Here is a 57,671-nt window from a genome sequence, read left to right on the forward strand (position 1 = left end):
ATTCGATGTCACATTGAATATCGCAACATCCGAACGTGGCAGCGGCAAGGAATCCACGAACATCCGTTCCCCTCGAAGAACCGATTCCAGCCGCGCCGGAGCTAGTGTGCAGTCATCCGTTCAAACAAACCTTTTCCCGAGCGGAAAAATCCTTTTCCAGAGCGGATGATATTTACATTCATACATTTCCACTCGAAATCGGTTTTTCATCAAAACAAATCCTGACCGGCCAACCAAAAAAATCAACCGGACGAGCGCCGATTCGAAGCGCCTGTTTCAAATCGAAAGACATCACCTCTCGACACAATTCACCCTAATTTATTCCGCGGGCCAATTCGATCACATAATCCATAAAAATCGGAAATAAAGACCGAAATTAAAAAGACGGCTCGGCATGTTTTTCCACTCCATTTCTTCCGGTCTAGTAACGCTGCCGAAACCGTTCAGTGTCCCGGCGGATAAGCCCACACAGTCCGCACGGAATCCTCACAATCGGTATTGTTGTCGACATATAATTTTTCGCAACAATCGCACCCACTGCGATGCTTTCAATCCGACCGACCACCCTTCCCTCGCGTCCGCCACCATGCCATCCCGCTTGCCCAGTTCGGCGCCGCCTCGTACCACGCCGGATCTCGCGGGCGCGCATATTCTTGTCGTCGACGACCGCCCGAACGACCTGCGGCTCCTGACCGAAATCCTGCGCGCGGCGCGGTGCCGGATCAGCGTGGCGTTCGACGGGCTGCAGGCCTATCACCGTGCGCAGGCCATCGCGCCCGACCTGATCCTGATGGACGTCCGCATGCCGCGCATGGACGGATTCGCCGCGTCGCGGCTGCTGGCATCGACGCCGTCGACGCAAGCGATCCCGGTGATCATCCTGACGGCGGCCGGCGAGCTCGAGGATCGGATCGCCGGGCTCGAAACCGGCGCGATCGACTACATCGTCAAGCCGTTCGAGCCGGCGGAAGTCATCGCGCGGATCCGCAATCACCTGAAACGCGCGCGGCGCAGCCAGCCGTTCGCGCACTTGCCCGAGCTACCCGACCACCCCGACGCCGCGCTCGTACGCGCGGCGACCGACGTGCTGCTGCGTGACCTGCGGCATCCGCCGGCGCTCGACGATCTCGCGAAGCAGGTCGGTACGCACGAAAAGCGCTTGTCCCGCGTGTTCCGCGACCAGCTCGGCCAGACCGTATTCGAGTACCTGCGCGACACGCGCCTGCGCGCCGCGATGCACTTCCTGTCGGATACATCGATGGGCATCGGCGACATCGCCGAGGAAATCGGCTTTTCCACGCCCGGCAATTTCGCGACGGCGTTCCGCGAACGTTTCGGTATCACGCCGTCCGACTGGCGGCGCCAGCGCCACACCGGCGACACGCCGGCCGCACAGGGGGGGCGCCACGGCGATGCGTAGGCGACACGCGGCGTGGGCAGCCGGATGGCGCGCGGTGCTGCTGCTTGTGATCGCACTGGCCGTCACCTGCGCGACGGCCCGCGCGGCATCGACGCCGAACCCCGCGCAACTGGACGGCGTATCGGTGTTCGAGGACGCGAGCACGACGATGACGGCCGAACAGGTCGCCGCGCGCCTCGCCGGGCCCGCTCGACGCGCGCCTGCGGCAAGCACGTCGACGTTCAACGTCGAGTTCTCGCGGTCGGCATGGTGGGTCCGGGCGACGCTGACCAACCGCGGCAGCGTCGCGCGTCCGCTGGTGCTGGTGATTCGCGACGCGCGCATCGACCACGCCGACTTCCATGTCGGCCAGGACGGCAGCTGGACGCTCGTCAGCCGCTTCCCGGCTGCCGACGCCGGCAGCGACGCGGCCCGTCAGCCGTCGCGCTACCCGGTACTCGACGTCACGCTGCCCGCCGGCGCAAGCCTCCCCGTGCTGATCCGCGTCACGTCGCGCAAGGAAATGCGGCTCGCGCCGGCCGCGTTCACCCGCGCGGCATGGGATGCGCAGGAACGGCGCGCGACGATGTGGGACTTCGGTTTCTTCGGCGGCCTGCTCGCGCTCCTGTGGTGCGCGCTGCTGATCGGGTTCTTTTCGCGCAGCGGCGTGTTCCATGTACTGGCCGCGATGGCGCTGGGCACGACGCTGTTCGAGGCCGCTTACCGCGGTTACGTGGCCATGGCGTTGCCGCCCGCACTGCGCGAGTGGTCGGCGCGCGGCGAGGTGATCGCCGTGTACGCGGCGATCGCCTGCTTCATCGTCTTCATCCTGACGGTCGCCCGGCGCGAACAGGCCAGGCTGCCCTTGCGCGCCGTCTACATGGCGTTCCTCGCGCTCGAATGCATCGGCATGGCCGGCGCCGCAGGCGGCGACCTGCTGACCTTCACGTGGTTCTGCCTGCGGCTGAACGCGGTGCTCGGGATCGTCAACATCAGCCTCGCGCTGATGCTCGCGATCCGCCGGACGCCGACCGGCCGCGTGATGCTGATCGCCATCGCGTTCGCCACCTTCAACATGCTGATCCGCGTGCTCGACGGCATGGACGCGCTGCCGCCGCTGCTGTCCTGGCTCAAGTCCGATATCTATCCGAACCCCGTCATCGCGATCGTCGGGCTCGCCACGCACCTGCTGGTGCTGGCCGCGTGGATCCACCACGTGGGCCGCCAGCGCACCGAGGCCAGGAAGCGGCTCGAACACTGGCAGCTCACCGAACAGGATCGCCTGCGCGACGAAGTCGCGAGACGCACGGTCGCGCTCAACGACGCGTTGCAGCAGGTGACGACCCACATGCAGCAGAAGATCGAGACGCTCGGTTATGTGAGCCACGACCTGCGCGCGCCGCTGTCGACGATCAACGGTTATGCGAAGCTGCTGCTGCAGAGCGCGACGCGCAGCCAGGCGCGGCTGATCCGGTCGATCGACCGCAGCATCCGCTACCAGCTCACGCTGATCGACGAACTGCTCGCGTTCACGAAGGCCGAACTGCAGCCGCTCGGTGTGGCGCCGGACGCGACCGACCTGCCCGGCCTGCTCGACGACATCGGCCACTATGCGCTCGCGCTGTGCGCGCAACAGGACAACCGGTTCGTCTACCGGCCGGCCACGCCGCTGCCGCGCATGGTATCGATCGACGGGATGCGGCTGCAGCAGGTGCTGCTCAACCTGCTGTCGAACGCGTCGAAGTTCACGCGGGACGGGACGGTCACGCTGTCGGTGCACGCGGCGCGCGAAGGTAATGCGTGGCGCCTGCTGTTCGAGGTCGCCGATACGGGCATCGGCATCGACATCAGCGGCACCCGCGACATCTTCCGCGCGTACCAGCAGGTACAGGCCGTGAACGGCGGAACCGGGCTCGGCCTGTTCATCGCGCAGCGCATCGTCGGCGCGATGGGCGGCGAGCTGGCCGTCGCGAGCCAGCCGGGCGTCGGCACCGCGTTCTCGTTCCCGGTCGTCGCACCGGCGCTCGGGCACGCGCTCGTGCCGGTGTCGGAACTCGTCCGGCGGTTTCATCCGGGCGACGAGGCCGGGCCGGAACGCGTCGCGCCCGCGATGGATGGCCCGCCCGACGATGCACTCGACGCACTGATCCTGCTGGCCCGTGACGGGCGGCTCACCGATATCGAGACATGGCTCGGCCAGGTTGCGGACGAGCACGGTTACGCGGCCTTCGTGCAGCGCGTGCGCGAGCATCTCGATACGCTCGACCTGCACGCGATCGAGAAGCTGGCCGGGGCGCTCAAGCGTGTGCGCGGCGCGGACGCTTCGTTCGACGCCGAAGCGGACGCGGCCGGGCCGGAACGAATCGGCGCTTCAGCCAGACGACCCTGATACTCCTCCCGATTTCGTCGGGCGTCCCGGGGATGCCCTATTGCTCGAAACAAAGACGGAATCCGACGCATCCGAGCCGGGTGCGGGCCACATGCCCGATCGCCGCGTCGGGATCGAGCGCCGCCCCGCGCCGGACCGCCGGGTCGAGCCGTTCCCGGCCTGGCCTCACGGGCCGCACACGTTTGCGGCCGGGCCCCGCCCATTTGCGTTGCACACGACCCTCGATTTCCCCGCGGACCTGCCGTTAACCCGGATTTAAGCGCAGCCCGGTTCATCGCGCCGGGCCTTCCCCGCGAGCGCCAGCATGTCCGCATCCACCTCCATCGAGAAAATCGCCGACTGGGCGGGACGACACTACCTCGTCGTCGGCGCGCTGGGCACGCTGATGTCGCTCGCGGCGCTGAGCATCAGCGCGATCACGCTCTGGGCCACGAGAAGCGAAGTGGTCGAACATGCGCACGAAACCTCGCGCAACGTCGCCGCCGTGCTGGTGAGCGAGATCGCGCGGACCGTCGAAACGTCCAACAACGCACTGGTCGCGCTCGCCGCCGACCTCGGCAAGCCGGCGGTCCGGCACATGGACGCCGGGCTGCGGCACGATCTGCTGTTCCAGCGCTCGGCCGCGCAATACGTGACGGGGATGGGCGTGACGGACCGGGACGGCCAGTTGATCGACGCGTGCTGCGGGCCGTCCCACCACTGGAACTTCAGCGATCGCGATTATTTCAAGGTCCATCGCGACGCGCCGAATGTCGGCCTTTACGTGTCGGAGGCCTATCGCGCGCGCTCGCGCGGCGGCAAGGAATCGATCGCGCTCTCGCGGCGCATCGAACAGCCGGACCACACGTTCAACGGGATCGCGGTGGTCGCGATCGACCTCGCCTATTTCGATCAGTTGCTGTCCCGGCTGGACGTCGGGCCGCACGGCATCAGCGCGGTCCTGCGCGCGGACGGCACCATCCTGGCCCGCAACCCGTCGCTGAACGACCACCAGATGGTCCGCCTGCGCCGTTCGAACACCTTCGATCGCATGCTGAACCAGGACTCGGGCTTCTATGCGGCGCATTCGCGCATCGACGGAACGTTGCGCCTGTATACGTTCCAGCGGGTGCCCGGCACACCGCTGATCGCCGTCGTCGCGCCGGCCGAAGGCGACGTGCTGGACGGCTTCATCCGCATGTCATGGTCGGTCGGCATATCGGCGTCGCTCCTGTGCGCACTTTTCTGCGCGGTCGTCTGGCTGCTCGCCTTCGCGTTGCGGGACAACCTGCGCAAGCAGACGCTGCTGACCGGCCTCAGCCGCACCGATCCGCTGACCGGCCTGCACAACCGGCGTGCGCTCGACTTCGCGCTGGCCGACCAGTGGGAGCGGCTGCATCGAAACGGCCACGGCAGCCTGTCGCTGCTGTTCATCGATGCCGACCACTTCAAGCAGTACAACGACCGGCACGGGCACGCGCGAGGCGACACGGGGCTCCGGTTCCTCGCCGCCTGCATCCGCCCGCACACGCAGCGGCGCGGCGACTTCGCCGCGCGCTACGGCGGCGAGGAATTCGTCGCGGTGCTGCCCGATACCGATGAACGCGGCGCCGCGAAGGTGGCGGAGGCGATCCGCCGGGAAGTGGAACGCAACCGCCTCGACGGGTTCGACGACCCGGTGCCGGCCTTCACGGTGAGCATCGGCTGCGCGACCGCCCGCGCCGGATGGCCGGCGTCCGTCGACGCGTGGTCGCGCGAGGCGGATCTCGCGCTGTACGCCGCCAAGCGTGACGGACGCAACCGCGTCCGTCACGCGCCGTCGCCGCGGAACGAACAAGCGGCGTGACGGCCGGATCGATCCGCCATCCGTACCGCGTTTAGGATATCGGAGTAAACAAACCCGTCGGCGGGTTCGATCCATGCATCGCTCGTGACGCACAGCCGATTCGTAACCATCGCGTCACGATCGGCCACGACAATGCGCCATCTTTCACACCCAGGATGGAGTCTTGCATGTTTGTGTCATCGAGCCGTCTCCCGCTGCACGTCGCAGCCCTGTCGACCGCGGTCGTGCTGGCCGCGTGCGGCGGCGGCGACGACGTGGTCGCCACACCCTCGACGAACGCCGCGATCCCGGCGCCGCCGGCCGATCCCGGTTTCGTCGACAGCGCGCCGGTTCCGAGCGTGCCCGCATTCGTCGACAATATCGCGACCAACCAGCGCGGCGACGCGCGTTACGCGACGCTGTCGACGAACGCCGCGGTGCGCGTGGTCAGCCGCTTCCTGGACCTCTGGCAGCCGTCGACGATGCTCGTCGATGCGGGCGTGACCGCGCCGGCCAACGGCGCGTTTCCGGCCATCTCGCCGTCGACCTGCACGGGGCTGCCCGGCAACGGCACACCGTGCGGCACGATCCTGAACGACGCGGCGCTGCAGGCGAACGTGCAATACGTGGTCAACGCGACGACCGCACGCACGCCGCAGCAGGCCGACGCCGCGTACTACGACGACCGGCGCGGCAAGGGCTACAGCGTGACCGACGGCATGGGGCCGCTCACGTCGGCCTGGCGCACCGCCGCCCAGCAGACGACCAGCATCACCAGCGTGCCGGCCGACGCGACGAGCGTGCTGTACAACGACACGGGCAACAACGTGGGCGTGGGCGGCAGCGCGAACGCGAGCTTCGGGAAAGTCGTCGATCTGCTCAATGAAATGGGCAACAACGCGTCGACCGAACCCTCGAAACGTTTCTACAAATATGCGCGGCCGTACCGCTGGAGCACGAGCGTCGTCGTCGACCCCACGCTGGTGCCCGCGGAAAGCACGACGCCCGCGACCGACGGCGGTTTCATCAGCGGCCATCAGGCGGAAGCGATGCGCGACGCCGTGACGATGGCGTGGCTCGTGCCGGAGCGCTTCCAGGAAATGGTCGGCCGCGGCCTCGAACTCGGCGAGAACCGCATCCTCGCCGGCATGCACTCGCCGCTCGACGTGATCGGCGGGCGCATGCTCGCGCTGGCGATCAGCGCGGCCAATCTCGCGGTGTACGCGAACGATGCGCAGGCCGCCTACGGCCAGGCGCACCAGACGCTGCAGCAGCTCACCGGCACGACCGACGCGACGTTCCAGGCATTCGCGCGCTCGGGCACGACGGCGACCGACCGGTTCGCCGATTACACGACGAACAAGACGGCCTTCGCGCGCCGCATGACCTACGGCTTCGGCGCGCTCGACGCGACCGGCGCGCCGCCGGTCGTGGCGAAGGGGGCGGAGATCCTGCTGCAGACGCGTTTCCCGTACCTGGGCGCGGATCAGCGGCGCGTCGTGCTGAAAACCACCGAACTGCCGTCCGGCTACCCGGTGATGGACGATGCGGAAGGCTGGGGCCGGCTGAACCTGTTCGCGGCCGCCGACGGCTACGGCGCATTCAACGGCAACGTGACCGTCGCGATGGATGCGTCGAAGGGCGGCCTCAACGCCGCCGACCTGTGGCGCAATGACATCGCCGGCTCGGGCAAGCTGACGCTGCAAGGCAGCGGCGTGCTGACGCTGGCGGGCAACAACAGCTACACGGGCGGCACGCAGGTCGGCGGCGGCACGCTCGCCGCCGCGTCCGCGACGGCGTTCGGCAACGGCGACGTCTACGTCGGCGCAGGCGGCGGCGTCAGGATCGCGGCCGGCGCGCCCGTCACGATCGCCACGCGCTACACGCAGCTCGACGGCGCCACGCTCGAACTCGACATCGACGGCAACGGCGGCGGACGCCTGCGCGTGGGCGGCGCGTTCACCGTCGCGGGCGGCACGCTGCACGTGAAGTTCGTGAACGGCTATCAGCCGAAGGCCGGCGACACCATCGCGCTGATCGACGCGGCAGCGGGCGCGGCGAAATTCGCGACGGTGACCGTCGACGGCTTCAAGGCGACGCCGGTCTACACGGCGACGGGCGTGTCGATCACGCTGTCGGCGGCGTAAGCGGCGCCGCAGCGACCCGGGCGACGTCGCCGCCGAGCGGCGGCTACGCGAAGCGACCGGGCACCGGCCCGTCGCCCGGGGTGCCGGCCTCGCCCGACGGACGAGGCCGCGTCCCGAAGCGCCGTTGCAGATCGATGATCGCGGGCAGGTTGAAGTCGTGGACGTCGGGCACGGCGCCGCCTTGCCGTCGGTTCACCTCGGCACAGAGTTCCAGCGCCCGGGCGCGTGTCTCGGCAAGCATCCGCAGCGCCTCGCCCAGCAGTCGCTGCTCCAGGTCCGACAGCGGAAAGTCGCGGCCGGTGTCGCCGGCCGCCGGCTTGCGCATCAGGGTCGTCATCGTGGAGTCTCCTTCGAAGCCGGATCGCGCGGGCGGCCACATGCCGCCCCGCGCGTCACATGATCGCGCCGCGCAGCCACGGCACGAACTCGCGTTCGCCGATACCGTTCTCCTCGCTGCAGGTCCTGCGCCCGGACGCGACGTCGAGCATCAGCCGGAACAGCCGCGCGCCCGCGTCGTCGACGCTCGACGAACCGGTGACGATCCCGCCGCTGTCGAAGTCCATGTCGGCGCGCATCCGCTCGTACAGGCCGGTCGTCGTCGCGATCTTGACCGTCGGCACCGGTTTCGACCCGAACACCGAACCGCGGCCCGTGGTGAAACAGACGAGATTCGCGCCGCCGGCGATCTGCCCGGTCGCCGACACCGGGTCGTAGCCGGGCGTATCCATGAAGACGAGGCCGCGCTGCCGCACCGGCTCCGCGTAGTCGTAGACGGCGCGAAGCGTCGAGCGCCCGCCCTTCGACACCGCGCCGAGCGATTTCTCGAGAATGGTCGTGATGCCGCCGGCGATATTGCCGGGCGACGGGTTGTTGTTCATTTCGCCGCCGCCGTCGGCCACGTAGCGCTCCCACCACCGCAACCGGCCGAGCAGGCGTTCGCCGATGTCGCGCGATGCCGCGCGGGCGATCAGCAGGTGCTCCGCGCCGTAGATCTCGGGCGTCTCGGACAGGATCGCGGTGCCGCCGTTGCGCACCAGCAGGTCGACGGCCGCGCCGAGCGCCGGGTTCGCCGTGATCCCCGAGTAGCCGTCGGATCCGCCGCATTGCAGGCCGACCGTCAACCGCGCCGCCGGCACCGCACGGCGGCGCGCGCCGTCGGCCGCCTCCAGCAGCTCGCGCACGATCGACACGCCGCGCACGACCGTTTCGCGCACGCCGCCCTCGTCCTGGATCACCAGCGTGCGGACCGTGCCCGGCGCGGCCGCGTCGAGCCGCTCGGCCAGCACGCGCACCTGGTTGACCTCGCAACCGAGACCGACCAACAGCACGCCGGCGAAATTCGGGTTGCGCGCGTAGCCCACGAGCGTACGGCGCAGCAGCTCGACCCCGTCCCCGTTCGCCGCCATCCCGCATCCGCTCTGATGGGTGATCGCGACGACGCCGTCGACATGACCGAACGGCGCGAGCGCCTCGTGCCGGTACGCATCGGCAATCGCGTGGCACACGCTCGCCGAACAGTTGACGCTCGCGATCACGCCGATGTAGTTGCGGGTACCCACACGGCCGTCGGGCCGCACGAACCCGTCGAAGGTGTCGCCGAGGTCGGTCGGCGCGTCGGGCGCCGCACCGGCCGCGCCGTGATCGAGCACGTGCCGCTCGGGCATCCCGACGTTGTGCACGTGCACGTGCTCGCCCGCGGCGATGTCGCGCAGCGCGACGCCGATCGGCTGGCCGCACTTGACGATCCGCGCGCCGCGCGCGATCGGCGCCGTGGCGAGCTTGTGGCCGGCCGGCACCGCGGCCGCGACGCGCAGCGTCGTGCCGTTCGCGTCGACCGGCACGTCCGGCGCCAGCGCGTCGAGCGCGACGGCGACATTGTCGTCATGATGCAGGATCACTACTGCCGGCTGGTTCACGATGCGATGCTCCCTGTGGTGGCGCGGCGCGCCGGATCGCAGCGGGCCGCGATGCGTCGCAGGCGCGGCTGCCCGCCCGGCAGCGCCAGCGAATCCGCGAGCGCCAGCAGCGGCGCGATCCGCCGCGCCACCTTCTCGCGATGATTGCCGGCGATATCGGCGAGGCGATGCGCGAGATACGGATTGAGAAAACGTTCGCGCACGCTGTCGAGATAGCGTTCGGCCGTTTCTTGCTGGCCCAGCGCGGCGAATACCGGCGCGACCTCATCGCGCCATACGGCCTCGAGGCCGTCGCGCAGCCGCACGTCGTTCATCGCGTCGAGCACCGTTTCCGATTCGGGCCGCCCCGTGACGAGCCATTGCTCCGCCAGCCAGCTGTGCCCGAGGTTGAGGAAAAACAGTTTCAGGCGCTCGTGACTGCGCAGGTCGTCGGTGACGACGATCCGCGCGTGCCGGCACGGCAACGCCATGCCGGCACGCCGCTCGATCGCCCACAGCGCGTAAGGCTCCGCGACCGCGCCGACCGGGTGAATCGGCTCGGACACGATGCGGTCGACGAGCGAGTTGACCCAGACGCAGCGGTGCTGCAGGTAGTCGACGAACGCGTCGGGCAACCGCCATTCACGCGCGAGCGCGAGCACGCCGCCGCGCAGCGTGTCGCCGTTGTCCGCGACCAGTTCGCAGGGCAGCACGGTGACGCCGTCGGCGGGCCGCACCTGCCAGCGCGCCTGCAGCAGCACGAGCAGCTTCGCGGGAAAACCGCGCGGCGCGCGGTCGGGATGAGCCAGCACCTGCGCCGAATCGTGCGGGTCGGCGCGATAACCCGCGTCGCCGGTGTTCGACACGATCGCCCGCACGGACTCGATCGCCGCGCGGCGGATTTCGGCCCAGTCCGACTCCGCATCCCACGCGCGGTGCACGGCGCGGCACTCGACCACCTCGTCGACGATCCGGCCGCCGTCGCGTCCGCGTATGCGCACCGGATAGTGCGCGCCCGAGCGCAGCGCGTCGATGCGCGCGCGGCTGGCCGGGTTCCCGGTCGACTGCACGATGCCGATGCCGCCCATCGCGCCGCCTTCGTCGAGTGCCTGCGACACGAACAGGTCGACGTGCGCGAGCAGGAAGCGGCTTGTGCCGAACTGCAGGATCGGCGGCGTCATGACGTGCGCCCCGCGGCTTGCATGGCGCGGCTCAGCATTCGACGAGCGCCTTCACGACGGTCTGCCCGGCGTCGAGCAGGCGCGGCAGCGCGTCGGGCACGTCCTCGAGCCGCATCCGGTGCGTATTCAGCGCGCGGTCCGGAATCCGCCCCGCGCGCATCGCATCGAGCACCGTCGCGAAATCCTCGGCCGTGGCGTTGCGGCTCGCGAGCAGCGTGGTTTCGCGCTTGTGGAATTCCGGATCCGAGAAGGCGACGTGCCCGCGCACGATCGAGATCAGCGTGTATTTGCCGCCGTGCGCGACGAATTCGAAACCGCGGTTCATCGCATCGAGGTTGCCGGTCGCATCGAACACCGCATCGAAATACTCGCCGTCGGTCAGCGCCGCGAGGCGTGCGGCATCGTCGGGCCCGACCTCCACCGCCGCGTCGACCCCCAGATGCTGCCGGCAAAACGCCAGGCGGTCGGCCCGCGTATCGAGGCAGGTCACGTCGGCGCCGCGCAGCTTCGCGAAAGTCATCGCCGCCATGCCGATCGGCCCGGCGCCGACCACCAGCGCTCGCTGGCCGGCCCGGATGTCCGCGCGCCGCACCGCATGCGCGCCGATCGCGAGAAATTCCAGCATCGCCGCCTGGTCGAGCGAAATGCCGTCGGCCTTGTGAACGAACTGCGCGGGCACGCTGAGGTATTCGGCCAGCGCGCCGTCGCGATGCACGCCGAGCACCTTGATGTTCACGCAGCAGTTCGTGTTGCCGTGACGGCATGCGACGCAGTGCCCGCACGACAGGTACGGCATCACGTACACCGCGTCGCCAACACCGAGCCCCGACTCGGGTTCCGCCTCGACGACGACCGCGGAAAGCTCGTGGCCCATCACACGCGGATATTCGAGGTACGGCTGGTTGCCGGTGAAGATGTGCAGGTCGGTGCCGCAGATGCCGACACGTTGCACGCGCAACAGCACTTCGCCGCCGCCGCGCACGGGCAGTTCGCGATGCTGCACGCGCAGCACGCCGGGGGATTCGCAAATCACGCTGAGCATGTCGGTTCCTTTCGTTCGGGGTTCATTCGTCGTGGCGTGCGGTGTCGATCCGGTAGAAGCGGCGCGCGTTGCCGCCGAAGAGGCCGGCCAGCGCCGCGGAGCCGAGCCACCGCGCGCAATCGTCCTCGCACGCGGCCAGCCATTCGCCGTAGCCGCCGCACGCCGACGCGAGCCGCAGCACCGGCCAGTCGCTGCCCCACATCAATCGCGTCGGCCCGAACAGCTCGGCCAGCGCGCGAACATACGGCCGCGTGCGCGCCCGCACGGCGTCCGGCCCGGCCGACGGCCCGGCCTCCGTCCACAGGCCGGACAGCTTGCAATGCAGGTTCGGCAGGCTCGCCAGCCGGCGCATCGACGACAGCCACGGCTGCAGTTCGCCGCGCTCGACGAACGGCTTCGCGCCGTGGTCGATCACGATCGGCAGATCCGGATGGCGTCGCGCGAACGCATGCAGCGCATCGAGGTGGCGCGGCATCACCAGCGCGTCGAAACTCAGCACATGCTCAAGCATCGCGGCCACCGCGCGATCCAGCCGCGGATCGTCGATCCACGCGTCGTCGGGCAGATCCTGAAGCATCGGCCGCAGGCCGCGCGCCTTCGGCGCGCGCGCAAATGCCGCGATCCGCGCCGGCGCGTCGTCGGCCTTCATGTCGACCCAGCCGACCACGGCGCCGACCGTCGGGGTGTCGGCCGCGAGATCGAGCAGATAGCGCGTGTCGGCTTCGCTCGGCAACGATTGCACGAGCACGGTGCGCTCGATGCGCGCGGCGTCGAGCAGCGGCGCCAGATCGGCGGGGCCGAAATCCCGATGGATCGCATCGAGCTCGGCCGGCGGCCAGTTGCCGGCCCGCGCGCCGATGCGCCAGTAGTGCTGATGGGCGTCGATACGCACGGTCATGCGTGCGCTCCCGGAACCGGCGCGTGCGCGTCGATCAGTCCTTCATCGCGCAGCGCGTCCCACAGTTCGGCCGGCGCGGCGCGCTCGAACCATTCGATGTTCTGCGTCAGCTGGGCCACGCTGCGCGCGCCGATCACGCACGACACGACCGCCGGATGGCCGAACGGAAACTGCAACGCGGCGGCGGGAAGCGGCACGTCGAAGCGCCGGCACAGCGCGCCGAGGCGCGTCGCCTTGTCGATCACGTCGGCACGCGCGTCCGAATAGTTGAACTTGCCGTTGCCGGCGAGCACGCCGGAATTGAACACGCCGCCGATCACGATCCCCGTCCCTTCGCGAGCGCACGTGTCGAGCAGCGGCTCGAGCGCCGCCTGTTCGAGCAGCGTGTAGCGGCCGGCCAGCAGCACCGCGTCGAGCGCCGCTTCGTTCAGCGCGTCGGCCGCGACTTCCCATTCGTTCACGCCGAGACCGAACCCGCCGATCTCGCCGCCCGCCCGCAACGCCTCCAGCGCGCGGAACCCGCCGCCGCGGGTCAACTGATCCCAGTAGTGCGCATGACGCTCGCCGTGCGTCATCGCGCCGATGTCGTGAACGTACAGCATGTCGATCCGCGCGAGCCCGAGCCGTTGCCGGCTGTCGTCGTGCGAACGCATGATGCCGTCGTAGCTGTAGTCGTAGACGGGCCGGAACGGCAGCGGCTCGGCCCAGCCGTCGTCGCCCGGCCGCACGCTCGCGTCGGCGCGCATCAGCCGTCCGACCTTCGTGCTGAGCGTGAAGGCGCCGCGCTCGCGCGGGGCAAGCCCCGCGCCCACGCGCCGCTCGGACAGCGTGTAACCGTAATACGGCGCGGTGTCGAAATAGCGCAGGCCCGCCGCCCACGCGGCGTCGACGAGCGACGCGGCATCGGCCGCCGACATCGGACGATAAAGGCCGCCGAGCTGCGAGCAGCCGAGACCGAGCGCGGATACCGTCAACCCGCTGCGCGGCAAGGTGCGCGTATCGTTTGCGTTCATGAGGCGTGACAGGTAGTACGGAAAGGACGCATGGGCGGTCAGTACAGGACGTTCTTCGACGCCTGCGAATCGAGGTTCTGCTTGTCGACCATCACGACGCCGGTATCGATCAGCTTCGGCGCGGGCTTGCGCGCGATCACGTCGAGCGCCGTGCGCACGCCCTGGTTCCCCATTTGCCACGAGCCCTGCACGGCGATCGCCTGCACGGTGCCGTCGCGCACGAAGCCCTGCAGGTCCTCGTTGCCGTCGAACCCGATCGCCACCACCTTGCCCGCCTTGCCCGACTGCTTCAGCGCACGGCCCATCCCGACCGCGGTCGGCTCGTTCGCGCCGAAGATGCCCTTCAGGTCCGGGTTCGCCGACAACACGTCGGTCGTCTGGTTCAGCGCGGTCGCCATTTGCGATTGCGAGTAATACGGGCCGACGATCTGCAGCTTCGAGTGGCGCTCGATGTACGTGCGGAAGCCGCCGACGCGGCTGACCTCGGACCCCGCGCCCGGCACGTACGACATGATCGCGATCTTGCCGGACTGCCCGACGCGATCGATCAGCGCCTTCGCGCACAACGCCCCCGCCTTCTCGTTGTCGGTCGACAGGAACGCCTGGTAGTACGGCTTGCCGGCATCCGAGATGGCCGAGTCGATCAGCACGACGGGAATGTGCGCTTCCCACGCCTTCTTGATCGCGGGTACGAGCGCATCGGGATCGGACGGCGCGAGCACGATGGCCGCCACATGACGCGTGACCGCGTTGTCGACCATGTTGACCTGCCCGCTGATGTCGGATTCGGCCGCCGGCCCCTGGAACGTCATCGTGTAGCCGCTGGCCCCGTCGAGCGCCGCCTTCGCGCCTTTCTGCACGTTCTGCCAGTAGTTCGAATTGACCGTCTTGACGATCACCGCGATCTCGCCGCCGGCCGCATACGCGCCGCTGTTGCATGCCGCGAACAGGCACGCCGAGGCCGCCAGCAGGATGGATTTGTTCATGTCTCGCTCCGCTTCTCGTTGGTAGGGACTGCTTGCTGCCGGTCAGGGCCGGCGATTGCGCAACTGGTCGATCCAGACCGTGCCCAGAATCACGACGCCGATGATGATCTGCTGGATGAAGCTCGACACGCCGTTCATGTTCAGGCCGTTGCGCAGCACGCCGATCACGAACGCGCCGATCGCCGTGCCGGAGATCGTGCCGACGCCGCCCATCAGCGACGTGCCGCCGATGACCGAGCTGGCGATGGCGTCGAGCTCGTACATCACGCCTTCGTTCGGCTGCCCGGTGACGAGCCGCGACATCAGTACGCAGCCGGTCACGCCCGCGAGCGCGCCGGACAGCACGTAGGTGAACAGCTTCACGCCCTGGACGTTCACGCCCGACAGCCGCGCCGCCTCGGCGTTCGAGCCGACCGCGTAGATGTGACGGCCAAGCGACGTCCTCGACAGCAGCACGGACACCACGACGAACAGCACGATCATGATCACGACCGGATACGGAATGCCGGGAAACGTCGTGTCGGGGAACCCGTCCGCGCCGATGTGCGAGATCCGCAGCAGCGCGCCGTTGCCGAGCGCGCCGAACGCGTCGCCGAGATCCGATACGGGCCGGGCGCCCGTGATCTGGAGCGCGATGCCGCGCGCGACGAGCATCATGCCGAGCGTCGCGATGAACGGCGGCAAGCCCATGCGCGTCACGCAGATGCCGTTGACGAGCCCGCACAGCGCGCCGACCAGGATGCCGGCCGCCATCGCGGCGGGCACCGGCACGCCCGCCTTGACCAGCAGCGCGGCGCACACGCCGGCCAGCGCGAGCACCGAGCCGACCGACAGGTCGATGCCGCCCGTGATGATGACGCAGGTCGCGGCCACGCCCAGATAGGCGATGGAGGTCACCTGCAGGCCGACGGTCATCAGGTTGTCGACCGAGAAGAATGCCGCGCTCGATATCGAGAACGCGAACACGAGCACGACGAGACTGCCCAGCGCCGCGAACTTCTGGATCAGGTCGCGCCGCCGCTGTCGCGCCGCCCGCTCGTCGGCCTGGCTCCGATCGGATGTCATTTCAAGCATGGGAACGCCCCGACGCATAGTGCATGATCTCCTCCTGACTGGTGTGTTTCGTGTCGAGCAACGCGGTCAGCCGACCTTCGTGAAAAACGGCGATCCGGTCGGTCATGCCGAGCAGTTCGGGCAGTTCCGAACTGATCAGCACCACGCCGACGCCGTCGGCGGCGAGCCGGTCCATCAGCCCGTAGATCGCGAACTTCGCGCCGACGTCGATCCCGCGCGTCGGCTCGTCGAAGAACAGGATCTTCGAGCCGCGGTAGAGCCATTTGCCGATGACGACCTTCTGCTGGTTGCCGCCGGACAGGTTGCGCACGCGCTGGTGCACGGACGGCGTGCGAATCGCGAGGTCCTGCACGTAGCGGCGCGCCACCTCGAGCTCGTCGTCGAAGCGCAGGAAGCCCAGGCGCGACGAGATACCGCGCACGTTCGCGAGCGTGAGGTTCGCCGCGACCGGCATCGGCAACGCGAGCCCCTCCTTCTTGCGGTCCTCCGACAGATACGCGATGCCGTGCCGGATCGCCTCGCGCGGCGAGCGGATCGTCACGGGCCGGCCGTGCAGCGCGATCGTGCCGCCGTCCGGGCGATCCGCGCCGAAGATCGCGCGGGCGATCTCGGTGCGGCCGGCGCCCATCAATCCCGCGAAACCCAGGATCTCGCCGCGGCGCAGCGCGAACGACACCGGTCCGAACACGCCGTCCCGGCGCAGCGCGCGCACGTCGAGCAGCACGTCGTCCGTCGGCACCGATTGCCGGGACGGATAGGCGTCGTCGAGCGTGCGTCCGACCATGCGCGCGACGATGTCGTCGAGGCTCACGTCGGCGAAATCGTCCGTCGAGATATGGCGCCCGTCGCGCAGCACGGTCACGCGATCGACGATCTGCGCCATTTCGTCGAGGCGGTGCGAGATATACAGAATCGCCACGCCGTCGGCCCGCAGTTCCTCGATGATGCGGAACAGCTGCACCGTTTCCGACTCCGTCAGCGACGACGTCGGCTCGTCCATGATCAGCACGCGCGCGTCGTGCGACAGCGCCTTCGCGATCTCGACCATCTGCTGCTGCGCGATGGACAGCACGCCGATCTTCGTCGTCGGCGCGACATTCAGGCCGATCCGCGCGATGCAGCGCGCCGCGTCCGCGTTCATGCGCTTCGTATCGACGAACGGCCCGCGCCGCGGCTCCCGCGCGAGGAACAGGTTCTCCGCCACGCTCAGGTGCGGGACGAGATTGAGTTCCTGGTGAATGATCGCGATGCCGGCCGCCTGCGCTTCGGAGGCCGAACGGAATTGCACCGGTGCGCCGCGATAGTGAACGACGCCCTCGTCGGGCAGGTACTGACCGCTGATGATCTTCATCAGCGTGGATTTGCCCGCGCCGTTTTCGCCGCACACCGCATGCACCTCGCCGCGGCGCAGGTCGAGGCGAATGCCGTCGAGCGCCACGACGCCCGGGAAGCGCTTGCGAATGCCGTCCAGGCGCAGGATCTCCCGGTCGGTTTCGTCCTGCGCGGCCTGGCCGGGCAGATTGCGAGGCAATGCCATTGCGTCTCCTGGGGGGCGGATCGACCTCGGCTTCGTCTGGTCAGTCCAATTTGGAGGGATTACATCAATCAAACCTATTTTGGTCAAGCCAATTTAACTATCTCAATCCCGATCTTACCAATAGTGAAAACCCGGACATCCGGATGAACCCGCCGCTGCAAAGGGCGATGCGGCGGGCGTGATAGACTCCGCGACACGCGCTTGCGCCGAAAGCGCATTGACCCCAATCCATCGGATGAAATCGACAGAACCCAAGCGGCTTTACCAATCGGTCGCGGCCCAGATCGTCGCGTTGATTCGCCAGGGCGAATTCGCGATCGGCGAGCGGCTGCCGCCGGAGCGCGAGCTGGCGCTGACGCTCGGCGTATCGCGCCCGTCGCTTCGCGAGGCGCTGATCGCGCTGGAAATCGGCGGGCAGATCGAGATCCGGATGGGCTCGGGCGTCTATGTCCGCGACACGGCGGCCGACGATGTCGGCACGATGGTCACGCTCGGCGACAGTCCGTCGGAATTGATGCAGGCCCGCGCGGCCATCGAAGGCAGCGTGGCCGCGCTGGCCGCCGCGCGGATGACGGCCGCGATGCTCGACCGCCTGCGCCGCACGCTTCAGCGCATGAAGCGGCTCGCGGAAGCCGGCAAATCGCCGGTCGAAGCCGATCGGCAGTTCCACATGCTGATCGCGGAAGCCGCCGGCAATTCGGTGCTCACCCGCTTCGTCGGCGAGCTGTTCGACAGCCGCCACGATCCGATCGCGACCGCGATGCGCGGCCACGCGGAAAATCCGCAGACGTGGACGGCTGCCGTGCGCGAGCACGAGGACGTGCTCCTCGCGCTACAGGCCGGCGATCCGATCGCGGCGCAGACGGCCATCCGCGCGCATCTTCGCGCGTCCGAAGCGCGGTGGATCGAGGGTGGCCTGAAAGCCGAGCCGGATTGACCGCTGCGGGCGTCGGCACATGCAGGCGAGCGCGTTGCCAAACGAGGCCGGCCCGATATCCGTCCCAATCTCCGTCCGGATCGCCGCTGAAAAAAATTCCGGCGCTTGCCGCGTGAATGCGGCAGCGCAATCGCGCGTCACGCCGACCGGGTCCGGCCGATTCGCGCGAGCCGCTGCCCGCGACGCCGAGGGCAGGCCGTTGGCGCCGCGACACGCGGGCCCGGCCACGCGCTATTCAACGCCCTGCAACGCCGCCCGTTCGCTCGCCGTGCGGCGCGGCGGCAATGAGCGCGGGACCAGGCTCGTCACCAGCACCGAGCCCACCACCAGCAGCCCCGCGACCACCGCGAGCCCGGCATACGGCGCGCCGGTCCGCGCAAACAGGGCGCCGACCAGCCACGAACCGAACGCGCCGCCGAGCGAACCCAGCATGCTGATGACCGCGATGCCCACCGCCGCCGCCCGCCCGGTCAGTTGCGCCGCCGGAATCGTCCAGAACACGATCGGCACGGTGAACGCGCACAGCTGCGCGATCGCCAGCAAGGTCACGGTGAGCCAGACATGGCCGACAGCGAAGCGCAGGAACAGCAGAGCGCACGCGGTGACGAGCATGCAGGCCACCGTATGCCACCGGCGCTCGCCGTACCGGTCGGAACTCCATGCGATCGCCACATTGCCAATCATCGTGAACACGGAAATCAATCCGGACAACCAACCGATTCCGGCGACACTCGTCACCCCGGCCGCCTTCAGCACCGTGGGCGACCAGAACGTCACCGTGCCCATCCCGACGTACACGCAGAAATAGATCGCCGCAAGCCCCAGCACGCGCGCGTGGCGGACAATGTCGAGAACGCCCACCCGGCCATGGCCGATCACGGCCGAGGCCCGCTCCGCGTCAAGATCGCGCAAGAGCGCCTGCCGGTCCGACGGCGACAACCATGCCGCCTGTTCCGGCCGGTCGCTCAGCATCAGCGGCGCAACCAGCCCGAGCGCGATGGCCGGCAACCCTTCGATCAGAAACAGCCACTGCCATCCGCGCAACCCCATCGCGTCCTGCATGTGCGCCATGATCCAGCCGGACAGCGGCCCGCCGATCATCCCCGCGACCGGAACGGCGAGCAGCAGCACGCTGTTGACACGGGCGCGCACCGTATCCGGAAACCAGTACGACAGGTACAGGATCAGGCCCGGAAAGAAGCCGGCCTCGGCGGCGCCGAGCAGAAAACGCACCACATACAGCGACGCGCTGCCGGTCACGAACATCTGCGCGACCGTGCAGAGGCCCCACAGCACCATGATTCGCATGAGCGTGCGGCTCGCGCCGATGCGCGCCAGCAGCAGATTGCTCGGCACCTCGAATGCGGCGTAACTGATGAAGAAGATGGCCGCCGCGGAGCCGAATACGGCTTCGCTCAAGCCGAGGTCCTGCAGGAACTGCAGCTTGGCGAATCCGATGTTGACGCGATCGACGAAGTTGACGACGTAGCAGAGGAACAGAAACGGAATCACGCGCAGCGCGATCCGACGATACAAGAAGGCAGGGGATGACTCGGACATGGACCGCTCCCGGTATGTGGAAATGCGTCGACCTTCGTTTGCATTGCGTGGGGGCCGCCAGCGATGGCGTCGACACACGTTGTGCGCGCACGAGCGGGCGAAGCCTTGCCGGATGATTATACAAATCCCGCTATTCGGTATTTATCGGTAGTTAACACGAGAGAGGCCGCTGGACGCTACGTACGCGATGCCGCCGCGACCCGAACCCGTCAGTTTCGTAATAAATATCGAAAAAACTCGATCACCAGGCCCTCTTTCCCGCGTGCAAGGTATCGCGCGACACCCTATGTAAACCCCATCATAAAAATAAATACAATCCCTTATAATGAGATTTACAAAAAATAGATCCCCGAGGGTTGAGATCGCCTCCCCCCGTGTTTTTTTCTGGATATGATCGTCGGGGAAACTGGCCGCGTCGTACGGCACCTTCGGAAGCCATCCAGGCGAACCGCGCGCATGGCGCGAGCCCGCTGCCCGCGCCTGGCAGCATGAGCCGGCTTCGGCCGGCGTCGAATTTGAGACGGAATGCATTAGCCACGCCATGAACCTGCACGCTGAAACACTGTGCTTCTCGGACGTGTTCCTCCATTCGCAGGCGATCGTAAACTGGTCGCAGCACTACGATCAGATCAGTCCGGGCACGGCCACGACCACGTTGCGCCAGGTCGCCGGCCAGCGCTTTCACGTCTTTCGCGAACGCATCAACCAGCGCGTGATGCAGCACGGACTCGCGCCGCGCGGCCGGCTCTGCTTCGCACTGCCGATCGCCAGTGCGGTTGCGCCGGTGGTCCAGGGCCGTACCGTCGAGCGCCCGAGCCTGCTGACGCTGCGCGGCGGCGAGGAATTCGTCGCGCACCTTCCGAGCGACACCGAAGTGCTCGCCTTCACGATCGATCGCACCCTCACCGCCGATCGCGAGGTCGACGAACTCGCGCACCTGCCGGCGCGCATCCTGCAGCAGCCGGTACTCCCCATCGCGCCCGCGCGTTACCGCGATGCACTGGACGGCCTCGAGCAGGTACTCTGCCAGGCGCTCGACCGCGATTCGCTCACGGCGCGCGATGCGTTCGACGAACGCGTGCTCGCGCACAGCGTCGTCGGTATCCTGCTCGACCTTGTGCAGACCGACGCGTCGGGCGCCGGCGCGCTGCCGTCGGCGTCGACGCAGAGCTACATCGTGCGCCGCAGCCAGGAGATCGCGCTCGACAGCGACGACGTGCCGACCGTCATCGATCTCTGCCACCACCTGCGCATCAGCCGCCGCACGCTGCAATACAGCTTCCAGAACGTCGTCGGCACGACGCCGACGGCCTACCTCCGCTCGATCCGGCTGAACGCGGTGCGGCGCTTCCTGATGACGACGCCCGAGACGATACGCATCGGCGACGCGGCGGCGCAATTCGGCTTCTGCCACTTCGGGCGCTTCTCCGCGTACTACCAGCAACATTTCCACGAGTTGCCGTCGCATACGCCGCGCCTGAGCTGAGTCCGTGCGCAAGCGCCGTGACGCCGCATCCGGGTAATCCCCTGCCGCCCGACGCATGCGGATTGCCGATAGCGGACAACGCCCGGTTTTTCGGCACCGTAAATTGCGTCGTCGGCCTGCTCCGCGGTGCGTTGCACCGGGCGGCCGGCCAAGCGCACACCGGTGTCGCCGGCGAACATCAGCCTCCATGGCCGGTTCGTCAGGATCGGCCCGCGGCACCGGGATATTGATCAGACATGCCGGTGTCGATTCCTGATGGACGATCCGGTCAGCGGGACTACTCATGAACGAATCGTCATCCCGGTCCGACGCGGGGCTCAGCAGGAACGCGGTCGGACTCTCACACATCGTCTTCTTCGTCGTCGCCGCGGCCGCGCCGCTCACCGCGATGGTCGGCGCGACGCCCGCGGCATTCTCGCTCGGCAACGGCCCCGGCGTGCCCGGCGTATTCGTGCTGGCCGGCATCATGTACCTGATCTTCAGCATCGGTTATGCCGCGATGAGCCGGCATATCTCCAATGCGGGCGCGTTCTACGCGTATATCGCGAACGGGCTCGGACGTCCGGCCGGCGTGGGTGGCGCGTTCGTCGCGATCGTCGCGTACAACGCGGTGCAGATCGCGATCTACTGCATGTTCGGCTTCTTCCTGAACGACAGCATCCAGCGCCACTACGGCGTCGACGTGCCGTGGTGGGCGTTCGCGCTCGCCTGCGTCGTCGCCGTCCATGTCTGCGGCGCGCGGCGCATCGAGTTCAGCGGCCGGCTGCTCGGCATGCTGATGATCGGCGAGATCGCGATCGTGATGCTGCTCGATCTCGCGATCGTCGCGCACGGCGCGAGCACCGGCGGCTTCAGCGCGAAACCGTTCAGCCCGTCGACGGTGTTCGCGCCAGGGCTGGGCACCGCGCTCGTGTTCGTCCTCGGCTCGTACATGGGTTTCGAGGCAACGGCGATCTTCTCCGAGGAGGCACGCGACCCGAAGCGCACGATTCCGCGCGCGACCTACGTTGCCGTGCTTCTGATCATGGCGTTCTACGCGCTGTCGTCGTGGGCGATCGTCGAGGCATGGGGGGAGAGCCGGATCGCCGCGCAGGCGGCCCACGACCCGGCCAATCTCTGGTTTGCCGTCAGCGGCCGGCTGCTCGGCGGCATCGCGACGGACGCGATGAACGTCCTGCTCGTCACGAGCCTGTTCGCGGCCATCCTGTCGTTCCACAACACGATCACGCGCTATTTCTACGCGATGGGCCGTGAACGTGTGCTGTGGCGCAAGCTCGGCCATACGTGCCCCGTGCATCGCTGCCCCGACGTCGCCGGCAAAGTGCAGACGCTGATCGCGCTCGCGGCCATCGCCGGATCGGCCGCCTTTCGCCTCGACCCGTTCGCGGTCGTGTTCTCGTGGATGAGCGCGCTGGCCACGATCGGCATCATCGCGGTGCAGATCCTCGTGGCGGCCTCGGTGATCGCGTTCTTCGCGCGCGATCGCCGGGATGCCAGCGTCGTGCACCGCCTGATCGCGCCGCTCGTCAGCATGATCGCGCTCGGTGCCTGCCTCGTGCTGGTCGTACGCAACCTGTCCGTGCTGAGCGGATCGGATTCCACCTTTGTCGCGATGTTTCCGTATTTCCTGGTCGCCGTCGGCGCGCTCGGCATCCGCGCCGCATTGCGATTGAAGCGCAGCGATCCCGACCTGTACCGCGAACTCGGGCGCGCCGTCCAGTAGCCGCCCCCGGACGGTGCCGCACGGCACCGCCGTCGCACGACGCCCCGTCGACGCTGTCCCGGTGCCGGCGACCCGCGCCCGCTGCGTCGCGCCGGCGCGGGTATTCCCTGTCCCGATCGCCTCGCAACGATTGCCGATAGCGGACAAGGCCCGCGATTTCATCGACATACAGTGAAAGCGACGTTGAAGCCGCACCGTGGCCGCTGCCCTCGCCGCCACCGGTTCGGCCCGACGATTCGCCCCTGGGAAACACGGACACCATGATGAAAATTCAGAATCTGATCGGCGGCCGGCATTGCGATGCCTCCGCCGGCCGCACCTTCGAAAAACTTGCGCCGGCAACCGGCGACTACGTAGCCGCGGTGCCCGCGTCGAGCGCCGAAGACGTCGATCGCGCCGCGCGTGCCGCGCACGATGCCCTGCACGACGACGCGTGGGCCCGCGCGGGCGGGCCGGCCAGAGCCCGCTGGCTGCTGCGGCTGGCGGACCTGGTCGAACGCGACGGCGATGCGCTGACGCAGCTGCTCGCCGTCGAACAAGGACGGCCGCTCGCCGAGATGCGCATGATGGACCTTCCGATGTGCATCGACACGCTGCGCTACTTCGCCGGCTGGGCCGACAAGCTCGAGGGCCGCACGATTCCGACCGACGGCTTCATGGGCCGCCCGACGCTCAGCTACACGCGGCGTGCGCCGGTGGGCGTGGCCGGCCAGATCATCCCGTGGAACGCGCCGCTGATGATCGCCGTGTGGAAACTCGCGCCGGCGCTGGCGGCCGGCTGCACGGTGGTCGTCAAGCCGTCGGAGGATGCGCCGCTGGCCGTGGCCCGGCTCGGCGAACTCGCATGCGAAGCCGGCCTCCCTGCCGGGGTCGTCAATATCGTCCACGGCGTGGGCGCGGAAGTCGGCGCCGCACTGGTCGCGCACCCGCTCGTCAACAAGATCAGCTTCACGGGCAGCACCGAAGTGGGCCGCGCGATCGCAGGCGCCGCGGCGAAGACCTTCAAGCGCGTCACGCTCGAACTGGGCGGAAAAGCCGCGCAGATCGTCTTCGCGGACGCCGATCTCGACCGTGCGATCCCGTCGCTGATGGCCGGCATGTTCGCGAACCAGGGCCAGACGTGCGCCGCCGGCTCGCGCGTGCTCGCGCATCGCTCGATCGCGCCCGCACTCGAAGCGCGGCTCGCCGATGCGGCCCGCGCGATCCGCGTCGGTCCGCCGTCGGAGCCCGGCGTGCAGATGGGCGCCCTCATCAACCCGCGTCACCTCGCACGCGTCCGCGCACTGGTCGACGGCGCGCTCGCCGAAGGCGCCGTGCTGCTGGCCGGCGACGAACAGGTGCCGCCGCGCGGCTGCTTCATGCGCCCGACGGTGCTCGGCGGCGTCCATCCGGGCATGCGGATCGCCCGTGACGAAGTGTTCGGCCCGGTCGGCATGGTCATGCCGTTCGACACCGAGGACGACGCCATCCGCATTGCCAACGACACGCCGTTCGGCCTGTCCGCTTCCGTGTGGACGCAGGACGTCGGCACCGCGCACCGCGTCGCCGAGCGGCTCGACGTCGGCGCCGTCGCGATCAATGCGTGGAGCCCGATCGACGCGCGCCTGCCGTGGGGCGGCACCAAGCAAAGCGGGATCGGGCGCGACCTGTCCAAGGCCGCGCTCGATTCGTACCTCGAGGACAAGATCGTCACCGCAGCCCTGTGATCCCGCGGCGCACACCGCGCCGCCTCCTGTTCAAGCACTTCGTAAGAGAGACGAGAGACACCATGGACTATCAAACGCGTCAAAAACGATTCTGGCATCCGATGAGCTCGGCGGCCGCCGGGCATACGACCCCCACCGTCGTCATCGCGCGCGGCGACGGCAACTATGTGTACGACGTCGAAGGCCACCGCATGCTCGACGGCGTCGGCGGCCTGTGGAACGTCAACGTCGGCCACAACCGGCCGGAAGTGAAAAGCGCGATCGCCCGGCAGATGGACGAACTGTCGTACTACCAGACCTTCGACGGCGTCGCCCACCCACGCGTCTACGACCTGGCCGACCGCCTGTGCGCGATGTTCGCGCAGGAAGACATGCAGCGCGTGATGTTCGGCAGCGGCGGATCCGACGCGATCGAGACCGCGCTCAAGATGGCGCGCCAGTACTGGATCGCCGCGGGCGAGCCGTCGCGCACGAAATTCCTGTCGCTGCGCAACGGCTATCACGGCGTGCACATGGGCGGCACGTCGATCGGCGGCAACGGCGTCTACCATTACAATCACGGCCCGCTGCTGCCCGGCTGCGTGCTGCTCGATACGCCCTGGCTCTATCGCAACCCGTGGAACTGCGACGATCCGCAGCAGCTCGTCGAGCATTGCATCGGACAGCTCGAGGAAACGATCGCGTTCCACGGTCCGCAGACCATCGCCGCGTTCGTCGCGGAACCGGTCCAGGGCGCGGGCGGCCTGATCGTCCCGCCGGCCGATTACTGGGCGCGCGTGCGCGACGTATGCGACCGCAACGGCATCCTGCTGATCGCCGACGAGGTGGTGACGGGCTTCGGCCGCACCGGCAGCATGCTCGGCAGTCGCGGCTGGGGCGTCGCCGCCGACATCCTGTGCGTCGCCAAGGGAATTTCGGCCGGCTACGTGCCGCTCGGCGCGACGCTGTACAACGGGCGCATCGCGCAGGCGATCGAACACGGCGCGGGCTTCTCGCATGTGGTCATGCACGGCTACACGTACAGCGGGCATCCGCTCGCGTGCGCCGCGTCGCTCGCGGTGCTCGACATCGTCGAAGCCGAGGATCTGCCGGGCAATGCCGCACGGGTCGGCCAGCGCCTGCTCGAGCAGCTTCAGCCGCTGAAAGCCGACTTCGAGACCGTCGGCGACGTGCGCGGCAAGGGGCTGATGCTGGCGCTCGATCTGGTGACCGACAAGGCCAGCCGCACGCCGCTCGACCCGGGCCAGGGGTTTGCGGCGCGCGTGGCCGATGCCGCGCGCAAGCGCGGGGTCCTGGTCCGCGCGATCGCGAACAAGGTCGTGATGTCGCCGCCGCTGACGCTGCTGCCGGACGAAGCCGACTTCATCGCGGTCACGCTGCGCGAGGCGCTGCAGGCGTGCTGCGCGGATTCGCGGTCGATCGCCTGACGCCGCCGGCCTTCGTGCACGGGCCCGGCATCCCGGGTTCGTGCGCATGGCCATGCCCCCGCGCGCCGATGGGCACCCTCGCGGGACGTCGATGCCCGGCGCCCCGCCCGCCGTTATTTCGTTTTCGAGGATCACACGCCAAATGGAAAACCAGGCCGTTGCATTCACGGTGGAGAAATACCCGCTCGCCCTTCGGCTGCTGCACTGGGCCCGGGCGATCCTGATCGGTGCGCAGCTGTGGACCGGCTGGACCATGGTCCGGCTCGACGACAACCTGCCGGCCAAATTCGACTGGTACTACCCGACCCACAAGGAATTCGGCGTGCTCACGCTGCTGGTGGTCGTCACGCAACTGGCGATCCGCTCGATGAAGCCGTTGCCGCCGCTGCCTGCGACCCTGCCGAGGCTCGACCGCAAGCTCGCCAGGATCGGCCACATCCTGCTGTACACGCTGGCGATCGTCGTGCCGCTGATGGGTTATTCGATGTCCAGTACCTATACGCAGAGCGACGGCGTGCCGTTCTTCCTGTTCCGCGTGCCTGAGCTGCTGCCGAAAAACGACCACTGGTTCGAGGCGTTCCAGTGGCTGCACCGGACGCTGGCCTACACGTTGCTCGCGCTCATCGTCCTGCACGTTCTCGGCGCGCTGAAACACCGGTTCTTCGACCGCAATCCGGAAAACGACGTGCTGCGGCGGATGCTGTAACGCCGCCGCCGTCCGGGCGCGCGGCCCGGTCGGGATTCGCCTTCGGGCCGCCTGGTGACGGCGGCCCGGTTTCCTGCATTTTCCTTGCTTCGTTTTACTAACTACTACCTGACCGGTTCGGGCGTCCGATGCCCTTGCACGCCCTCGAAACCGGTACCGCGCCGGCAATCCGGCGCTCACCTGGAGATCGACGATGAAGAAGATGATTGCGGCCGTATCGGCCGCCGGCGCGATGGGATTCGGCCTGACGGCCCATGCGCAGAGCAGCGTGACGCTGTACGGGCTGATCGACGAAGGCGTCAATTTCACGAGCAACGCGGGCGGCAGCAAGGCCTACCAGATGGTCAGCGGCGACACCGTCGGCAGCAACTGGGGGTTGAAAGGCACCGAAGACCTCGGCGGCGGCCTGAGAGCGCTGTTCCAGCTCGAAAACGGCTTCAACGCAAGTACGGGTGCGCTCGGCGTGACGTCCCGGATGTTCGGCAGGCAGGCTTATGTCGGACTCGATTCCGACCGGTTCGGCACGCTCACGCTCGGCCGCCAGTACGACCCCACGCTCGACATGTGGAGCCCGTTCACGGCCACCGGAAACTGGCTCGGCGACTTCGGTGCGCACCCGTACGACAACGACAACGCCGACTGGGACTACCGCATCCAGAACAGCGTCAAGTACGTGTCGCCCGCGTATGCCGGCTTCAAGGGCGAAGTGCTCTACGGCCTCTCGAACCAGGCGGGCGGCTTCGCGCGAAACCGCGTCTACAGCGCGGCCGTGCAGTACCAGATGGGCGCGTTCTCCGCCGCCGTCGCCTACCTGAAGGCGAACAACGGCGGCGCGACCGCGGGCGGCGCGCTGTCGAGCGACGACACGGTATTCAGCGGCCGCTCGCAGCAGAACATCGATGCCGGCGCGTCATACAAGTTCAGCGACACGTTCACGCTCTCCGCCGCGTATTCACACGTTGACGTGACCCACCCCGAGTCGAATCTCTACTTCGCGAACCCGCCCGCGGCAGGCACGCAGAACGCCTGGAAATTCGACAACTTCGAGGTCAACGGCCAGTATTTCTTCCGGCCGGACCTCTGGCTCGGTGCCGCCTATACGTTCACGCACGCGCATGTCGCCACGACGGCCGGCGACGCATCGCCGAGCTGGCACCAGTTGTCGATGATGCTCGACTACGACCTCAGCAAGCGGACCTCGACCTACATCCAGGGTGCGTACCAGCATGCGACCGGCAACACCGGTACCGACTTCGACTATGCGCACGTGCTCGGCACGGCCGGGCAGTCGTCGGGCCGCAACCAGCTGGCGCTGCGGATCGGGATGATGCACCGGTTCTGAGCGCGGCGACCCGCGGGCCGGGCTGCCGCACGCGGCAACCCGGGCTTTCCCGTGCGGTCAGAACTGATGCCGCACCCCGACGCGCACCGCCGTCTGCGACGCGCCTGCCGCCGCTGCGCCGAGCGCGGCCTCGACCTGGGCGCCGTAAGCACTGTCGTGCCCGCGCGCGAACACAGCGTACAGCGCGGTGCGCTTCGACAGCGAATAGTCGGCGCTCAGCGTGATCTGGTTGGCCGAGCCGATGTCCCCGCCGCGCTGCTGGTACTGGAAACCGCCGCCGAGCTGCAACGAGGGCGTGACCGCATAGGTCAACCCGGCGTCGTAGGTGGTGGCGCGCAGCGGCGCGGCGGCGCTGATCCGGACGTCCGACACCATGCCGAAGACGCGGAACGCCCCGACGTTGTAGCCGGCCCCGCCCGAGAAATTGCGTAGATTGCCGCCGGCCGTCACGTCGTGCTGGCCGAAATAGGCGAGCGCGGCGCTGAATGCACCTTGCGTGTAGGACAGCATCGCGCTTTGCACGCTGCCGCGCGCGACCGTGCCGGGCACGTTGCCGAACCCCCACATGCCGCCGAACGCGACACCGCCGAACGTCGGACTCACGTACTTCACCGCGTTGTTCACCTGCACACCCCACACGCGGTTGTCGAGCGCGCCGCCCGCCGACGCGTTCGCCGGCAAGCCCCACGCGAGCAGCCCGGCCGGCGTGTTCGCGCCGATCGCGAACGACGGCATGAGATCGCCGACGAAATCGAACTGGCGCCCGAGCGTCACGGTGCCCCAGTCGCCGCCGAGCCCGACGTAGGCTTGCGAACTGAACGCGGAGCCCGGCACGGTCAGCGTGCCGTCCGATGTCTGGAACTGGCTTTCGAGCCGGAATACCGCGAAGTTGCCGCCGCCGAGGTCTTCCCTGCCCGTCAGGCCCCACACGTCGTTGCGCGACACGCCCGCCTGGAGCGCGAGCTGGCGGCCGCCGCGCGGCGCGGATGCGACGTCGCTCGTATAGGTGATGCCGGTGTCCAGCGAACCGTAGAGCGTCACGCTCGACTGCGCGAACACCAGCGAAACGGCACCGCAGCCGCACAGCGCCATCATCTTCAACCACGTTCCCATCTTCTTCTCCTCATCGAGTTTTCGCGCGTCGCGTCCGCGAGCCGGACCGCACGCAGGCCGTACCGGGTTGCGTCATCTTCATCGTCAACATAGGATTCCATATCGATTCGACGCGGCGCGATCTCGGGACCGTCAGTGGCATGTGTCACGCGCATTCCTTGATGCGTGTCCCGTTGCCGCCGCCACGACTTAAGTTAGACTACGGCCCTGCCGTCGCCGATGTGTCGCGTCACCCGCGACCGCGGCGCGGCGCGAGCCGTTTCCGATCCTCCCGTTCCATTGCCGCAAGCCGCCTGATTTCCGGATCACGTCATGTCGAGCCTCACCAAAATGCTGTCCATCCTCGACGTCTTCTCTTCGTCCGCGACGTCGATGACCGCCGAGGAAATCGCCGAACACCTGGGTTTTTCACGCACCACGTGTTATCGCTACGTGAAGGAACTGGCTTCCGTCGGCCTGCTCGTCGGCACCAACGGCCGCTATACGCTGGGCCCGCGCATCATCCATCTCGACTACAACATGCGGCAGTCGGACCCGACGCTCACCGCCGCGAAGCCCGTCATCCAGAAACTGGTCCAGGTCACCGGCGGCGATGCGCTCGTGTCGACGCTGTTCGACGAACAGATCATCAACGTCATGCACGAAACCGGCGCCGAGAACCTGCAGCTCGGTTTCGGCCGCGGCCGCATCATGCCGCTGTTCCAGGGCGCGTCGTCGAAAGTGATCGTGGCCGCGATGTCGCGCGCGCGCCTGAAACGGCTGCACGAACGGCACAATGCCGCGTTCGGCGAGTTCGCGGCCGACTGGACGCAGTTCTGGCGGCACTGCCAGCAGATCGTCGAGACCGGCTACTGGATCTCGCGCGGCGAACTCGACGCCGGTTTCGTCGGCATCGCCGCCCCGATCCGCACCGCCAGCAGCGGCGAGATCAACAGCAGCCTGTCGCTGGTCTTCCGCGCCGAGCACTTCGCGCTGTTCGACGAGCACGTGCTCGGCAAGCTGCTGATCGACGCCACCGCGCAGATCGGCGAAGCTACCTGAAGGCTGGCGCGACGCCGCGCGCGGGCGCCGGCATGCGCACCGTCAGTTCAGTTGCGTGATGAATTTGGTGACCAGATAACCGTCGAAGGTCTCCGTGCCTCCCTCGCTGCCGAAGCCGCTGTCCTTCACGCCGCCGAACGGGATCTCCGCCGGCCCCATGCCGAAGTGATTGATGTTGACCATGCCGGCCTCGAGCGCGCGGCCGATGCGGTGCGCGTTGCGTGCCGATGTCGTGAATGCGTACGACGCCAGGCCGAACGGCAAACGATTGGCCTCGGCGAGCGCATCGTCGAGTGCATCGAACGGCACGATCCCGACGATCGGGCCGAACGGCTCGTCGTTCATCAGGCGCGCCTCGCGCGGCGGCGCCACGACGACCGTCGGCGCGAAGTAATGGCCGGGCCCCGGCAAACGCGTGCCGCCCGCGACGATCGCCGCGCCGTTCGCCTTCGCGTCGGCGACGAACGCGTCGATCTCCGACACGCGCCGCGCATGCGCGAGCGGCCCCATCGTGACGCCCTCCTCCAGTCCGTAGCCGACGCGGATCTTGCCGACCGCTTCCAGATACGCGGCAACGAAGCGGTCGAACACCGCGCGTTGCACGAAGAACCGCGTCGGCGACACGCACACCTGCCCGGCATTGCGAAACTTGTACGCGGCCAGCATCGTCGCGGCGCGCTCGATCTCGGCATCCGCGCAGACGATCACCGGTGCGTGTCCGCCCAGCTCCATCGTCATGCGCTTCATGTGCGACGCGGCGAGCGCCGCCAGCCGCTTGCCGACCGGCACCGAACCGGTGAACGAGATCTTGCGCACCTGCGGCGCCTCGATCAGCTGCGTCGATACGTCGCCCGGCACACCCCACACGATGTTCAGGCAGCCCGGCGGCAACCCCGCATCGTGGAAGAGGTGCGCCAGCGCGACGATCGCGCTCGGCGATTCCTCGGGCCCTTTCAGCACCAGCGTGCACCCCGACGCAAGCGCGGCCGCGATCTTGTGCATCGCCTGGCTGAACGGGAAATTCCACGGCGAAAACGCCGCGCACACGCCGATCGGCTCCCGCAGCACCGTCTGCATCACGTCCGGCGAACGCGCGGGCACGACGCGGCCGTAGGTGCGACGCCCCTCCTCCGCGTGCCATTCGAGCTGTTCCGCGGACGACACGACCTCCGCGACCGCCTCGCGAAGCGGCTTGCCCTGGTCCATCGTGATGTGGCGGCCGATCGACTCGGCGCGCTCGCGCACGAGCGAAGCGGCGCGGCGCAGGATGTCCGAGCGCACGAGCGGCGACTCGCGGCGCCATGCCGCGAACGCGCGATGCGCGGCATGCACGGCGGCGTCGATATCGGCCCGCGTCGCATGCGGCAGGTCGCCGAGCACGCGGCCGTTGCCCGGATCGACGACGGGCTGCGTGCGCCGGCCGTCGGCCGGCAGGAACCGTCCATCGACATACAGACGAAGCGGCGGATAATCGGCGCACGCATCAGGCACCATGCGCGAAGTCAGCGGCGTAAACGGAATCAAGACGGTATCCTCGGTTGAAAGTGCGCGGTGGGCGCGAACGGTGCGACGGTCGTGTCACGCCGCCTGTTGCGGCGCTTGCAGCAAGCCGCCGATTTCCTGCCGGAGAATCTGGTTTTCCTGCCTGACGAGCAGATGCCGGACCTTGCCGCGGAACGTCCCGAACTCGGGATCGGCCATCAGCGCGGCCCGCCGCCGCGCACGCGTGTCGAGCGAATCGAATGCCCATAGATAGACGAGCTGGTTCAGCGGCCCGACTTCCGTCGCGAAACAGCCGATCATCGTGCCGAGTGCCCGCTCCTGCGCGGCGCGCCCGCATTCCGCATACAGCCGCAGATATTCGGCGACGCCGCCCGGCACCAGCGTATAGGTGCGTTGCTCAACAAACATGCGCTTCCTCCCGTTGTCGCGGCGCGAACGCCTGAAAGGCCGCGGTCGCGCGCGCCATCCCCGCGACGTCCGTCTGCGCCGCCACGTAGCGATCGGGGCGCACCACCACGAGCGGGCCGGCATGCCGGTCGAACCATGCCGCCAGCGCGTTATCGACGTCCTCGACGCAAGCGCTGCCGTGCACGCTGGTCACGCGCCGGGCGCGACTCGTCCCGCTGCGCGAACGGCTGACCTGCACGAAGGTCGCGCCGAGCGACGTCCAGTACGCACGATCGTCGTCACTCAGGCACGCTTGCGGATCGCACTGCCAGCCGACGATCGAGAACCACGGGCCCAGCACGTCGTCGAGTTTGCGGCGCAGGCCATCGGCCGTTTCGACGTCGGGCTGCACGATCATCCTGCCGACCGCATCCGAGCCGCCCGGCAGCACGATGCCGCGCGTGTAGCTCGGCATCGGCTTGAACCGCATCTGCAGGATGTAGTCCTTCAGCCCCGGTGCGAAGCGGACGAGCCCGAGGACGCGATCGCGCAGAAACGCGACGAGCCGGTTGGTCGGCATCAGCATCGCGCCGAAGGTGTCCGCGAGGTCGATCATCGCCTTCGCGTGATCGCGCCGCTCGGATTCGTACGTCGAGATCACGCCGGGATGCAACGTGCCACGGACGATGCCGGCCAGCTTCCACGCGAGGTTGCCCACGTCGCGCAGGCCCGCGTTCAGGCCCTGGCCGATCCACGGCGGACTCAGGTGCGCGGCATCGCCGACGAACGCCACGCGACCGACGACGAAACGCTCGGCCACGCGCGAATGGTGCGTGTAGGTGCGCGCCCGCACGATCTCGACGCGCTCGATGTCGTCGACGTACGGCGCGATCAGCGCGCGAATCGAGTCGGGCTGGGCGATCGCCGCTTCCTCCTCGTGCGGAAACACGAGAAATTCCCAGCGCCGGAAATCGAACGGCAGATAGATGCAGACGTTCGGGCGGCGCGGGTCGCAGTTCAGCGCCGTGCAAGGCTGGTCGAGGCCGGCGTTCTTCACGTCGACCACGACCCACTTGATCGGATGCGTCGTGCCGGCGAGCATGACGCCGAGCAGCTCGCGCATCGGGCTGCGTCCGCCGTCGGCCGCGACCACGTAGTCGGCCTGGAGCGCGTACTGCCGGCCGTCCGCGCGGCGCACCTGCAACGTGACGCCTCCGTCGTCCTGTTCGACATCCACCACTTCCTGACTGGTCCGCAGCGACACGTGCGGATAGCGGGCCAGCCCGGCGCGCAGCGTTCGTTCGGCCAGTTGCTGCATGAAGATGTTGCGCCGCCACCAGCCGAATTCGCGGATCGACGGGCGGATATCGGCAAAGCATTCGCCGTTCGCCTTGAACATGCGCAGCGGCACGTTCTGGATGATGTCGCGGCTCAGTTCATCGGCGAGCCCGGCTGTCTGAAACATCCGCAACGCTTCGTCGTCGATGCCGACCGCGCGCGGAAATTCGACGATCTCCGCGGCCTTCTCGACGATCACCGTCGCGATGCCGTAGAGGCCGAGCAGATTCGCCATCGCCACGCCGTTCGGCCCCGCGCCGACGATCGCGACCGAGGTCCGCTCCGGATTGTTCGCCTTCATGCGTCGGCCCCCGTCCGCCACGCCGGATCGTCGAGACGATCGAGCCATGATCGCAGTGCGCGATTGAATGCATCGGGCTGGTCGTCATGCACGTAATGCGTCGCGCCGGGCAGGTCGATCCGTTCGATTCCCGCATTGGCGGCCGCCATTTCGGCCGCCACTTCCGCGGACAGGAAGTCCGACGCGCCGCCGCGCAACAGCAGGGTGGGCACGTGCAGGTTGAGGACGAGCGGCCACAGATGGACGAGCTGCTCCGGCGTCGCGGCCAGCCGTGCCGCCGCGATCCCGGCGGCGTCGTGCCGCCACACGATCCGTCCGTGCGCGTCTTCCTTCAGCGAGTGTGCGACCCGCGAATCGAGCGCGGATTCCGCGATGTTCGGCCGCTGATGCCGCCAGAATGCGCGCGCGTCGTCCCACGACGCGAACGCGTCCGGCGTTTCCTTCAGCTCGCGCTTGATGCGCTCGGCACCTTGCGAGCCGGCCGACGCGCCCGGGCCCATGTCCTCGATCACGAGACCGGCAAGCCGGTCCGGATTCGATGCCGCGTAGACGAACGCATTGGCGCCACCCATCGAATGCCCGGCCAGCACGAATCGTCGCAGGTCGAGCGCGCGCACCAGGGCATCGAGATCGCGCACGTAGGCCGCCGCGTAATAGTCCCGCCGCGGATCCCAGTCGCTCAGCCCGCGCCCGCGCTGATCGAGCGCAACGACCCGGTAGCGGTCGGCCAGCGCGTCGGCGACGGGCTCCCACGTCCGCGCGTAGCTGCGCAAGCCGTGCAGCATCACCACGGCCGGCGCATCGTCGCGCCCCCAGCTCACGTAGTGCAGCCGCAACCCGTCGCTCTCGACCCATCCATCCTTGACGGACACCGTATTCATCATTCGCTCTCCGGCAGCCCCTGCTTTCACACCAGGCCGTCGCGACCGACGATCTCGCTCGCCTTCAGGCCGCCGAGCCGCGCGTGCAGGCGGCCGCGCGTCGCGAACGCGAAGATCACCAGCACTTCGTCGTCGTTGGGCGCGTCGGGAAACAGGCAGGTCACCGTGTCGTAATGCGAGCGCACGTAGAGCGCATCCTTGTGCGCGAGCGGCACGTCGATCACCGTGTTGATCGGGCCGCGCTTGCCGCTCGACGGCACCCACGACTTCCCGCCGCCGAGCGCGGCACGGATCGGCTCCGCGAAGATCGACGTGAGGAACGCGTTGCCGTGTTCGTATTCGCCGGCCGAGCCGACCAGGCACGCCTTGCCGTAGCTCTCGATCGCCTGGCCCGCCGCGAGCGACGCGATGCGTCGCGCGAATTCCTGCCCGAGCGCCGGCGACGGGCGTACGAGATCGTCAAGATTTTCGCTGTACCGCCCCGCATACGGGTTGTGCACGGCCGCGGCGATCACGATCTTGCGCAGCGGCTCGCCGTCCGCGAGCTGGCCGGACTCGTTCGCGAGCGAATCCTCGATCTGCGTATACCACTTGCGGATATGAAAGCCTTCGAAATTGGCGATCTTGCTCATCAGTAATCCTCTATAAAGTATCGATGATGTCGGAATGAATGGACGGCGCGTCAGTCGAACAGCGGTTCGAGCTGGAAGGGATCGCTGGGCGCGTTGTACCGGTGCAGCACGCGCTTGCCTTCCTCGTCGTCCGTGACGGTTTCGCAAAAGAATTCGAGCCGGTTGCCGTCCGGGTCCGGAAAATACACGCCGATCCCGACCTTGTGATCGGTGATCTTCACGATCGGCACGTCGCGACGGATCAGCATCCCGTACAGCCGACGCAGTTCGGTCAGGCCGCCCGCGATTTCGAGACCGTAGTGCTGCAGGCCGATCGTGCCGAGTTCCGCATCGGACGCCGCGCGAATCAGCGCGATGTCATGGTGTTTCTGGCCGAACGACATGAACACCCACTGCTCGCCGCGAGCGGTTTCCGTCATGCCGAGCACGTCGGCATACCAGATGCTCGAGCGCACCGGATCGCGCACGAACAGCGACAGGTGCGTGCGCTGCACGCGCGGTACCGGCAGCGGCAGCCCAAGCGCGTTCGCATGCGCCGCCCGTTGCTGGAGGTCAGGCTGGGTCATCGCTCGCTCCGCTCAATGCGTCGACTGCGCGTGGGCGACGAGCGGCGCTTCGAACGGCGTCCACGCCACGGCCGTGATCTCGCTGAAATCGCGCCATTCCTTGGTCCAGCTCCGGCCGCCGTCGTGCGAACGGAACAGGTGCCCGTACTTGGTCCCCGCATAGACGAGCCCGGGCCGCGCCGCATGGACGCCGAATGCCCAGAACGTCGAATTCGGCGGCGTGTGCAGATCCGTCTCGTGCCATGCACGGCCGCGATCGGGCGAGCGGTAGATACGGCTGCGCGTGCCAGGCGTGCCGTCGCCGATCGCCATCAGCAGGTCGCCGCCGGGCGCCGCCAGCTGGACGACCGTGCGCGTGTAGTACAGCCCGTCGAAGCGGTCGCGCGACAGCTTGCCGTCCCAGGTCAGGCCGTCGTCGTCGCTCACGTGCACCGCGTTCACCGTCAGCAGCACCGTGGTCTTCGGCTGGTGCGGCCCGGCGGGCAGCACGGCGATCGCATGAATGTCGCTGTTGCGGATCGCCGTGCCGGGGCCGTCCACGCGCGTCCAGGTCGCACCGGCGTCGCGGCTGCGCCATGCGCCGCCTTCCTCCACGCCGTACCACACGTTGCGGCCGTCCTCCGGGTCCACGCAGATCGTCAGCAGCCGCGGACGATTGACGCCCGAACAGAACTCCGGGAACTCGGGAGCCGTTCGCGCCCAGGTCAGACCCGCGTCGCTCGACTTGTAGAGCGCGGCGCGCGACGGCGCGCCGGTGCCCGCATACAGCACGGCCGGATTCGCGGGATCGATCGCGACGGACCAGACTGTCTGCCCGTTCAGCAGGTTCTCGGGGCGAAACCAGTGCGCGCCGCCATCCTCGCTGATGCACAGCCCCGAATCGGCACCGGCATACACCCGCGACGGCGTCGCGGGGTCCACCGCGAGCGCGCGCACGATGCCGTCGAACTCGATGGGCTCGTCCAGCCCGAGGCGATGCCAGGTCTTGCCGTCGTCGTTCGAGCGCAGGATGCCTTGTCCGGCGGTGGCGACCAGTACGGTTGCAGTCATGCGATGCTCCTTGTGTCAGAGAAAAATGCCGCGCGTGAGCCCGCCGTCGCAGCCGATCGACTCGCCGGTGATCGAGCCGGACTTCGGGGACGCGAGAAACGCCACGATCCATCCCATTTCCTCCGGCTGCAGCACGCGCCGGATCGGCGTGACCTTCACGTAGTTGGCCTCGACCTCCGCGGCCGTCAGCCCCTGCTTCCGCGCTTCCTTCTCGTAGAGCTCGTGAATGTGCGGGGTCTCGACGACGCCCGGGTGAATCGTGTTGACCGTGATGCCGAACGGGCCGAGCTGGTCGGACAGCGTCTTGGTCAGGTGCACGATCGCGACGTTGCGCATGCCGGACAGCTGCTTGCTGCCGCGGCCCGTGAGCCCGCCAACATTGACGATCCGGCCGAAACCGTGGCGCCGCATGTAGGGCGCTGCCGCCTTCGCGCAACGCAGGTAGCCGACGACCTTGATGTCGATGTCCTGGAGCAGCCCCTGCGGATCCGCGTGCTCCAGCTCCGCGCGCACGAGGCCGCCCGGATGCGCGGCGCCGTTCAGCAGGATGTCGAGCCGGCCGAAACGTTCGACGCTCGCCGCCATCGCCGCTTCGACGGACGCCATGTCGGTCGTGTCGAGCGTGACGGGCAGGATCGCGCCGGCCGCGTCGCCCAGCGGCGCGAGCGTCGCGCGAATCTCGGCGGCGGCGGCCTCGAGGTGTTCGAGGCGTCGCGCGGCAATGGCGACGTTGACGCCTTCGCGCGCCAGTTCGAGCGCGACCGCCTTGCCGATGCCCATGCTGCCGCCGGTGATGAATGCGGCTTTTCCGTGGAGTTGCAGGTCCATAACGATGAAAGATCAGAGTCGGGAGTGAAGAAGTCGGCGGGCGGCGCGATCAGGGCAGGCACATTTCGATGAGCCGCGGCCCGTCGGTGTGCGCGAGTGCGTCGTCGAGCGCCTGGGACAGCGCCTGCACCGTGCTCGTACGCTCGGCCGGTACGCCGTAGCCGCGCGACAGCGCGAGCCAGTCGATCGGCGGATCGTCCAGCAGCGTCAGGCGGCTCGCGTGCGGCGTGTCGGCCGGCAGGCCGCCGCGTGCGAGCTCGGTCTGCAGGATGCCGTAGCGCCGGTTCGAGGCGATCAGCATGACGATCGGCAGACGCTCGCGCGCCATCGTCCACAATGACTGGATCGTGTACTGCGCGCTGCCGTCGGACTGCAGCGCGAACACGCGGCGTGCCGGGCACGCGACGGCGGCGCCGAGCGCCACCGGCAAACCCTGGCCGATCGCGCCGCCGGTATTCGTGAGGATCGTGTGACGGCGCGCGCGCGCCGACGCGGTCACGAACGGATAACCGCACGTGCCGCCCTCGATCGACACGATCGCGTCGTCGGGCAGCGCATTCGCCAGCACGCGACCGACGGCTTGCGGCGTCAGCGGCCCGCTTTCCACCTGCCAGCGCTCGACGGGCACGCCGCCGGCGCCCTCCGGCGCGCCGATGCGCGCGGCCAGCGCGTCCAGCGCGTCGTCCGCCGCGTCGCCCGGCTCGGCCAGCGTCACGATGTCCTCGGGGCGCGCGAGTTCGCCGGGAATGCCTTCGTAGCCGAAGTAGGTGACGGGAGCGAGCGCCCCCGCCAGCACCACGCGCCGGCCGGCCAGCGCGGCGAGCGCCGGCTCGGGGAAATACGGCAGGCGGTCGATGTCCGGCAGGCCGCCGCCGCGCTCGGCGCGCGCCGGAAACGTCTCGCCGAAGCAGGTCGCGCCGGTCGCCGCCGCGATGCGCGCCGCCGCGCGCTGCCCGCGTGCCGACAGCGCGCGGCCGCCCAGCAGCAGCACGGCCGGCCGGCCGCCGAGCAACTGATCGGCGACCCGCTCGACCCGGGTTCGGTCGAACGACACCGCGGCCGCGCGAACGACGGCCGGCGACACCGAACCGCCGCGCACCGCGACCGACTGCAGATCCACCGGCAGCACGAGCGTCGCGACGCCGCGCCGCGCGGCCATCGCGGCCGCAATCGCGTCGGCCGTATCCGTCGCGAGATCCGCGGCGCGCGCCACGCTGCGATACCACACCGACACCGGGCGGGCGAGGGATTCGATGTCGGACGTGAGCGGCGCGTCGTACTTCAGATGATCGCGCGTGTGATCGCCGACGATGTTCAGGATCGGCGTGCGGGCGCGGCGCGCGTTGTGCAGGTTCGCAATGCCGTTCGCGTGCCCGGGCCCGAGGTGCAGCAGCGTCATCGCGGGTTTGCCGGCCATGCGGCCGTAACCGTCGGCCGCCCCGGTGCATACGCCCTCGAACAGCCCGAGGATCGGGCGCACGCCCGCCACGGTATCCAGCGCACCGACGAACGGCATCTCGGTGGTACCGGGGTTCGCAAAACAGACGTCGACGCCCGCGTCGCGCGCCGTGGCGAGCACGACGCCCGCCCCGCTTCGTGTTCCGGCATCGATGTCCAACTGTGGGATGTTCATGCGTCCGCTCGACGGGTTGAATGAAGTGGAGATCACTTTAATCCCGAATTACGGGATTTGTCAAACTCGCCAGTGCGCGAATAACGCCAAACCGATCCTCGTTTACCCGGAAAAAATTCGACTGGATAGTGCTATCAAGGCTCAACCCCGGCGATTTCCCAGTTCCTGAGCTCGTCGCAAATTCCCGCCATTCGGAATTCACGAAATCCACCGATTGCGCCAACTTCCATGGCCGCGTGCCTGTGGCGAGCCGCATCGCGTCGCACACAAAAATGCGAGCTTACGATTGCAAATGCCTCTCATTTGCATTAAATTTCCGCGCAAATGTACCGTTTGGAACACAGATGCCGATGCGCAACCGTCAGCCCTGCCCGAACGCCAACCACATCAAAGGACAGGGTATGAGCAGGAAGAAATGGGCGGCCGCACCGATGGCCATCGTCGTCGGCGCGGCCGGCGTGGGCACCGCCGACGCGCAGGAGGCGACGCTGCCGACCATCGAGATCGCCGGGCAGCGCGCGAGCGCGCCGTTTCGCACGCGTGACTCGACGAGCGCCACGCGTGGCGACGCGGACGTGATGGAGATCCCGTTCGCGGTCAGCAGCGTCGATGCGCAACTCGTGCGGACCGTCGCGGCGACACGCGGCGAGGACCTGTACGACTGGGTCGCGGGCGTCGCGCGGCAAAACAGCTTCGGCGGGCTGTGGGACAACTACGCGGTGCGCGGCTTCGCCGGCGACGGCAACACGTCCGGCACCGATTACCTCGTCAACGGCTTTTCGTGGAATCGCGGCATCGGCGTCCCGCGCGACACCGTCAACCTCGAGCGCATGGAAGTGCTCAAGGGGCCGGCGTCGGCGCTGTACGGGCGCGGCGATCCGGGCGGCCTCATCAGCTACACGACGAAGCAGCCGCAGTTCACGCGCGCGAATGCCGTCGGCGTGTCGGCCGGCAGCTATGGCGCGTTGCGCGAGACGCTCGATTCGACCGGCCCCGTGACGAAATCGCTCGCGTACCGCTTCGTCGCGATGAACGAGAACAACGGCAGCTTCCGCGATACGGTGTCGAGCAAGCGCTACCTGTTCGCGCCGTCGTTCACGTGGGACATCGGCGCGGACACGACGCTCCATTACGAATTCGAGAGCGTGCGCCAGCGCGCGCCGCTCGATCGCGGCGTGGTCGCGGTGGGCGGGCAGCTCGGCGCGATTCCCGCGTCGCGCTTCCTCGGCGAGCCGCGCGACGGCGACTTCGACGTGCGCAACACGGGCCATCAGTTCACGCTCGAGCATCGCGTCGATGCGAACTGGTCGGTCAACGCCGGCTTCGCGCAGCGCACCACCGACCTGTCCGGCCGCTCGTCCGAGGCATTCGCGCTGCAGCCGGACGGCCGCACGCTGTGGCGCCGCTACCGGCAAGTCGCGTTCCACTCGAACGACCTGCAAGGCCGCGTCGAAACGGCCGGCAAGTTCCGCACCGGCGGCATCGGCCACACGCTCGTGCTGGGTATCGACGCGTACCGCTTCAACTACGACCAGTTCGTCGCGCGCTCGACACCCACGGCCGCCGCGCCGTATGCGATCGACATCTTCGATCCCGTCTACGGCCAGCCGGCGCCCGTGCCGCGCACCGCGACCAACCTGCTCGAGCGCGACGACGGCCAGGGCGTCTATGCGCAGGACACGCTCGCGTTCGGGCCGCACTGGAAAATCCTCGCGGGGCTGCGCTGGGATCGCTTTCATCAGTCGGTCGAGAACCGCCTGAAGGGCACGACGAGCCACCAGTTGCAGACCGCGTTGAGTCCGCGCCTCGGCATCGTGTACGAGATGAGCCCCGCGCTGTCGCTGTATGCGAACACCGCGTATTCGTTCCGGCCCAACAACGGCGCCGACGTAAACGGCCGCGCGTTCGATCCGGAGAAGGGGCATGGCTACGAAGTCGGCGCGAAATGGGCCGGCGCACGCTGGCTCGCCACCGTCGCGGCATTCCACGTCAACAAGCGCAACGTGCTGACCGCCGATCCGGCCAACGCCGGCTTCTCCCGCGCGGCGGGCGAGGTGCGCAGCCGCGGCGTCGAATTCGAATGGAACGGCGACCTGGGTCACGGCGTGCGCGGCCTCGTCAACGTCGCCTACGTCGATGCCGCGGTCACGCGCGACGCGGTGCTGACGCCCGGCGCACGCCTCGTCGACATTCCGCGCCTGAGCGGCAGCGCGCTGCTCCTGTACGAAACCGCGGTGCCGTTCGCGGACAAGGCCGGCGCCGGCGCCGGCGTGATCTACGTCGGACGCCGGGCCGGCAATACCGCGAACACGCAGGACGGGTTCGACCTGCCGGCCTATGCGACCGTGCAGCTGAACGGCTATGTGCAGATCGACAAGCACCTGCGCGCGTCGGTGGTGCTGAACAACCTGTTCAACCGCACCACCTACGTCAGCTCCTACAACAGCCTGTGGGTCACGCCAGGCGCACCGCGCAGCCTGTTCGCGTCGCTCGCCTACGCGTTCTAGCCGGAATCGGCCGGCCGCCGCGTACCGCGGTCACGCGCCGAGCGCGAGCCGTGCGGCGAGCGCGAGCAGCAGGGCCGGCAACATCACGCACGCGCCGACCGCAAGGAACGCGCGGAAGCCGACCTGCAGCCCCTCGCGCCGGATAGCCGCGAGCCACAGGATCGTCGCGAGCGATCCGGTCACGGACAGGTTCGGCCCCAGGTCGACGCCGATCAGGATCGCGTCGATCACCCGGTGCGGGCTGCCCGCGGCGTCGATCGTCGAGCTCGCGAGGAGTCCGGCCGGCAGGTTGTTGACCAGATTCGACGCCAGCGCGATCGCGACGCCCGCCACGGCCGCGGCGGTCTGCTCGCCGCTTGCCGTCAGCGCGCGCAGCAGCCCGGCCAGCGCACGCACCGCGCCGCTCCGGTCGAGCGCCTCGACCAGGACGAACAGCCCGGCGACGAGCGGCAACACGCTCCATGAAATCGCGCGAACGATCGGCACGGCGGCCGTGCGATCCCGAACCAGCACGCACGCGACCGTGACGACACCCGCCGCCGCGGTCGGCAACCCGAGCGGAAGATCGAGCGCCGACACCGCCATCAGCGCGGCGGCCGTGACCGCGATGCCGGCCAGCGCGATACGGCCGCCGCCGGTGAGCGGCCGCGTCGGCAGGCCCGATTCGCAACGACCGCGCAGCGCGTGTCGCTGGGTGATCCGCAGCATCCCGTACGTGCAGGCGATCGACACGACGGACGGAACCGCGAAGTGGGCCAGCCATGCGCCGAGCGGCGGCATGCGCGCGCCGTACAGCACGAGATTCGCCGGGTTCGAGATCGGCAGCACGAAACTCGCCGCGTTCGCGACGAACGCGCAGATGTACAGCAGCGGCAGCGGCTCGGCCTTCGCGCGGCGCGCGGCCGCGACGACCGCAGGCGTCAGCACGACGGCGGTCGCATCGTTGGACAGGAAGACCGTCGTCACCGCGCCCACCAGGTAGACGAGCGCGAACAGGCGCCGGGGCGAACCCTGCGCGCGATTGACGACGCGCGTCGCGACCCAGTCGAACAGCCCTTCGCGCCGCGCGACCTCGGACAGCAGCATCATGCCGGTCAGGAACAGGTACACGTCGCCGCCCTTCGCGACGGCCTCGAGCGCCGGATGCACGGGCAGCAGGCCGCATGCGACCAGCAGCAGCGCGCCGCTCACCGCCCAGGTCGCCTCGGGCCAGCCGAACGGACGCGCGATGACGCCCGCCGTGGCGAGCGCGGAAATCAGCCATGCAAGCGAAACGGAATTCATGGACAAGTCGGAAATGACATGGAGAGGACAGGCACGTTCATGACGACGTGGCCGGCAGATCGGCCGGCTTGCCGCACACGCTGCTCAGCGCGCGCGCATGGCCGAGCCAGAGCGCGAGCGACCCGGTCGACACGGCGCCCAGCACGACGAATGCGGCCGGATAACCGAAGTGCTGCGCGAGCACGCCGCCCAGCGCGGGACTGAGCGCCGCGCCGATGCCCTGCGCGGTCGCGACGGCGCCCTGCCCGGCGTTCACGCGGCCGGAGCCGTGCAGCAGGCGTACGACGAGCGCCGGCACGACGACGCTCTGCAGGCCGGCGCCGATACCGTCGAGCACCTGCACCGGCCAGACGCCCGCCTCGCTCATCAGGACGGCGGCGAGCGCGCCGCGCACCGGCAGCACCAGATAGGACAGCAGCAGCACGCGCCAATAGCCGTGCGCGCGGATCAACCGGGGTGCGAGCCACGCGGCCGCGATCATCACGAGCTGCGCGATGACGATGGTCTGCGCGGTGAACATGCTCGCGTTGCTGCGATGCGTGGCGACCACGCCCATCCCGTAGAGCGGCAGCATCGCCGCGTTGCCGAGATGAAACAGCGCGAGCGACGCACCGAGCAGGACCAGCGGCCGGTTCGAGGCCAGCGTACGCATGCCGCCGACGCGCATCGTCGGCGCGCCCGCGGGCCGGTCGTCGTGCGCGGCAAGCGTTCGCGGCGCGGCAGGCTCGGTGTCGAGGCCACGCGCGCACGCATGGTCGATGGCCTGCCCGGGAATCGCCAGCGTGCTCGCGATCGCGAGGATCGTGAACACGGCGACGAGCGCGAACACCGCGTCGAATCCCGCATGCCAGCCGAGCCAGCCGGCGAGCGCCGCGCCCACGACGTTGCCCGCGTGGTTCGCCATCTGGTTGCGGCCGAACTGCCGGTCGAAACCCTGCCGGCGCGCGATGCCGAGCGTCACGCCCGCGACGGCCGGCGCCAGCGCCGCGCCGCCGACGGCGGCCAGGATCTGCGACGCCGCCACCGCCGGATAGCCGTCGGCGACCATCAGCGCCAGCGAGGCGAGCGCCGTCACGGCGGTGGCCACGATGATCAGCGCGCGCTTCGCGCGCAGCGCATCGACGAGCGCGCCGGCCGGCGGCGTCGCGGCCATCGCGGCGAGCCCGGCCAGCGTCATGACCGAGCCGATCGCGTCGGCGCTCCAGCCGCGCGACAGCAGGATCACGCCGACGAACGGGCCGATGCCGGCCTGCACGTCGGCCAGGAAAAAGTTGAGCGCCTCGAGCGCGCGCGTCGGTTTCATGGTCGACGGGCGGTCATTCGTCTTCCGCATCGACGAGTTCGGCGATCTCGCTGACATCGAGCACGGCGCCGTATCGCGTGACGACGCCTTGTCCCCACGCCATGACATGGACACCGGCGCGCAGATAGTCGCTCAGTTCGGCCGCCGCATGGGGCGGCACCCGCAGCACGGCACCGTTCGCCAGCAACGCGCCGTTCAGCTCGCCTTTCGGGCCGTGCAGCGCGAACGCGACCTCGCCGCTCATCTCCATCGGCTTGCGGCCGCCATGCGGCGGCTTCGGCGCACCGTGCACGGGCCCGTCGTCGACGATCTCGACGCCGTGGCGCCCGGTCAGTTGCACCGCGGCGATCGTCTCGGCGCCGCGCATCTTGACGCCGCGCACGCGAATGCGGTCGCCTACCTCGATGTGGCGAACCAGTTCGCGGCCCAGATGCGGCGGCACGTGAACCTGCAGGTCGCCGTTCAGGACCAGGCCGTCGATGTCGCCGTGCGGGTTGAGCAGGAACTGCGTGACGCGGCCGCGCGTTTCGGGCAGGCAGGCGGGATCGATCCAGTGCATGGCAGGACTCCTTATTGGATGAAGAGAAAACGACGCGCGATCAGCGCGCGACGTCGTCATAGAGATTCACGACGCGGCCCGGCGCACCGAACGCGGTGGCCTGCAGCGCTTCGCCATAGGCGTTGCGCGTGCCGTACCCGACCGCGGCCACGCGCGCGCCGGGCACGAGCAGCCCGCCGAATTGCTGGGCGGCCGGCACGGTCAGCTTGACGATCGCGCCGTCGTCGAGCATCACGCCGTCCGGCTCGCCGCGCGGCGCGCGCATGACGCGCCGCACGACGCCGGACACGCTGATCCGGGTCAGATTGACGCCGCGCAGTGCGGGCGGCATCGGCGCGGCAGGTGCCGGCGGCTGGTCCGACAGCGACGCGCCGGTGCGGTCGTTGCGCACGACGCGCGCGTGGAGGTCGTCGCCGAGGCGGCGTTCCCCGGCCACCGTGACGCGCTCGCCCGGCCGCGCGAGCGCGACCAGTTGCGTGCCGAGATGCGGCGGCAGGCGGACGAGCGTGCCGTCGGTCAGCACGAAACCGTCGACGTCGCCTTCCGGGTTGATCGTCATGCGTGCCAGCGTGCCGGACACGAGCGCGTCGGGAGCGATGCCGCCGCCGGGCACGCCGACCGGCGGCGCCGGGTCGAGGCCGGCGCGCGGCGGTGCGCCGGGCGGCTCGTCCGCACGCGGCGCGGGCGGAATCTGCGCGGCGCAGGCGGTCGCCGCGGCAAGCAGCGCGACGGCGCACAGTCCGACAGCGGTGCGGCGAACGGCGGCGCGCCGCGGCGGCCGCGAACGCGCGGCAAGTGGGGTCGACATCATGGCGGGCTCCGGCAACGGGTTGCGATGCGTCGATATTCGCAACACGCGTGCCAGCACGCGCGCGCCCGCCGGGCGGTGTTCCGGACGACGGACCGTGCGGGACGTGTCGGGATTCCCGACATGTTTCACCCGCCGTTGTCGGAGATTCCGACAGTCACATCGGCGCGGCTAGTCGTCGCGCTCGATCCCCAGATGAGCCATGCGCGCGTAGAGCGATTGCCGGCCGATACCGAGCTGCCGCGCGGCCTCCGCGCGATTGCCGTTCGCGCGCTCGAGCGCGCGCAGGATCGCGGCGCGCTCGACCGCCGCCAGCGCATCGGGCAACGGCAGGTCGAACAGCGAGGCCGGTAGCGCGAGCGTGTCGCTGCCGTTCTGAAGCGCGGGCACGACGGCCAGCCCGAGATCGGCCGCACCGATGGCCGGCCCGGGCGCCAGCGCGGCCGCCCGCTCCATCACGTTGCGCAGTTCCCGGACGTTGCCGGGCCAGCGATGATCGAGCAACGCCCGCTGCGCGTCGTTCGTCAGGTGCAACGCACGCGCGCCTGCCGCCCCCGCCAGGAAATGCGCGGCCAGCGGCAGGATGTCGGCCACGCGCTCCGCGAGCGGCGGCAAGTGCAGCGGAATGACGTTCAGGCGATAGAACAGGTCTTCGCGAAACGTGCCGTTCGCGACCGCCGCGGCAAGATCGCGGTGCGTCGCGGCCACCACGCGAATGTCGATCGCCGTCGGACGATCCGCACCGAGCGGCGTCACCTGGCGCTCCTGCAGCGCGCGCAGCAGCTTGGCCTGCATCGCGGCGGGCATGTCGCCGATCTCGTCGAGAAACAGCGTGCCGCCGTCGGCCTCGACGAGCCGTCCGGCGCGATCGGCATGCGCGCCGGTAAACGCGCCGCGACGATGCCCGAACAATTCGCTTTCGAGCAGATCGGCCGGAATCGCCGCGCAGTTGACCGCGACGAACGGCTGCGCATGCCGCGCCGACGCCGCATGCAGCACGCGAGCCGCCACTTCCTTGCCGGTACCCGTCTCGCCGGTGACGAGTACGGTCGCGTCGCTCGTTGCGGCGCGGCCGATCTGCTTTTGCACGTCGCGCATCGCGGCGCTCACGCCCAGCAGCCGGGGGCGGGTCGACACGGGTTCGCGCGCGAACCCGTCGCCGTGCGGCTCGGCGGCCGCCGGCGGCGTGTTCGCGGACACGACGCGCGTGAGCAGTTGCGCGATGTCGCGACGCCCGATCGGCTTGGTCAGGTGATCGAACGCGCCAAGCCGCATCGCGTCGATCGTGTTGTCGCTGGTCGCATGGGCGGTCAGCATCACGACCGGAATCGCGGCCAGCGCGGGATCGTCGCGCAATTGCGCGAGCACCGCGAGCCCGTCCAGGTCGGGCAGGCGGTAATCCAGAAAGATGCAATCGACGCGGACGCCATCGCGCAGCACGCTCAACGCCGCTTGCCCGGCCTCCGCTTCGACGACGCGATGGCCGAGATCGGCGAGCGTCTCGGCCAGGCCATCGCGAAACGCCGCGTCGTCGTCGACTATGAGGATGGTTGCCATGGGATTTCAATGACGAAGGAGGCGCCGCGCGGCACGTCGTCGAGCCAGGCCTGGCCGCCGTGCGCCGCGGCCACTTCGCGGACGACCGCAAGACCGAGGCCCGTGCCGTCCGCCCGTCCCGTCACGAACGGCTCGAAAATGCGGTCGCGCTGCTCGGCGGGAACGCCGGGGCCGGTATCCGACACGGTGATCCTCAGCCAGTCGCGTCCGGCATCGGTGCGACGCGCGGCGGTCAGCGTGACCGCGCCGCCGTCGCCGGCATGGCGCAGCGCATTGAGCACCAGGTTGTCCAGTGCGCGGCGCATCTGGTCGGGATCGAACACGGGGAAACCGGCGGGCTCCGCCACGCGCTCGCGAGGCTCGCCGCGCGACCATGCGAGCTCGATCGACCGGCGCTGCGCCAGCTCGCGGTGCGCGTCGACGACCTGCGCGAGCCACACGTCGACATCGACCCGCGTCGCATGCGGGCTGACCGGCTGCGTCAGCGCAAGCAGGCCGGACAGTTGCGCATCGATGCGTTCGATCTGCGCCAGGATCACGCGCAGCGCATCCTGCTGCCGCCCGCTGTCGCCGGCCAGCGCGTTTTCGGCTTTCAGCCGCATCGCGCCCATCGGGTTGCGAATCTCGTGCGCGACCTGGGCGGCCAGCTTGCCCAGCATCCCGAAGCGTTCCGCCTGCGCGAGCCGCGTGCGGAGTTCGGCGGCCTGCTGCTGCAGGTGTTCGGCACGCCGTGCGCGCGCGTTGAACGCCTCGATGATCCGGTCGAGATCCGACTCGCCGACGTAAGGCAGGTGCGGTTCGCGACCGTCGGGCCCGAGCCCGGTCTCGATCCGCGCGAGATTGCGCTTCCAGCGGCGCAATCCGATGGCCAGCGCCGCCGCGATCGCGAGAATCACCGCGAGCACGCCGGCGAGGCCCAGCGCCAGCAGCTCGCCGTGCCGGCCGAGCGGCGGGCGCGCGCGCGTCAGCATCCAGACGAACAGGCCCGATCCGGCGCGGACGGGGCACGCCGCCGCGATCACGGCATCCTGCGCGCCCTCGACGGCGTTCGACGTCGCGGCGCGCGTCGCGGCGGCCGCGCGCAGCGTGCGGAGAATCAGCGGCGTTTCCGCGTCCGGCACGTCGCGCTTGATGCCGCTGCCCTGATAGGTGGGAAAGGAATACGCGAGAAAACCGCTCGCCGCGGCGCCGCCGCCCGCCGTCCAGAAACCGCCTTCCATGTCCGGCGCGCGCGCGAGGACGATATCGAGGATCGCATGCATCAGCGCGGCATCCGGCTGCGCGCCGGCCGGCGCGGACGTATCGTAACGCGACGCGACCGCTTCGCAGGCCGCTGCGCCCGCGGCCCGCGCACCGGCGATCTGCTGCCCTTCGGCGGAACTGGCCATGACCCAGACGACCGCGACCAGCGTCGCGCAGAGCGCCGCGACGAGCGCCCAGAGCATGACGAGTTGAGTGGAGAACGGCGGACGCTTCATCGGATCGGGCATGCGGTCGAGGGCGACAGGATAACGTAAAGCATGCGACGCCGGGACCCGCGCGAATACGACGCGTCGCGCCGGACGGCAACGGTCGCCATCGGGAAAGGCCGCTGAAAGAACCAAGCGCTAGACTGCCTGCGGCTCGACACTCCCGCCCCTTCCCCTCGAGGACAGCATGCGCGCCATTGCCTTCCGAAGACTCTCCGTCGCCTTGTTCGCCGCCGGTGCGCTGTTCGGCGCCGCGTCCGCGAGCCGCGCCTGCGACGTGCCCGCCCCGGTGCGGACGATCGATCCGCCCGGCTACTACGACGACCCGACCGGCTACGCGCGCGACGTGAAGCCGATGCGCGATTTCGTCGCGAAGCTGAACGCCGCGGCGGAACGCGCCGACTGGTCGTGCGCGCTGACGCTGCTCGACAGTTGGGCGCAATCGGATGCGCTGATGGGCAAGATCTCCGGCTATCAGGGATATTTCGAGCGTTCGTGGGCCGGCACCGACTTCGCGATGGTGATCCTGCGCATGCCGCCCGGCGTGCGCGAAGCGAACCGCGCGCCATTCAACGCGATCGACCCGTGGCTCGAACGCATCGCGATCGCCACCCGCGATTCGGAGGCAATCAACCGCCTGCACAACAACCTCGTGTACTGGGCGGGCCTCGACCTGATCGCCATCGGCACCGTGACCGACAACGCGAGCCTGATCGACTCGGGCCTGCTGCGCGTGCGCGAAGGAATCCGCGACATCGCCGCGGACGGTTCGCTGGCCCGGGAAGTCAAGCGCGGCAACCGCGCGCTGCACTATCACACCTTCGCGCTGCTGCCGCTCGTGTTCGCGGCGGAGCTCGTGCACCGGCGCAAGATCGACCTGTATCGCGAGAACGGCGGCGCGATCGGCCGCCTGGCCAACCTCGTGATCGACGCGGTGGAGAACCCCGACAGTTTCAGGAAGATCACGCCGGTCAGGCAGGACCTGTTCCCGTGGACGTTCCGCGACGAACTGAGCTGGGTCGAGCCGTACTACGCACGCTTCGGCGATCGCCGGCTGCCCGCGATCATCGCGCCGCGCCGCCCGTTCAGCGAATGGCGGCTCGGCGGCGACGTGACCGCGGCGTGGGGTGCGCCGCTGCCGTAACGGCCCGCGCACGATGCGGAACACACGCGGCGCGAGCGCATCGAGTCATGCCGACCGCGCGAACGGTGTTGCGCCGCCTCTTCCGCGCGTCAGCGCACGCCCTCGTGCGCAGCCTCGTTCACGGTACCGCCGACGCGCTCCGCGCGCTCGACGATGCGCGCGAGCCGGATGATGTCGGTCAGCGCGAAATCGTTCGCGTCCGGCGTCGGCCGATCGTGCTCGCGCGCGACGCGCATCGCGAACGCGAGCGCTTCCGAGCGCTCGCGCAACAGCGTGCGCAATGCATCCGCGATGATCCGGCGGTCGCGCGGATCGCCCAGGCCGAGCACCGGCCCGCGGCCCGGTTCGACGGCCGGCGCTCCGTGCGCCGGCGCCGCCAGCATGGCGATGCCGGGCATCGGCACCGTGTTCCGTTTCATGTCCCTCTCCCGTTGACGGGCGGCCGCACGCTGCGTCACCGCCGGTTCGACCGCGACACCACGTCGATCCACACCGCCAGCACCAGTACCGCGCCCTTGACGATCATCTGCCAGTACGCGTCGACGTCCAGCATCGACATGCCGTTGTCGAGGCTCGCCATCACCAGCGCGCCGATCAGCGCGCCGTACACGGTGCCCGAGCCGCCGCGCATCGACGTGCCGCCGATGAAGCACGCGGCGATCGCGTCGAGTTCGCCCATCGTGCCCGCGGACGGCGAGCCGGCCGCGAGCCGCGCGGTGTTCACGATGCCGGCGAACGCGCACATCAGCCCCATCAACGCGAAGATCGCAAGCTTCACGCGGTCGGTGTCGACGCCCGACAGTCGCGTCGCCTCGAGATTCGAGCCGACCGCGTAGATGCGCCGCCCGAACACGGTCTGCGTCGCGATCCACGAGAAGACGCCGAGCAGCGCGAGCAGCAGCAGCACCGGCACCGGGATGCCGCCGTAGCGGTCGAGCGTCGCGACGAACGCGAACAGCACCGCGCCCGCGCCCACGATCTTGACGGCGTCCTGCCACGGCGGCGCGACCGCGAGGCGATAGCGTCGCCGCGTGCCGCGCTGGCGCACGACCAGCAGCGCGACGAGCGCGAACAGCAGCAGCGCGAGGCCGTCCCCGGCCATGCGCGGCAGGTAGCCCTGCCCGAGGAACACGAAGCCGTCGGACACCGGCGCGATCGTCGAGCCGCCCGTCACGCCGAGCAGGATCCCGCGAAACGCGAGCATCCCGCCCAACCCGACGATGAACGACGGCACGCGCCGGTAGGTCGACCACCAGCCGTTGAAGAGCCCGATCAGCACGCCGAGCGCGAGCACCGCCGGCACCGTCGCGGCGACCGGCCAGTGGCGGTTCACGTCGAGGATCGCCGCGACGCCGCCGAGCAGCCCGAGCAGCGAGCCGACCGACAGGTCGATCTCGCCCGCGATGATCACGAACACCATCCCGCAGGCGAGCATGCCGGTGATCGACATCTGCCGCAGCAGGTTCGACACGTTGCGCGGCGTGACGAACGCGCCGTCGGTCAGCACCGAGAAGAAGGCCCAGATCGCCGCGACCGCGAGCAGCAGCGCGAGGATCTTGTAGCGCACGAAGACCTGGCGAAGCTGGCTGCCGGTCGGGCGGCCCGCGGCGTGCACCGCGTCGTGGCCGCTTGAACGGCGCGCCTCCGCGTCCTGCGTCGCCGGGGTGGAAGAGGAAAGTTCTGGATTCATGTCGCACTCGCTGCGGTGGGTTCGGTCGGCCGCCGGCCGGATTTCAGCGCGGCGCCGAGGATCTGTTCCTGCGTGAGGCCTTCGTTGACGAAATCCCCGCGCAGCTCGCCTTCGCCGATCACCAGCACGCGATCGGCGAGCCCGAGCACCTCCGGCATTTCCGACGACACGACGATCAGCGCGACGCCGCGCTTCGCGAGCGCGAACACGAGCCGGTAGATCTCGGCCTTCGCGCCCACGTCGACGCCACGCGTCGGCTCGTCGAGAATCAGCACCTGCGGCTCGGCCAGCAGCATCTTCGCGAGCACGGCCTTCTGCTGGTTGCCGCCGGACAGGCTCGCGATCGGCAGGAACGGATGCGCGGCGCGCACCGACAGCCGCTGCATCTCGGTGCGGATCGCATCCAGCTCGGCCGCCGCGTCGATCCGGCCGCGCACCGCGAAGCGCCGCAGCACCGCCAGCGTGATGTTGTGGCCGACACCGAGCTGCGGCACGATGCCGTGACGCTTGCGGTCCTCGGGCACCATCGCGATGCCGGCGCGGATCGCATCGGCAGGCGTCCGGATCGACAACGGCCGACCGTTCATCAGCACGGTCGCCGTGCACGCGCCCGGGTACGCGCCGAAGATCGCCTGCATCAGCTCGGTACGGCCCGCGCCGACGAGCCCCGCGACGCCGAGGATCTCGCCGCGCCGCACGCTGAACGACACGTCGTCGACCCGCTTGCGGCGCGGGTTCGTCACGTCGCGGCAGGTCACGTGGCGCGCCTCCAGCACGACCTCGCCGATATCGTGCGGCTCGCGCGGATACAGATCGCGTATCTCGCGGCCGACCATCATCGCGATGATCCGGTCGGTCGTCAGCGCGCGCATCGGCTCGGTCGCGACGTGACGGCCGTCGCGGATCACGGTCACGGTGTCGCACACCGCCTCGACCTCGTCGAGCTTGTGCGAGATGTACACGCACGCGACGCCGCGGCGCTTCAGGTCGCGCACGATGTCGAGCAGGATGCGCGTTTCGGACGCGCTCAGCGACGAAGACGGCTCGTCGAGAATCAGCAGCTTCGCGCGCTTGTTCAGCGCCTTCGCGATCTCGATCAGTTGCTGGTGCCCACCGCCGTAGTTCATCACCGGCTGGGCGACGTTGATCGAGTCGATCCGCAGTTCGTGCAGCAGTGCCTCGGCACGCTGCACCATCGCCGCGAAGTTCATGCGTCCGCCCGGCAGCGTGATCTCGTTGCCGAGGAAGATGTTCTCGGCCACCGACAGCTCGGGCACGAGCATCAATTCCTGGTGGATGATCACGATGCCCGCACGCTCGGTGTCGCGCACGCCGGACGCGACGAGCGGCGCGCCCTCCCAGCGGATCTCGCCGTCCCACGTGCCGTACGGATACACGCCCGACAGCACTTTCATCAGCGTCGATTTGCCCGCGCCGTTCTCGCCGCACAGCCCCACGCACTCGCCCGGCCGCACCATCAGGTCGATGCCGTCCAGCGCCTTCACGCCGTCGAATTCCTTGACGATGCCGCGCATCGTCAGCAAGGGTTCGGTCATTCGCTCATGCCTCGCAGTGTGCGCGCGGACGCGCCGGTGGGCCGCCCGCGCACCGCGCCGTTACTGGCTCGCCAGCTGTGCCTGGGTATAGAAGCCGTCCTTCACGACGACGTCGACGTTGCGCTTGGTCAGGAGCGTCGGCTGCAGCAGCACCGTGTCGACCTTCTTCCTGCCGTTGTCGTACTGCGCGTTGAACGCGGGCTTCGTGCCCTTGGCGAGATCCACCGCGAGCTTCGCCGCTTCGCTCGCGATCAGCTTGAGCGGCTTGTAGACGGTCATCGTCTGCGTCCCGGCGATCACGCGCTTGACGGCGGCAAGATCCGCATCCTGCCCGGACACCGGCACCTTGCCGGCCAGATGCTGCGCGGCGAGCGCCTGGATCGCGCCGCCCGCGGTGCCGTCGTTCGACGCGACGATCGCATCGATCCGGTTGTTGTTCGCGGTCAGCGCATCCTCGACGATCCGCAGCGCGGTCGACGCGCTCCACTCCGGCACCCACTGCTGGCCGACGACCTTGATGTCGCCGCGATCGATCGCCGGCTTCAGCACCTTCAGTTGCCCTTCGCGCAGCATCTTCGCGTTGTTGTCGGTCGGCGCGCCGCCGAGCAGGAAATAGTTGCCCTTCGGCTTCGCGTCGACGACGCCCTGCGCCTGCAGTTCGCCGACCTTCTCGTTGTCGAACGAGATGTACGCATCGACGTCGGCGTCGAGGATCAGCCGGTCGTAGGACACCACCTTGATGCCGGCCTTGCGCGCCTCGGCCACCACGTTGCCGAGCGTCTTCGAATTGAACGGGACGATCACGATCACGTCCACGCCGCGCGAAATCAGGTTCTCGATCTGCGAGATCTGCCGCTCCTCGCTCGCATCCGCGGACTGCACGGAAACTTTCGCGCCGAGCTTCGTGGCGGCGGCCACGAAATAGTCGCGGTCGCGCGACCAGCGCTCGACGCGCAGGTCGTCGATGCAGAAGCCGATTTCCGGCTTGTCCTTGCTCGCATGCGCGAGCGGCGCGCCCAGCGCGAAGACCGCCAGCGCGGCGGCGCCGGCCAGCGCATTCAATACGGTACGACGTTTCACGGATTTCATGTCTCCATTCCTCTCTTTATTGGACAACGTCACGAACGCCGGGCAGCCGCCGAAGCCGCTCGCCCATCGTCTTGCCACCGCGCGGCACGGCTTCGTGCGGCGCGTTACGCGCCTGCCGCGAACACCGGTTCGAGCGCCCGGTACAACGCGCGAAACGTCGGACGCCGCGCGTCGCGATACCACGCGTGGCGCGCCATGTCGGGCTCCCGTACCGCGACGACGGGCGGCTGCGGGCACACGGCGTCGAGCGGCGCCTCCGGTTCGAGCGCGAGATGCGCGAGCCGCGCGGCGCCGAGCGCCGGACCGACTTCGCCGCCCGCGCGCAAGGTCAGCGCGCGGCCGCTCAGGTCGGCGAGCATCTGCGTCCAGTACGCGCTGCGCGAGCCGCCGCCGATCACCGTAATGCCGTCGGGCGCGAGCCCGGCCGCATGCAGCGCGTCGATCCCGTCGAGCAGCGCGAAGCCGACGCCCTCGAGCGTCGCGTTCGCGAGATCCGCGCGCCGCGTATCGGGCGTCATCCCGTAGAACACGCCCTTCGCGTTCACGTCGTTGTGCGGCGTGCGCTCGCCGCTCAGATAAGGCAGGAACCACGGGCGCTCCGCGCGCGCGTTGTCCTGCGCGTCGGCGAGCAGCGCGGCCACGCCGTCGTACCCGGCCAGTTGCGCGGTGAAATCGATGCAGCCGGCCGCGTTCAGCATCACCGACATCAGGTGCCAGGTGCGCGGCAACGCATGACAGAAACTGTGCACCGCCGATTCGGGATTCGCGCGAAACCCGTCCGACACGGCGAAATAGACACCCGACGTGCCGAGCGACAGCAGCGCGTCGCCGGGCCGCACGATGCCCACGCCCACCGCGCCGGCCGCGTTGTCGCCCCCGCCCGCGACGACCGGAATCTCGCGCAACCCGAGCGAGCGTGCGACGCCCGGCAGCAGCGTGCCGGCGATGCGGTTGCCCTCGAACACGGCGGGCACCTGCGCGCGCGACAGCCCGCATGCGGCCAGGAGCCCGTCGTCGTAGTCGCGCTTCGCGACGTCGAGCCACAGCGTGCCGGCCGCATCCGACGGGTCGGTCGCGAACATGCCGGTCAACCGGTAGCGCAGATAATCCTTCGGCAGCAGCACGTGGGCGATCCGCGCGAATACGTCCGGCTCGTGCCGGCGCACCCACAGGAGTTTCGGCGCGGTGAAACCGGGCATCGCCAGATTGCCGGCGACGGCACGCAACGTGGGCGCCAGCCGCTCGAGTTCCGCGCACTCGACGTCCGCGCGGCCGTCGTTCCACAGGATCGCGGGGCGCAGCACGTCGCCCCGCGCATCGAGCAGCGTCGCGCCGTGCATTTGCCCGGTGAGCCCGAGCGCGCCGATGTCGTGCGGATCGATGCCGGCCGCGCGCGCGTCGGCGACCAGCGCCGCCAGCGCACCGCACGCCGCGTCCCACCAGTCGCGCGGCGCCTGTTCGGACCAGCGCGGCCGCGGCCGGCTCACCGTCAGCGCCTGGCTCGCGCTGGCCCGCACCACACCGTCGCGGTCGAGCAGCACGGCCTTCACGCCCGACGTACCGAGGTCGACTCCGATATACATGGCGTCAACGCAGCCCGTAGATGGCCTGGTTCACGATGTTCTCGAGCCGCTCCTGCCCGCCGCTCGCATGCTGCGGATTCACGCCGCGCGCGAGCGCGTCGGCGGCGAGCGACTCCAGCGTGTAGCCGCCCGCCAGGATCTCGCGGCCGAATGCGCTGTCCCATTGCGCGTAGCGCTGCCGGCGCAGCGCATCGAGCCGGTCGTTCTCGACCAGCACGGCGGCGCGCTCCAGCGCCAGCGCGAGCACGTCGATCGCGCCCACGTGGCCGTGGAACAGGTCTTCCGGATCGACGCTCTGGCGGCGCACCTTCGCGTCGAAGTTCATGCCGCCGGTGGTGAAACCGCCGTGGCGCAGGATCTCGTAGAACGCGAGCGTCAGTTCCTCGACGCTGTTCGGAAACTGGTCGGTGTCCCAGCCGTTCTGCGGATCGCCGCGATTCGCGTCGACGCTGCCGAACACGTCGAGCGCGAACGCGTTCGCGATCTCGTGATGGAACGAATGGCCGGCGAGCGTCGCATGGTTCGCCTCGATATTCACGCGGATCTCGTTCTGCAATCCGTATTGCGTGAGGAAACCGTGCACGGTCGCGACGTCGTGGTCGTACTGGTGCTTGGTCGGCTCCTGCGGCTTCGGCTCGATCAGCAGTGCGCCGGTGAAGCCGATCCGGTGCTTGTGCTCGACGACCATCGACAGGAAGCGCGCGAACTGCTCGCGCTCGCGCACGAGATCGGTATTGAGCAGCGTCTCGTAGCCTTCGCGGCCCCCCCCACAGCACGTAGTTCTCGCCGCCGAGCCGGTGCGTCGCATCGAGCGCGTGACGCACTTGCGTCGCCGCCCACGCGAACACGTCGGGATTCGGGTTGGTCGCCGCGCCCGCCGCGAAGCGCGGATGCGAGAACAGGTTCGCGGTGCCCCACAGCAGCCGGACGCCCGTGGCCTGCTGACGCTCGCCGAGGTAGTCGGTCATCCGCGCGAAGTTCTCGACGTACTCGCGCAGGCTGTCGCCCTCCGGCGCGACGTCGGTGTCGTGAAACGTGTAGAACGGCGTGCCGAGCTTCGTGAAGAACTCGAACGCCGCATCCGCCTTCTGCCGCGCCCGCTCGAGCGCATCGCCCGGCTGGTCCCACGGCCGCCGGAACGCGCCCTGGCCGAACATGTCGTGGCCCGGCCACACGAACGTGTGCCAGTAGCACACCGCGATGCGCAGATGCGCCTCGAGCGTCTTGCCGAGCACCTGCTTCGTGCGGTCGTAATACCGGTAGGCAAGCGGATTGTCCGATTGCGGACCTTCGTAGCGAATCGCGGGAATCTGTTCGAAATACGACATGGCGTCTCCGTGCGGTTTCTTGTTGCAGTGCGGCGCGCGGCGCGTGGGCACGCGGGCCGAATTCGATCTGGCTGGATCGTGCCCGTGCGCCTGCCCGCCCGCAATTGCGAAATTGCGCAGTACGCTTAACGTTTCTTGCCAGCACGCTGCGCACGGCATGCGTTCCGTCCTACAATCGCCGAACACCCAACCATCGCGCGGCACGCCCCGCGCCCCCGGAGACAACGGCGCGACGCCCCGCACTGCGCGCGCTTCGAGACCGAGATGAC

46 protein-coding genes and 1 pseudogene (1 of these 47 running past the window's edge) are annotated in these 57,671 nt (G+C 69.0%); 15 read left to right on the top strand and 32 right to left on the bottom strand.

Features of this window, described 5'->3' with window-relative positions; translation table 11 throughout:
• Nucleotides 1–586 precede the first annotated feature (586 nt).
• From HWX00_RS12895 to HWX00_RS12910, 4 genes are all read left to right on the top strand, one after another.
• Nucleotides 587–1,420: a response regulator transcription factor gene (locus HWX00_RS12895; protein ID WP_059562620.1), complete on the top strand. Its 834-nt coding sequence runs from the start codon at nucleotides 587–589 to the stop codon at nucleotides 1,418–1,420.
• Nucleotides 1,413–3,788 (top strand): sensor histidine kinase, encoded by a 2,376-nt coding sequence (locus tag HWX00_RS12900; RefSeq protein WP_124608732.1) that lies wholly within the window; start codon nucleotides 1,413–1,415, stop codon nucleotides 3,786–3,788. The genes HWX00_RS12895 and HWX00_RS12900 overlap by 8 nt, the downstream gene beginning before the upstream one ends.
• Before the next feature lie 304 nt (nucleotides 3,789–4,092).
• Nucleotides 4,093–5,613 (top strand): sensor domain-containing diguanylate cyclase, encoded by a 1,521-nt coding sequence (locus HWX00_RS12905; RefSeq protein WP_175027705.1) that lies wholly within the window; start codon nucleotides 4,093–4,095, stop codon nucleotides 5,611–5,613.
• A 167-nt stretch (nucleotides 5,614–5,780) separates the two neighbouring features.
• Complete coding sequence (locus HWX00_RS12910) at nucleotides 5,781–7,739, top strand: phosphatase PAP2 family protein (RefSeq protein ID WP_175027704.1); 1,959 nt, start codon at nucleotides 5,781–5,783, stop codon at nucleotides 7,737–7,739.
• A gap of 43 nt (nucleotides 7,740–7,782) precedes the next feature.
• Here the strand turns inward: HWX00_RS12910 and HWX00_RS12915 are convergent, their stop codons facing one another.
• Genes HWX00_RS12915 through HWX00_RS12955 form a run of 9 tightly spaced genes read right to left on the bottom strand, consistent with a single transcriptional unit; the run spans nucleotide 7,783 to nucleotide 17,365 of the window.
• Complete coding sequence (locus HWX00_RS12915; protein ID WP_051701118.1) at nucleotides 7,783–8,076, bottom strand: hypothetical protein; 294 nt, start codon at nucleotides 8,074–8,076, stop codon at nucleotides 7,783–7,785.
• A 55-nt stretch (nucleotides 8,077–8,131) separates the two neighbouring features.
• The gene (locus HWX00_RS12920; RefSeq protein WP_124608731.1) at nucleotides 8,132–9,655 is read right to left on the bottom strand and encodes a UxaA family hydrolase; all 1,524 of its coding nucleotides are present in this window, start codon (nucleotides 9,653–9,655) and stop codon (nucleotides 8,132–8,134) included.
• On the bottom strand, nucleotides 9,652–10,815 hold the full coding sequence (locus HWX00_RS12925; protein WP_175027703.1) for a mannitol dehydrogenase family protein: 1,164 nt from the start codon (nucleotides 10,813–10,815) through the stop codon (nucleotides 9,652–9,654). The genes HWX00_RS12920 and HWX00_RS12925 overlap by 4 nt, the downstream gene beginning before the upstream one ends.
• A 31-nt stretch (nucleotides 10,816–10,846) precedes the next feature.
• Nucleotides 10,847–11,857, bottom strand: coding sequence for a zinc-binding alcohol dehydrogenase family protein (locus tag HWX00_RS12930; RefSeq protein WP_175027702.1), 1,011 nt, complete (start codon nucleotides 11,855–11,857; stop codon nucleotides 10,847–10,849).
• 22 nt (nucleotides 11,858–11,879) lie between these two features.
• Complete coding sequence (locus HWX00_RS12935; RefSeq protein WP_034191811.1) at nucleotides 11,880–12,755, bottom strand: amidohydrolase family protein; 876 nt, start codon at nucleotides 12,753–12,755, stop codon at nucleotides 11,880–11,882.
• Complete coding sequence (locus HWX00_RS12940) at nucleotides 12,752–13,768, bottom strand: aldo/keto reductase (protein WP_175027701.1); 1,017 nt, start codon at nucleotides 13,766–13,768, stop codon at nucleotides 12,752–12,754. The genes HWX00_RS12935 and HWX00_RS12940 overlap by 4 nt, the downstream gene beginning before the upstream one ends.
• A 38-nt stretch (nucleotides 13,769–13,806) precedes the next feature.
• Nucleotides 13,807–14,754 carry an ABC transporter substrate-binding protein gene (locus tag HWX00_RS12945; protein WP_069704842.1) on the bottom strand — a complete coding sequence of 316 codons (948 nt, stop codon included), beginning with the start codon at nucleotides 14,752–14,754 and terminating at the stop codon, nucleotides 13,807–13,809.
• Between the two features lie 42 nt (nucleotides 14,755–14,796).
• Nucleotides 14,797–15,828 carry an ABC transporter permease gene (locus tag HWX00_RS12950; protein ID WP_034191814.1) on the bottom strand — a complete coding sequence of 344 codons (1,032 nt, stop codon included), beginning with the start codon at nucleotides 15,826–15,828 and terminating at the stop codon, nucleotides 14,797–14,799.
• The gene (locus HWX00_RS12955) at nucleotides 15,821–17,365 is read right to left on the bottom strand and encodes a sugar ABC transporter ATP-binding protein (protein ID WP_175027700.1); all 1,545 of its coding nucleotides are present in this window, start codon (nucleotides 17,363–17,365) and stop codon (nucleotides 15,821–15,823) included. The genes HWX00_RS12950 and HWX00_RS12955 overlap by 8 nt, the downstream gene beginning before the upstream one ends.
• A 235-nt stretch (nucleotides 17,366–17,600) precedes the next feature.
• Here HWX00_RS12955 and HWX00_RS12960 point away from each other — a divergent pair, with 235 nt between their 5' ends.
• Nucleotides 17,601–18,302, top strand: coding sequence for a FadR/GntR family transcriptional regulator (locus tag HWX00_RS12960; protein ID WP_069704844.1), 702 nt, complete (start codon nucleotides 17,601–17,603; stop codon nucleotides 18,300–18,302).
• A gap of 231 nt (nucleotides 18,303–18,533) precedes the next feature.
• Here HWX00_RS12960 and HWX00_RS12965 read toward each other — a convergent pair whose 3' ends face one another.
• Complete coding sequence (locus HWX00_RS12965) at nucleotides 18,534–19,862, bottom strand: MFS transporter (protein ID WP_175027699.1); 1,329 nt, start codon at nucleotides 19,860–19,862, stop codon at nucleotides 18,534–18,536.
• 541 nt (nucleotides 19,863–20,403) lie between these two features.
• On the opposite strand from HWX00_RS12965, the gene HWX00_RS12970 reads away from it, so the two are divergent.
• The 6 genes from HWX00_RS12970 to HWX00_RS12995 all read left to right on the top strand — a co-directional run bounded on the left by HWX00_RS12970 (nucleotide 20,404) and on the right by HWX00_RS12995 (nucleotide 28,252).
• The gene (locus tag HWX00_RS12970; RefSeq protein WP_034191818.1) at nucleotides 20,404–21,348 is read left to right on the top strand and encodes a helix-turn-helix domain-containing protein; all 945 of its coding nucleotides are present in this window, start codon (nucleotides 20,404–20,406) and stop codon (nucleotides 21,346–21,348) included.
• A gap of 283 nt (nucleotides 21,349–21,631) precedes the next feature.
• The gene (locus HWX00_RS12975; RefSeq protein WP_175027698.1) at nucleotides 21,632–23,071 is read left to right on the top strand and encodes an APC family permease; all 1,440 of its coding nucleotides are present in this window, start codon (nucleotides 21,632–21,634) and stop codon (nucleotides 23,069–23,071) included.
• Nucleotides 23,072–23,331: 260 nt separating this feature from the next.
• A complete protein-coding gene (locus HWX00_RS12980) occupies nucleotides 23,332–24,777 on the top strand; it encodes an aldehyde dehydrogenase family protein (RefSeq protein WP_175027697.1) in 1,446 nt (481 codons plus the stop codon).
• A 62-nt stretch (nucleotides 24,778–24,839) separates the two neighbouring features.
• A complete protein-coding gene (locus HWX00_RS12985; RefSeq protein ID WP_034191821.1) occupies nucleotides 24,840–26,204 on the top strand; it encodes an aspartate aminotransferase family protein in 1,365 nt (454 codons plus the stop codon).
• A 142-nt stretch (nucleotides 26,205–26,346) separates the two neighbouring features.
• Complete coding sequence (locus tag HWX00_RS12990) at nucleotides 26,347–26,910, top strand: cytochrome b (protein WP_175027696.1); 564 nt, start codon at nucleotides 26,347–26,349, stop codon at nucleotides 26,908–26,910.
• Nucleotides 26,911–27,103: 193 nt separating this feature from the next.
• Nucleotides 27,104–28,252 (top strand): porin, encoded by a 1,149-nt coding sequence (locus tag HWX00_RS12995; RefSeq protein WP_124670011.1) that lies wholly within the window; start codon nucleotides 27,104–27,106, stop codon nucleotides 28,250–28,252.
• 57 nt (nucleotides 28,253–28,309) lie between these two features.
• Here the strand turns inward: HWX00_RS12995 and HWX00_RS13000 are convergent, their stop codons facing one another.
• Complete coding sequence (locus HWX00_RS13000; protein ID WP_175027695.1) at nucleotides 28,310–29,365, bottom strand: porin; 1,056 nt, start codon at nucleotides 29,363–29,365, stop codon at nucleotides 28,310–28,312.
• A gap of 312 nt (nucleotides 29,366–29,677) precedes the next feature.
• On the opposite strand from HWX00_RS13000, the gene HWX00_RS13005 reads away from it, so the two are divergent.
• Entirely contained in the window at nucleotides 29,678–30,406 is a 729-nt protein-coding gene (locus HWX00_RS13005) for an IclR family transcriptional regulator (protein WP_034191825.1), read from the top strand.
• Between the two features lie 42 nt (nucleotides 30,407–30,448).
• Here the strand turns inward: HWX00_RS13005 and HWX00_RS13010 are convergent, their stop codons facing one another.
• From HWX00_RS13010 to HWX00_RS13050, 9 genes are all read right to left on the bottom strand, one after another.
• The gene (locus HWX00_RS13010) at nucleotides 30,449–31,900 is read right to left on the bottom strand and encodes an NAD-dependent succinate-semialdehyde dehydrogenase (protein ID WP_175027740.1); all 1,452 of its coding nucleotides are present in this window, start codon (nucleotides 31,898–31,900) and stop codon (nucleotides 30,449–30,451) included.
• 84 nt (nucleotides 31,901–31,984) lie between these two features.
• Nucleotides 31,985–32,317 (bottom strand): NIPSNAP family protein, encoded by a 333-nt coding sequence (locus HWX00_RS13015; protein WP_034191827.1) that lies wholly within the window; start codon nucleotides 32,315–32,317, stop codon nucleotides 31,985–31,987.
• Nucleotides 32,307–33,935, bottom strand: a complete 1,629-nt coding sequence (locus HWX00_RS13020) for a bifunctional 3-(3-hydroxy-phenyl)propionate/3-hydroxycinnamic acid hydroxylase (RefSeq protein ID WP_175027694.1) — start codon at nucleotides 33,933–33,935, stop codon at nucleotides 32,307–32,309. The genes HWX00_RS13015 and HWX00_RS13020 overlap by 11 nt, the downstream gene beginning before the upstream one ends.
• Nucleotides 33,932–34,816, bottom strand: coding sequence for an alpha/beta fold hydrolase (locus HWX00_RS13025; RefSeq protein WP_059562687.1), 885 nt, complete (start codon nucleotides 34,814–34,816; stop codon nucleotides 33,932–33,934). The genes HWX00_RS13020 and HWX00_RS13025 overlap by 4 nt, the downstream gene beginning before the upstream one ends.
• A 26-nt stretch (nucleotides 34,817–34,842) precedes the next feature.
• The gene (locus tag HWX00_RS13030; RefSeq protein ID WP_175027693.1) at nucleotides 34,843–35,448 is read right to left on the bottom strand and encodes an amino acid synthesis family protein; all 606 of its coding nucleotides are present in this window, start codon (nucleotides 35,446–35,448) and stop codon (nucleotides 34,843–34,845) included.
• 50 nt (nucleotides 35,449–35,498) lie between these two features.
• Entirely contained in the window at nucleotides 35,499–36,014 is a 516-nt protein-coding gene (locus HWX00_RS13035; RefSeq protein WP_175027692.1) for a VOC family protein, read from the bottom strand.
• Between the two features lie 12 nt (nucleotides 36,015–36,026).
• A complete protein-coding gene (locus HWX00_RS13040) occupies nucleotides 36,027–37,064 on the bottom strand; it encodes a WD40/YVTN/BNR-like repeat-containing protein (protein WP_175027691.1) in 1,038 nt (345 codons plus the stop codon).
• A 15-nt stretch (nucleotides 37,065–37,079) separates the two neighbouring features.
• Nucleotides 37,080–37,892, bottom strand: coding sequence for an SDR family NAD(P)-dependent oxidoreductase (locus HWX00_RS13045; protein ID WP_034191831.1), 813 nt, complete (start codon nucleotides 37,890–37,892; stop codon nucleotides 37,080–37,082).
• A gap of 49 nt (nucleotides 37,893–37,941) precedes the next feature.
• Nucleotides 37,942–39,525, bottom strand: coding sequence for an acetolactate synthase large subunit (locus tag HWX00_RS13050; protein WP_175868114.1), 1,584 nt, complete (start codon nucleotides 39,523–39,525; stop codon nucleotides 37,942–37,944).
• A 401-nt stretch (nucleotides 39,526–39,926) separates the two neighbouring features.
• Between HWX00_RS13050 and HWX00_RS13055 the strand changes: the two genes are divergently transcribed.
• Entirely contained in the window at nucleotides 39,927–42,032 is a 2,106-nt protein-coding gene (locus HWX00_RS13055) for a TonB-dependent siderophore receptor (protein WP_175029382.1), read from the top strand.
• 30 nt (nucleotides 42,033–42,062) lie between these two features.
• On the opposite strand, the gene HWX00_RS13060 is transcribed toward HWX00_RS13055, so the two are convergent.
• The 6 genes from HWX00_RS13060 to HWX00_RS13085 all read right to left on the bottom strand — a co-directional run bounded on the left by HWX00_RS13060 (nucleotide 42,063) and on the right by HWX00_RS13085 (nucleotide 49,021).
• On the bottom strand, nucleotides 42,063–43,316 hold the full coding sequence (locus tag HWX00_RS13060; protein WP_034191834.1) for an arsenic transporter: 1,254 nt from the start codon (nucleotides 43,314–43,316) through the stop codon (nucleotides 42,063–42,065).
• 37 nt (nucleotides 43,317–43,353) lie between these two features.
• Nucleotides 43,354–44,619 carry an MFS transporter gene (locus HWX00_RS13065; protein WP_049032425.1) on the bottom strand — a complete coding sequence of 422 codons (1,266 nt, stop codon included), beginning with the start codon at nucleotides 44,617–44,619 and terminating at the stop codon, nucleotides 43,354–43,356.
• Nucleotides 44,620–44,632: 13 nt separating this feature from the next.
• Nucleotides 44,633–45,178, bottom strand: coding sequence for a hypothetical protein (locus HWX00_RS13070; protein WP_034191835.1), 546 nt, complete (start codon nucleotides 45,176–45,178; stop codon nucleotides 44,633–44,635).
• 40 nt (nucleotides 45,179–45,218) lie between these two features.
• Nucleotides 45,219–45,989, bottom strand: coding sequence for a hypothetical protein (locus HWX00_RS13075; protein WP_059562546.1), 771 nt, complete (start codon nucleotides 45,987–45,989; stop codon nucleotides 45,219–45,221).
• A 168-nt stretch (nucleotides 45,990–46,157) separates the two neighbouring features.
• The gene (locus tag HWX00_RS13080) at nucleotides 46,158–47,543 is read right to left on the bottom strand and encodes a sigma-54-dependent transcriptional regulator (protein WP_175026815.1); all 1,386 of its coding nucleotides are present in this window, start codon (nucleotides 47,541–47,543) and stop codon (nucleotides 46,158–46,160) included.
• Complete coding sequence (locus HWX00_RS13085; RefSeq protein ID WP_069704969.1) at nucleotides 47,525–49,021, bottom strand: sensor histidine kinase; 1,497 nt, start codon at nucleotides 49,019–49,021, stop codon at nucleotides 47,525–47,527. Before HWX00_RS13085 ends, HWX00_RS13080 begins: the two co-directional genes overlap by 19 nt.
• A gap of 178 nt (nucleotides 49,022–49,199) precedes the next feature.
• Between HWX00_RS13085 and HWX00_RS13090 the strand changes: the two genes are divergently transcribed.
• Nucleotides 49,200–50,156, top strand: a complete 957-nt coding sequence (locus HWX00_RS13090; RefSeq protein WP_069704857.1) for a mannuronate-specific alginate lyase — start codon at nucleotides 49,200–49,202, stop codon at nucleotides 50,154–50,156.
• A gap of 89 nt (nucleotides 50,157–50,245) precedes the next feature.
• Here HWX00_RS13090 and HWX00_RS13095 read toward each other — a convergent pair whose 3' ends face one another.
• From HWX00_RS13095 to xylA, 6 genes and pseudogenes are all read right to left on the bottom strand, one after another.
• Complete coding sequence (locus HWX00_RS13095) at nucleotides 50,246–50,575, bottom strand: hypothetical protein (protein WP_226193806.1); 330 nt, start codon at nucleotides 50,573–50,575, stop codon at nucleotides 50,246–50,248.
• A gap of 35 nt (nucleotides 50,576–50,610) precedes the next feature.
• A complete protein-coding gene (locus HWX00_RS13100; RefSeq protein WP_124670020.1) occupies nucleotides 50,611–51,846 on the bottom strand; it encodes a sugar ABC transporter permease in 1,236 nt (411 codons plus the stop codon).
• Nucleotides 51,843–53,402, bottom strand: coding sequence for a D-xylose ABC transporter ATP-binding protein (gene xylG / locus HWX00_RS13105; protein WP_175026816.1), 1,560 nt, complete (start codon nucleotides 53,400–53,402; stop codon nucleotides 51,843–51,845). The genes HWX00_RS13100 and xylG overlap by 4 nt, the downstream gene beginning before the upstream one ends.
• A 60-nt stretch (nucleotides 53,403–53,462) precedes the next feature.
• A complete protein-coding gene (gene xylF / locus HWX00_RS13110) occupies nucleotides 53,463–54,491 on the bottom strand; it encodes a D-xylose ABC transporter substrate-binding protein (RefSeq protein ID WP_034191842.1) in 1,029 nt (342 codons plus the stop codon).
• 104 nt (nucleotides 54,492–54,595) lie between these two features.
• The gene (gene xylB / locus HWX00_RS13115) at nucleotides 54,596–56,074 is read right to left on the bottom strand and encodes a xylulokinase (protein ID WP_175026817.1); all 1,479 of its coding nucleotides are present in this window, start codon (nucleotides 56,072–56,074) and stop codon (nucleotides 54,596–54,598) included.
• Between the two features lie 4 nt (nucleotides 56,075–56,078).
• A pseudogene (gene xylA / locus HWX00_RS13120) lies at nucleotides 56,079–57,402 on the bottom strand (xylose isomerase).
• Between the two features lie 264 nt (nucleotides 57,403–57,666).
• Between xylA and HWX00_RS13130 the strand changes: the two are divergent.
• Nucleotides 57,667–57,671 carry the start of a XylR family transcriptional regulator gene (locus tag HWX00_RS13130; RefSeq protein ID WP_124608713.1) on the top strand. The gene runs 1,189 nt beyond the window's last position, so only the first 5 of its 1,194 coding nucleotides appear in the window; it begins with the start codon at nucleotides 57,667–57,669; the stop codon falls past the right edge of the window.

Origin of the sequence: Burkholderia seminalis DSM 23518 (assembly GCF_902832885.1) — a bacterium.
Taxonomy (GTDB): domain Bacteria; phylum Pseudomonadota; class Gammaproteobacteria; order Burkholderiales; family Burkholderiaceae; genus Burkholderia; species Burkholderia seminalis.

Coding starts and splice junctions, on each gene's coding strand:
- HWX00_RS12895 (WP_059562620.1), top strand. CDS start 587: ATGCCATCCCGCTTGCCCAGTTCGGCGCCGCCTCGTACCACGCCGGAT.
- HWX00_RS12900 (WP_124608732.1), top strand. CDS start 1,413: ATGCGTAGGCGACACGCGGCGTGGGCAGCCGGATGGCGCGCGGTGCTG.
- HWX00_RS12905 (WP_175027705.1), top strand. CDS start 4,093: ATGTCCGCATCCACCTCCATCGAGAAAATCGCCGACTGGGCGGGACGA.
- HWX00_RS12910 (WP_175027704.1), top strand. CDS start 5,781: ATGTTTGTGTCATCGAGCCGTCTCCCGCTGCACGTCGCAGCCCTGTCG.
- HWX00_RS12915 (WP_051701118.1), bottom strand. CDS start 8,076: ATGACGACCCTGATGCGCAAGCCGGCGGCCGGCGACACCGGCCGCGAC.
- HWX00_RS12925 (WP_175027703.1), bottom strand. CDS start 10,815: ATGACGCCGCCGATCCTGCAGTTCGGCACAAGCCGCTTCCTGCTCGCG.
- HWX00_RS12930 (WP_175027702.1), bottom strand. CDS start 11,857: ATGCTCAGCGTGATTTGCGAATCCCCCGGCGTGCTGCGCGTGCAGCAT.
- HWX00_RS12935 (WP_034191811.1), bottom strand. CDS start 12,755: ATGACCGTGCGTATCGACGCCCATCAGCACTACTGGCGCATCGGCGCG.
- HWX00_RS12940 (WP_175027701.1), bottom strand. CDS start 13,768: ATGAACGCAAACGATACGCGCACCTTGCCGCGCAGCGGGTTGACGGTA.
- HWX00_RS12945 (WP_069704842.1), bottom strand. CDS start 14,754: ATGAACAAATCCATCCTGCTGGCGGCCTCGGCGTGCCTGTTCGCGGCA.
- HWX00_RS12950 (WP_034191814.1), bottom strand. CDS start 15,828: ATGCTTGAAATGACATCCGATCGGAGCCAGGCCGACGAGCGGGCGGCG.
- HWX00_RS12955 (WP_175027700.1), bottom strand. CDS start 17,365: ATGGCATTGCCTCGCAATCTGCCCGGCCAGGCCGCGCAGGACGAAACC.
- HWX00_RS12960 (WP_069704844.1), top strand. CDS start 17,601: ATGAAATCGACAGAACCCAAGCGGCTTTACCAATCGGTCGCGGCCCAG.
- HWX00_RS12965 (WP_175027699.1), bottom strand. CDS start 19,862: ATGTCCGAGTCATCCCCTGCCTTCTTGTATCGTCGGATCGCGCTGCGC.
- HWX00_RS12970 (WP_034191818.1), top strand. CDS start 20,404: ATGAACCTGCACGCTGAAACACTGTGCTTCTCGGACGTGTTCCTCCAT.
- HWX00_RS12975 (WP_175027698.1), top strand. CDS start 21,632: ATGAACGAATCGTCATCCCGGTCCGACGCGGGGCTCAGCAGGAACGCG.
- HWX00_RS12980 (WP_175027697.1), top strand. CDS start 23,332: ATGATGAAAATTCAGAATCTGATCGGCGGCCGGCATTGCGATGCCTCC.
- HWX00_RS12985 (WP_034191821.1), top strand. CDS start 24,840: ATGGACTATCAAACGCGTCAAAAACGATTCTGGCATCCGATGAGCTCG.
- HWX00_RS12990 (WP_175027696.1), top strand. CDS start 26,347: ATGGAAAACCAGGCCGTTGCATTCACGGTGGAGAAATACCCGCTCGCC.
- HWX00_RS12995 (WP_124670011.1), top strand. CDS start 27,104: ATGAAGAAGATGATTGCGGCCGTATCGGCCGCCGGCGCGATGGGATTC.
- HWX00_RS13000 (WP_175027695.1), bottom strand. CDS start 29,365: ATGGGAACGTGGTTGAAGATGATGGCGCTGTGCGGCTGCGGTGCCGTT.
- HWX00_RS13005 (WP_034191825.1), top strand. CDS start 29,678: ATGTCGAGCCTCACCAAAATGCTGTCCATCCTCGACGTCTTCTCTTCG.
- HWX00_RS13010 (WP_175027740.1), bottom strand. CDS start 31,900: ATGGTGCCTGATGCGTGCGCCGATTATCCGCCGCTTCGTCTGTATGTC.
- HWX00_RS13015 (WP_034191827.1), bottom strand. CDS start 32,317: ATGTTTGTTGAGCAACGCACCTATACGCTGGTGCCGGGCGGCGTCGCC.
- HWX00_RS13020 (WP_175027694.1), bottom strand. CDS start 33,935: ATGAAGGCGAACAATCCGGAGCGGACCTCGGTCGCGATCGTCGGCGCG.
- HWX00_RS13025 (WP_059562687.1), bottom strand. CDS start 34,816: ATGAATACGGTGTCCGTCAAGGATGGATGGGTCGAGAGCGACGGGTTG.
- HWX00_RS13030 (WP_175027693.1), bottom strand. CDS start 35,448: ATGAGCAAGATCGCCAATTTCGAAGGCTTTCATATCCGCAAGTGGTAT.
- HWX00_RS13035 (WP_175027692.1), bottom strand. CDS start 36,014: ATGACCCAGCCTGACCTCCAGCAACGGGCGGCGCATGCGAACGCGCTT.
- HWX00_RS13040 (WP_175027691.1), bottom strand. CDS start 37,064: ATGACTGCAACCGTACTGGTCGCCACCGCCGGACAAGGCATCCTGCGC.
- HWX00_RS13045 (WP_034191831.1), bottom strand. CDS start 37,892: ATGGACCTGCAACTCCACGGAAAAGCCGCATTCATCACCGGCGGCAGC.
- HWX00_RS13050 (WP_175868114.1), bottom strand. CDS start 39,525: ATGAACATCCCACAGTTGGACATCGATGCCGGAACACGAAGCGGGGCG.
- HWX00_RS13055 (WP_175029382.1), top strand. CDS start 39,927: ATGAGCAGGAAGAAATGGGCGGCCGCACCGATGGCCATCGTCGTCGGC.
- HWX00_RS13060 (WP_034191834.1), bottom strand. CDS start 43,316: ATGAATTCCGTTTCGCTTGCATGGCTGATTTCCGCGCTCGCCACGGCG.
- HWX00_RS13065 (WP_049032425.1), bottom strand. CDS start 44,619: ATGAAACCGACGCGCGCGCTCGAGGCGCTCAACTTTTTCCTGGCCGAC.
- HWX00_RS13070 (WP_034191835.1), bottom strand. CDS start 45,178: ATGCACTGGATCGATCCCGCCTGCCTGCCCGAAACGCGCGGCCGCGTC.
- HWX00_RS13075 (WP_059562546.1), bottom strand. CDS start 45,989: ATGATGTCGACCCCACTTGCCGCGCGTTCGCGGCCGCCGCGGCGCGCC.
- HWX00_RS13080 (WP_175026815.1), bottom strand. CDS start 47,543: ATGGCAACCATCCTCATAGTCGACGACGACGCGGCGTTTCGCGATGGC.
- HWX00_RS13085 (WP_069704969.1), bottom strand. CDS start 49,021: ATGAAGCGTCCGCCGTTCTCCACTCAACTCGTCATGCTCTGGGCGCTC.
- HWX00_RS13090 (WP_069704857.1), top strand. CDS start 49,200: ATGCGCGCCATTGCCTTCCGAAGACTCTCCGTCGCCTTGTTCGCCGCC.
- HWX00_RS13095 (WP_226193806.1), bottom strand. CDS start 50,575: ATGAAACGGAACACGGTGCCGATGCCCGGCATCGCCATGCTGGCGGCG.
- HWX00_RS13100 (WP_124670020.1), bottom strand. CDS start 51,846: ATGAATCCAGAACTTTCCTCTTCCACCCCGGCGACGCAGGACGCGGAG.
- xylG (WP_175026816.1), bottom strand. CDS start 53,402: ATGACCGAACCCTTGCTGACGATGCGCGGCATCGTCAAGGAATTCGAC.
- xylF (WP_034191842.1), bottom strand. CDS start 54,491: ATGAAATCCGTGAAACGTCGTACCGTATTGAATGCGCTGGCCGGCGCC.
- xylB (WP_175026817.1), bottom strand. CDS start 56,074: ATGTATATCGGAGTCGACCTCGGTACGTCGGGCGTGAAGGCCGTGCTG.